This is a genomic window from Mesorhizobium sp. WSM4828, assembly GCF_055811175.1.
Window position 1 is genome coordinate 1 of sequence record NZ_JBVVQK010000029.1, and the last position, 54326, is coordinate 54326.

Annotated in this window: 59 protein-coding genes (1 of these 59 running past the window's edge); 28 read left to right on the forward strand and 31 right to left on the reverse strand. The window is 63.4% G+C overall.

Annotated elements, in window-relative coordinates; all coding sequences use genetic code 11:
• Positions 1-207: 207 nt before the first annotated feature.
• From AC0L2X_RS26060 to AC0L2X_RS26070, 3 genes are all read left to right on the forward strand, one after another.
• Positions 208-459: a hypothetical protein gene (locus tag AC0L2X_RS26060; protein ID WP_473600600.1), complete on the forward strand. Its 252-nt coding sequence runs from the start codon at positions 208-210 to the stop codon at positions 457-459.
• Between the two features lie 291 nt (positions 460-750).
• Positions 751-3003 (forward strand): transglycosylase domain-containing protein, encoded by a 2253-nt coding sequence (locus AC0L2X_RS26065; protein ID WP_473600601.1) that lies wholly within the window; start codon positions 751-753, stop codon positions 3001-3003.
• Positions 3004-3508: 505 nt separating this feature from the next.
• Positions 3509-4261 carry an SDR family NAD(P)-dependent oxidoreductase gene (locus tag AC0L2X_RS26070; RefSeq protein ID WP_023675240.1) on the forward strand — a complete coding sequence of 251 codons (753 nt, stop codon included), beginning with the start codon at positions 3509-3511 and terminating at the stop codon, positions 4259-4261.
• 155 nt (positions 4262-4416) lie between these two features.
• Here the strand turns inward: AC0L2X_RS26070 and AC0L2X_RS26075 are convergent, their stop codons facing one another.
• Both AC0L2X_RS26075 and AC0L2X_RS26080 read right to left on the reverse strand, forming a co-directional pair.
• Entirely contained in the window at positions 4417-6186 is a 1770-nt protein-coding gene (locus tag AC0L2X_RS26075; RefSeq protein ID WP_473600602.1) for a cation:proton antiporter domain-containing protein, read from the reverse strand.
• A gap of 440 nt (positions 6187-6626) precedes the next feature.
• On the reverse strand, positions 6627-7076 hold the full coding sequence (locus AC0L2X_RS26080) for a baeRF12 domain-containing protein (protein ID WP_473600603.1): 450 nt from the start codon (positions 7074-7076) through the stop codon (positions 6627-6629).
• A 440-nt stretch (positions 7077-7516) separates the two neighbouring features.
• Here AC0L2X_RS26080 and cysG point away from each other — a divergent pair, with 440 nt between their 5' ends.
• The 6 genes from cysG (at position 7517) to AC0L2X_RS26110 (ending at position 13104) form a co-directional block, all read left to right on the forward strand.
• Positions 7517-8968: a siroheme synthase CysG gene (cysG, locus tag AC0L2X_RS26085; protein ID WP_473600604.1), complete on the forward strand. Its 1452-nt coding sequence runs from the start codon at positions 7517-7519 to the stop codon at positions 8966-8968.
• Complete coding sequence (locus AC0L2X_RS26090; protein ID WP_352488609.1) at positions 8965-9270, forward strand: DUF2849 domain-containing protein; 306 nt, start codon at positions 8965-8967, stop codon at positions 9268-9270. Before cysG ends, AC0L2X_RS26090 begins: the two co-directional genes overlap by 4 nt.
• Before the next feature lie 73 nt (positions 9271-9343).
• Positions 9344-11014, forward strand: coding sequence for a nitrite/sulfite reductase (locus AC0L2X_RS26095; RefSeq protein WP_473600605.1), 1671 nt, complete (start codon positions 9344-9346; stop codon positions 11012-11014).
• On the forward strand, positions 10989-11753 hold the full coding sequence (locus tag AC0L2X_RS26100; protein WP_473600606.1) for a phosphoadenylyl-sulfate reductase: 765 nt from the start codon (positions 10989-10991) through the stop codon (positions 11751-11753). The genes AC0L2X_RS26095 and AC0L2X_RS26100 overlap by 26 nt, the downstream gene beginning before the upstream one ends.
• Before the next feature lie 58 nt (positions 11754-11811).
• Complete coding sequence (locus AC0L2X_RS26105; protein ID WP_473600607.1) at positions 11812-12348, forward strand: DUF934 domain-containing protein; 537 nt, start codon at positions 11812-11814, stop codon at positions 12346-12348.
• A gap of 135 nt (positions 12349-12483) precedes the next feature.
• Positions 12484-13104: a DJ-1/PfpI family protein gene (locus tag AC0L2X_RS26110; RefSeq protein ID WP_352665649.1), complete on the forward strand. Its 621-nt coding sequence runs from the start codon at positions 12484-12486 to the stop codon at positions 13102-13104.
• Between the two features lie 44 nt (positions 13105-13148).
• Here the strand turns inward: AC0L2X_RS26110 and AC0L2X_RS26115 are convergent, their stop codons facing one another.
• Positions 13149-14171, reverse strand: coding sequence for a fatty acid desaturase (locus AC0L2X_RS26115; protein WP_023675248.1), 1023 nt, complete (start codon positions 14169-14171; stop codon positions 13149-13151).
• 126 nt (positions 14172-14297) lie between these two features.
• The gene (locus tag AC0L2X_RS26120) at positions 14298-14501 is read right to left on the reverse strand and encodes a hypothetical protein (RefSeq protein WP_023675249.1); all 204 of its coding nucleotides are present in this window, start codon (positions 14499-14501) and stop codon (positions 14298-14300) included.
• Between the two features lie 237 nt (positions 14502-14738).
• Here AC0L2X_RS26120 and grpE point away from each other — a divergent pair, with 237 nt between their 5' ends.
• On the forward strand, positions 14739-15374 hold the full coding sequence (gene grpE / locus AC0L2X_RS26125; RefSeq protein WP_473600608.1) for a nucleotide exchange factor GrpE: 636 nt from the start codon (positions 14739-14741) through the stop codon (positions 15372-15374).
• Positions 15375-15497: 123 nt separating this feature from the next.
• Here the strand turns inward: grpE and AC0L2X_RS26130 are convergent, their stop codons facing one another.
• Positions 15498-16277, reverse strand: coding sequence for a cupin domain-containing protein (locus tag AC0L2X_RS26130; RefSeq protein WP_473600609.1), 780 nt, complete (start codon positions 16275-16277; stop codon positions 15498-15500).
• Positions 16278-16330: 53 nt separating this feature from the next.
• Complete coding sequence (locus tag AC0L2X_RS26135) at positions 16331-16942, reverse strand: TetR/AcrR family transcriptional regulator (protein WP_473600610.1); 612 nt, start codon at positions 16940-16942, stop codon at positions 16331-16333.
• A gap of 110 nt (positions 16943-17052) precedes the next feature.
• On the opposite strand from AC0L2X_RS26135, the gene AC0L2X_RS26140 reads away from it, so the two are divergent.
• A complete protein-coding gene (locus AC0L2X_RS26140) occupies positions 17053-17685 on the forward strand; it encodes a trimeric intracellular cation channel family protein (protein ID WP_352488618.1) in 633 nt (210 codons plus the stop codon).
• A 9-nt stretch (positions 17686-17694) separates the two neighbouring features.
• On the opposite strand, the gene olsB is transcribed toward AC0L2X_RS26140, so the two are convergent.
• The 7 genes from olsB to AC0L2X_RS26175 all read right to left on the reverse strand — a co-directional run bounded on the left by olsB (position 17695) and on the right by AC0L2X_RS26175 (position 25139).
• Complete coding sequence (olsB, locus tag AC0L2X_RS26145; RefSeq protein WP_292664606.1) at positions 17695-18570, reverse strand: l-ornithine N(alpha)-acyltransferase; 876 nt, start codon at positions 18568-18570, stop codon at positions 17695-17697.
• A 149-nt stretch (positions 18571-18719) separates the two neighbouring features.
• Positions 18720-21008 (reverse strand): hybrid sensor histidine kinase/response regulator, encoded by a 2289-nt coding sequence (locus AC0L2X_RS26150; protein WP_473600611.1) that lies wholly within the window; start codon positions 21006-21008, stop codon positions 18720-18722.
• 88 nt (positions 21009-21096) lie between these two features.
• The gene (acuI, locus tag AC0L2X_RS26155) at positions 21097-22086 is read right to left on the reverse strand and encodes an acrylyl-CoA reductase (NADPH) (protein WP_352488622.1); all 990 of its coding nucleotides are present in this window, start codon (positions 22084-22086) and stop codon (positions 21097-21099) included.
• 49 nt (positions 22087-22135) lie between these two features.
• Complete coding sequence (gene lspA / locus AC0L2X_RS26160; protein WP_352489105.1) at positions 22136-22612, reverse strand: signal peptidase II; 477 nt, start codon at positions 22610-22612, stop codon at positions 22136-22138.
• Positions 22613-22638: 26 nt separating this feature from the next.
• Positions 22639-23502 (reverse strand): TrmH family RNA methyltransferase, encoded by an 864-nt coding sequence (locus AC0L2X_RS26165; RefSeq protein ID WP_352488623.1) that lies wholly within the window; start codon positions 23500-23502, stop codon positions 22639-22641.
• Complete coding sequence (locus AC0L2X_RS26170) at positions 23503-24564, reverse strand: RsmD family RNA methyltransferase (RefSeq protein ID WP_473600612.1); 1062 nt, start codon at positions 24562-24564, stop codon at positions 23503-23505.
• A gap of 89 nt (positions 24565-24653) precedes the next feature.
• A complete protein-coding gene (locus AC0L2X_RS26175; RefSeq protein ID WP_473600613.1) occupies positions 24654-25139 on the reverse strand; it encodes a DUF1772 domain-containing protein in 486 nt (161 codons plus the stop codon).
• 106 nt (positions 25140-25245) lie between these two features.
• Here AC0L2X_RS26175 and AC0L2X_RS26180 point away from each other — a divergent pair, with 106 nt between their 5' ends.
• Positions 25246-25929, forward strand: coding sequence for a helix-turn-helix transcriptional regulator (locus tag AC0L2X_RS26180; RefSeq protein WP_352488628.1), 684 nt, complete (start codon positions 25246-25248; stop codon positions 25927-25929).
• An 86-nt stretch (positions 25930-26015) separates the two neighbouring features.
• Complete coding sequence (locus tag AC0L2X_RS26185) at positions 26016-26384, forward strand: VOC family protein (protein WP_352488629.1); 369 nt, start codon at positions 26016-26018, stop codon at positions 26382-26384.
• A gap of 114 nt (positions 26385-26498) precedes the next feature.
• On the opposite strand, the gene lhpI is transcribed toward AC0L2X_RS26185, so the two are convergent.
• The 4 genes from lhpI to sppA all read right to left on the reverse strand — a co-directional run bounded on the left by lhpI (position 26499) and on the right by sppA (position 29221).
• Positions 26499-27467, reverse strand: a complete 969-nt coding sequence (lhpI, locus tag AC0L2X_RS26190) for a bifunctional Delta(1)-pyrroline-2-carboxylate/Delta(1)-piperideine-2-carboxylate reductase (RefSeq protein WP_473600614.1) — start codon at positions 27465-27467, stop codon at positions 26499-26501.
• 52 nt (positions 27468-27519) lie between these two features.
• On the reverse strand, positions 27520-27852 hold the full coding sequence (locus AC0L2X_RS26195) for a LapA family protein (RefSeq protein ID WP_352633755.1): 333 nt from the start codon (positions 27850-27852) through the stop codon (positions 27520-27522).
• A gap of 47 nt (positions 27853-27899) precedes the next feature.
• Positions 27900-28184 (reverse strand): integration host factor subunit beta, encoded by a 285-nt coding sequence (locus AC0L2X_RS26200; protein ID WP_023675261.1) that lies wholly within the window; start codon positions 28182-28184, stop codon positions 27900-27902.
• 80 nt (positions 28185-28264) lie between these two features.
• Complete coding sequence (sppA, locus tag AC0L2X_RS26205) at positions 28265-29221, reverse strand: signal peptide peptidase SppA (protein WP_473558713.1); 957 nt, start codon at positions 29219-29221, stop codon at positions 28265-28267.
• A 306-nt stretch (positions 29222-29527) separates the two neighbouring features.
• Between sppA and lptC the strand changes: the two genes are divergently transcribed.
• The 6 genes from lptC to ptsN all read left to right on the forward strand — a co-directional run bounded on the left by lptC (position 29528) and on the right by ptsN (position 34778).
• Positions 29528-30241 carry an LPS export ABC transporter periplasmic protein LptC gene (lptC, locus tag AC0L2X_RS26210; protein ID WP_352488633.1) on the forward strand — a complete coding sequence of 238 codons (714 nt, stop codon included), beginning with the start codon at positions 29528-29530 and terminating at the stop codon, positions 30239-30241.
• A complete protein-coding gene (locus tag AC0L2X_RS26215; RefSeq protein ID WP_292664963.1) occupies positions 30228-30836 on the forward strand; it encodes an LptA/OstA family protein in 609 nt (202 codons plus the stop codon). Before lptC ends, AC0L2X_RS26215 begins: the two co-directional genes overlap by 14 nt.
• Positions 30836-31654: an LPS export ABC transporter ATP-binding protein gene (lptB, locus tag AC0L2X_RS26220; protein ID WP_292664962.1), complete on the forward strand. Its 819-nt coding sequence runs from the start codon at positions 30836-30838 to the stop codon at positions 31652-31654. Before AC0L2X_RS26215 ends, lptB begins: the two co-directional genes overlap by 1 nt.
• 197 nt (positions 31655-31851) lie before the next feature.
• On the forward strand, positions 31852-33378 hold the full coding sequence (rpoN, locus tag AC0L2X_RS26225; RefSeq protein WP_473600615.1) for an RNA polymerase factor sigma-54: 1527 nt from the start codon (positions 31852-31854) through the stop codon (positions 33376-33378).
• 291 nt (positions 33379-33669) lie between these two features.
• The gene (gene hpf / locus AC0L2X_RS26230) at positions 33670-34254 is read left to right on the forward strand and encodes a ribosome hibernation-promoting factor, HPF/YfiA family (RefSeq protein ID WP_473600616.1); all 585 of its coding nucleotides are present in this window, start codon (positions 33670-33672) and stop codon (positions 34252-34254) included.
• Between the two features lie 59 nt (positions 34255-34313).
• Complete coding sequence (gene ptsN, locus AC0L2X_RS26235) at positions 34314-34778, forward strand: PTS IIA-like nitrogen regulatory protein PtsN (RefSeq protein ID WP_023675268.1); 465 nt, start codon at positions 34314-34316, stop codon at positions 34776-34778.
• 92 nt (positions 34779-34870) lie between these two features.
• Here ptsN and AC0L2X_RS26240 read toward each other — a convergent pair whose 3' ends face one another.
• Positions 34871-35128 carry a BQ00720 family protein gene (locus AC0L2X_RS26240; RefSeq protein WP_023675269.1) on the reverse strand — a complete coding sequence of 86 codons (258 nt, stop codon included), beginning with the start codon at positions 35126-35128 and terminating at the stop codon, positions 34871-34873.
• Positions 35129-35191: 63 nt separating this feature from the next.
• Positions 35192-35617, reverse strand: coding sequence for an Hsp20 family protein (locus AC0L2X_RS26245; protein WP_023675270.1), 426 nt, complete (start codon positions 35615-35617; stop codon positions 35192-35194).
• Positions 35618-35761: 144 nt separating this feature from the next.
• On the opposite strand from AC0L2X_RS26245, the gene AC0L2X_RS26250 reads away from it, so the two are divergent.
• Positions 35762-36703 carry a nucleoside hydrolase gene (locus tag AC0L2X_RS26250; RefSeq protein WP_473600617.1) on the forward strand — a complete coding sequence of 314 codons (942 nt, stop codon included), beginning with the start codon at positions 35762-35764 and terminating at the stop codon, positions 36701-36703.
• A 9-nt stretch (positions 36704-36712) separates the two neighbouring features.
• Here the strand turns inward: AC0L2X_RS26250 and AC0L2X_RS26255 are convergent, their stop codons facing one another.
• The 6 genes from AC0L2X_RS26255 to AC0L2X_RS26280 form a co-directional block, all read right to left on the reverse strand.
• Positions 36713-37009 (reverse strand): hypothetical protein, encoded by a 297-nt coding sequence (locus AC0L2X_RS26255; protein WP_473600618.1) that lies wholly within the window; start codon positions 37007-37009, stop codon positions 36713-36715.
• Positions 37010-37196: 187 nt separating this feature from the next.
• Positions 37197-37565, reverse strand: a complete 369-nt coding sequence (locus AC0L2X_RS26260) for a hypothetical protein (RefSeq protein WP_473600619.1) — start codon at positions 37563-37565, stop codon at positions 37197-37199.
• A gap of 50 nt (positions 37566-37615) precedes the next feature.
• On the reverse strand, positions 37616-38230 hold the full coding sequence (locus AC0L2X_RS26265) for a LysE family translocator (RefSeq protein ID WP_023675274.1): 615 nt from the start codon (positions 38228-38230) through the stop codon (positions 37616-37618).
• A 103-nt stretch (positions 38231-38333) separates the two neighbouring features.
• Positions 38334-39794: an amidase gene (locus tag AC0L2X_RS26270; RefSeq protein ID WP_473600620.1), complete on the reverse strand. Its 1461-nt coding sequence runs from the start codon at positions 39792-39794 to the stop codon at positions 38334-38336.
• 6 nt (positions 39795-39800) lie between these two features.
• Positions 39801-40709, reverse strand: coding sequence for a ribokinase (locus tag AC0L2X_RS26275; protein WP_473600621.1), 909 nt, complete (start codon positions 40707-40709; stop codon positions 39801-39803).
• A 92-nt stretch (positions 40710-40801) separates the two neighbouring features.
• Positions 40802-41692: a methylated-DNA--[protein]-cysteine S-methyltransferase gene (locus tag AC0L2X_RS26280; RefSeq protein WP_031211349.1), complete on the reverse strand. Its 891-nt coding sequence runs from the start codon at positions 41690-41692 to the stop codon at positions 40802-40804.
• Between the two features lie 114 nt (positions 41693-41806).
• Here AC0L2X_RS26280 and AC0L2X_RS26285 point away from each other — a divergent pair, with 114 nt between their 5' ends.
• Positions 41807-42622, forward strand: coding sequence for a class I SAM-dependent methyltransferase (locus AC0L2X_RS26285; RefSeq protein ID WP_473600622.1), 816 nt, complete (start codon positions 41807-41809; stop codon positions 42620-42622).
• Positions 42623-42631: 9 nt separating this feature from the next.
• Here AC0L2X_RS26285 and AC0L2X_RS26290 read toward each other — a convergent pair whose 3' ends face one another.
• Positions 42632-43126 (reverse strand): DUF2244 domain-containing protein, encoded by a 495-nt coding sequence (locus AC0L2X_RS26290; RefSeq protein ID WP_473558691.1) that lies wholly within the window; start codon positions 43124-43126, stop codon positions 42632-42634.
• Between the two features lie 22 nt (positions 43127-43148).
• Between AC0L2X_RS26290 and nth the strand changes: the two genes are divergently transcribed.
• Positions 43149-43970 (forward strand): endonuclease III, encoded by an 822-nt coding sequence (gene nth, locus AC0L2X_RS26295; RefSeq protein ID WP_473600623.1) that lies wholly within the window; start codon positions 43149-43151, stop codon positions 43968-43970.
• Between the two features lie 34 nt (positions 43971-44004).
• Here nth and AC0L2X_RS26300 read toward each other — a convergent pair whose 3' ends face one another.
• The 4 genes from AC0L2X_RS26300 to AC0L2X_RS26315 all read right to left on the reverse strand — a co-directional run bounded on the left by AC0L2X_RS26300 (position 44005) and on the right by AC0L2X_RS26315 (position 47687).
• Positions 44005-45516: a tripartite tricarboxylate transporter permease gene (locus AC0L2X_RS26300; protein ID WP_473600624.1), complete on the reverse strand. Its 1512-nt coding sequence runs from the start codon at positions 45514-45516 to the stop codon at positions 44005-44007.
• 9 nt (positions 45517-45525) lie between these two features.
• Positions 45526-45993 carry a tripartite tricarboxylate transporter TctB family protein gene (locus AC0L2X_RS26305; protein WP_473600625.1) on the reverse strand — a complete coding sequence of 156 codons (468 nt, stop codon included), beginning with the start codon at positions 45991-45993 and terminating at the stop codon, positions 45526-45528.
• Between the two features lie 78 nt (positions 45994-46071).
• Complete coding sequence (locus AC0L2X_RS26310; protein ID WP_473600626.1) at positions 46072-47049, reverse strand: tripartite tricarboxylate transporter substrate-binding protein; 978 nt, start codon at positions 47047-47049, stop codon at positions 46072-46074.
• A gap of 182 nt (positions 47050-47231) precedes the next feature.
• Entirely contained in the window at positions 47232-47687 is a 456-nt protein-coding gene (locus AC0L2X_RS26315; protein WP_473600627.1) for a DUF2214 family protein, read from the reverse strand.
• Positions 47688-47914: 227 nt separating this feature from the next.
• Here AC0L2X_RS26315 and AC0L2X_RS26320 point away from each other — a divergent pair, with 227 nt between their 5' ends.
• The 6 genes from AC0L2X_RS26320 (at position 47915) to AC0L2X_RS26345 (ending at position 53903) form a co-directional block, all read left to right on the forward strand.
• Positions 47915-48454: a GNAT family N-acetyltransferase gene (locus AC0L2X_RS26320; protein ID WP_473600628.1), complete on the forward strand. Its 540-nt coding sequence runs from the start codon at positions 47915-47917 to the stop codon at positions 48452-48454.
• Positions 48455-48661: 207 nt separating this feature from the next.
• Positions 48662-49639, forward strand: a complete 978-nt coding sequence (locus AC0L2X_RS26325) for a Bug family tripartite tricarboxylate transporter substrate binding protein (protein ID WP_473600629.1) — start codon at positions 48662-48664, stop codon at positions 49637-49639.
• Between the two features lie 154 nt (positions 49640-49793).
• Positions 49794-50327, forward strand: coding sequence for a tripartite tricarboxylate transporter TctB family protein (locus AC0L2X_RS26330; RefSeq protein ID WP_473600630.1), 534 nt, complete (start codon positions 49794-49796; stop codon positions 50325-50327).
• A gap of 4 nt (positions 50328-50331) precedes the next feature.
• Positions 50332-51855, forward strand: a complete 1524-nt coding sequence (locus AC0L2X_RS26335; RefSeq protein WP_023675290.1) for a tripartite tricarboxylate transporter permease — start codon at positions 50332-50334, stop codon at positions 51853-51855.
• Positions 51856-51870: 15 nt separating this feature from the next.
• Positions 51871-53055, forward strand: coding sequence for a CaiB/BaiF CoA transferase family protein (locus AC0L2X_RS26340; RefSeq protein WP_473600631.1), 1185 nt, complete (start codon positions 51871-51873; stop codon positions 53053-53055).
• Positions 53052-53903 (forward strand): citryl-CoA lyase, encoded by an 852-nt coding sequence (locus AC0L2X_RS26345; protein WP_473600632.1) that lies wholly within the window; start codon positions 53052-53054, stop codon positions 53901-53903. Before AC0L2X_RS26340 ends, AC0L2X_RS26345 begins: the two co-directional genes overlap by 4 nt.
• 75 nt (positions 53904-53978) lie before the next feature.
• Here the strand turns inward: AC0L2X_RS26345 and AC0L2X_RS26350 are convergent, their stop codons facing one another.
• Positions 53979-54326 carry the 3' portion of an NUDIX hydrolase gene (locus tag AC0L2X_RS26350; RefSeq protein ID WP_473600634.1) on the reverse strand. Its footprint extends 162 nt past the window's final position, so 348 of the gene's 510 nt are visible here — the last part of the coding sequence; its start codon lies beyond the right edge, outside the window; its stop codon occupies positions 53979-53981.

A 54326-nucleotide genomic window follows, 5' to 3' on the forward strand; every position in this document is an offset into this window, starting at 1 on the left:
TGATTGAGATCTGCAACGACCTCATTCTGGCACATCACGATGCCGTCGGGGGCCGTCCACCCCAACACGGACCCAAACGTCCGCTGCGCTCCGGTTCTCGAAAACCACGCCATATGTCTCGCCGGAGCGAATTCTCGTAAAGGCCATCGACCAGGAACCGAGGGCGCTTGTCCCGGCGCTCCGTTCGCTTCATCGGGAGGAATTGAAATGGCTGCGCGAAAACCAATCGAAACGGCACCGAAGGACGGTTCCAAGGTCACCGTCTATTGGCAGGACAGCGACGGCGTGATGAACGAGAGCATCGCGCAATACCGTTCGCTCGACCGGCTGAAGGCGGCCGGCGGCGACTGGGACGAAAGCGACGCCGGCTGGTGGGCCTATACCGACGGCCATACGCAAAGGAAGGTCGAGCCGATCAGCTGGCGGCCGGCCTCCGATGATCCGGACGCGGACGACTGACGGCTGTCGCAACCGCCGACCTGAAGTGATTATTCTGAGGCGAAGCGTATTTTGTTCTTGCTTTGTGCCGGCAGCTATGCTACTAATCTCCGTATGGTGCTTATTGGCTCCAACGACCCGCCCGCCGAGGCGGGTTTTTCATTTCCGGCTTTGGCACTGTCGCGGGCCGCGCGTGTTTCGCAAGCGATTGAATACAGTTTACTTCGATTTTTCCCGACTTAACCCGCCTTTAAACTGCCGCATCTAGTCTTCAACCCGAACGCCATAGGCATGGGGAAGACAGCACAGCGCATGGCGAACCGGAAAGACAGCCGCATCGAGCCCAGCTTCGAGGCATCGCCGGGGGCGAGATCCTCGTCCGGTTTTTCGGTGAGCGAGGAGGACCGCGTCGTGCCGAGCAACCGAAAAGCCGCTGCAAAGCGCAAATCGTCCAAGGCCAAGCCGTCACGCGGCGGGCGCGGCAAAGGCCGGCGCGGCCTGTTCGCCGTGCTTGGCCGGCTGTTCTACTGGTGCTTCGTGCTGGCCATCTGGGGCGGCATCGCCACTGCCGGCATCGTCGTCTATTACGGCGCGAAAATGCCGGCGGCCACCACCTGGGCCATTCCCGACCGAGCGCCCAACATCAAGATCGTCTCGGTCGACGGCCAGCTGCTTGGCAATCGCGGCATGAGCGGCGGCGAAGCCGTCGGGCTGCACGAAATGTCGCCCTACATTCCCGAGGCCGTCATCGCCATCGAGGACCGCCGCTTCTATTCGCATTTCGGCATCGACCCGATCGGTCTTTCCAGAGCCATGGTCACCAACGTTGTCGGCGGGCATTTCTCGCAAGGCGGCTCGACGCTGACCCAGCAATTGGCCAAGAACCTGTTCCTGACGCCGGACCGCACGCTGGAACGCAAGGTGCAGGAAGTGCTCTTGGCGCTGTGGCTCGAGCACAAGCATACGAAGGACCAGATCCTCGAAATGTACCTCAACCGGGTCTATTTCGGTTCCGGCGCCTATGGCGTCGAAGCGGCCTCGCGCCGCTATTTCGGCAAGAGCGCGCGCGATGTCACGCTGTCGGAGGCGGCACTTCTCGCCGGCCTGCTCAAGGCGCCGTCGCGGCTGTCACCGGCGCGCGACCCGAAGGCCGCCGAACAGCGTTCGCAGCTGGTGCTTGCCGCGATGCGCGACGAGGGCAAGATCAGCGCCAACGAGATGACCACGGCGATGAGCGCGCCGGCGACGCGCGCGCCGTCCTACTGGACCGGCTCGGAAAACTATGTCGCCGATACGATCATGGAAGAACTGCCCGATCTGATCGGCGATGTGCGCCGCGACATCGTCGTCGACGCGACCGTCGATCTGACACTGCAGAAGCTCGCCGAGGAATCGATCCGCCGGCTGATCGACCAGAGCGGCAAGAAGCTCAATGTCAGCCAGGGCGCGCTGGTGTCGATCGACAATTCCGGTGCGGTGCGCGCCATGGTCGGCGGTTATGATTATTCGACCAGCCAGTTCGACCGCGCCTCGGAAGCGCGCCGCCAGCCGGGCTCGGCATTCAAGCCGTTCGTCTATATGGCGGCGCTGGAATCCGGCCGCACGCCCGACAGCGTGCGCAACGACGCGCCGATCAGAATAGGCAACTGGACGCCCGACAATTACGGCGGCAAATATTTCGGCAAGGTGACGCTGGCGACGGCGCTGGCAAAATCGCTGAACTCGGTGGCCGCGCAGCTGACCATGGAAGTCGGGCCGAATGCGGTGGTCGAGGCGGCGCACCGTATGGGCATCCAGTCCGAGCTGACGGCCAACACCTCGATCGCGCTCGGCACCTCGGAAGTGACGCCGCTGGAACTGACCTCGGCCTATGTTCCCTTCGCCAATGGCGGTTACAAGCCGGATATCCATTTCATCCGCCGCGTCACGACGAGCGACGGCAAGGTGCTCTACGAGAACAATGGCGGCGGTGCGCCGCGCGTCGTCAAGGCCGACATCGTCGGCATGATGAACTCGATGATGACCGGCACGGTCGAGATCGGCACGGCCAGGAAGGCGGCGTTCGCCTGGCCGGCGGCCGGCAAGACCGGCACCAGCCAGAACTCGCGCGATGCCTGGTTCATCGGCTATACAGCCAACCTGACCACCGGCGTCTGGTTCGGCAACGATGACGGCAGCGCGATGAAGAAGGTCACCGGCGGCGCACTGCCGGCGCAGGCCTGGCACGAGTTCATGGTCGCCGCCCATGAGGGCGTGCCGGTGCGGCCGCTGCCCGGAACCTGGAAATCGACGCCGCCCGACACCGTCGTCCCGGACGACATACCGTCCGACACGGCACCGCCTGCGCCGGTCGCTTCCGTTGGCCAATCGACGCCGCCCGCAGCAGCCACCCAGTCGGCTTCGCGTCCCGCGCGTCCTGCCGAGACGGTCGATGCCGGCGGCCTGGCCATGCCGGGCGTCGACAGCGCCACCGGATCGATCAAGCATCCGGTGCCGCCCGGCGAAGTCGGCGGCCCGGTCAAGAAGCGGCAGACCTCGATCCTGGATATTCTGACAGGCGGCTGAACGTCAAAGCCATCAGACTGATCGGGATTGACAAACTCGGCCTATAGTTGATCAGTTGGTCGACTATTGCCGGGTAAGGCGAACGATGGAAGCTGTTCGTAGGTTCAACCGTCTGAGCTTTGAACAATGGGCGTTGCTGATCGCCATAACAGCAAGTGCCATTTTGTTCCGACAGATACCTAATCTCAGATCTGAGCCGGCATACCTTCTTGATGAGAGAATAGGTGGAATGACCGGCGCCTTCATTGCCAGTCTTGCCATCCCGTATGGTCTGGCTTGGCTCAGTGGGCGCGTGTTCCGGAGGTCCCGTACCGTATTTCTAAGTGTCCTGGGGGTTTTGGCGGTACTCATGTTCCTCTCAAACCTCAGCATGCGCTACGAGTGCCCCACCTGTTTTTGAAGAGATCGTCCGTTATTCGGCATCGGGGCGCATGCTCGCGCGGCCGTCGAATGGCCCTCGCCACCGCAACCATATTCGGCTAGATCACGCGCCGGAGACTCGCTAATGGCAGAGACCGACACCAGAAAGACCATCGTGCTGACCGGCGCCAGCCGTGGCATTGGCCATGCCACGGTCAAGCGCTTTTCACGCGAAGGCTGGCGCGTCATCACCTGCTCGCGCCAGGCCTTTGCCGAGGACTGCCCCTGGCCGGCCGGCCCGGAAGACCACATCAAGGTCGACCTCGCCGACCAGGAGGATGTCGGCATCGCCATCTCGGAAATCCGCCACCGGCTGGAGGCGCATGGCGGACAGCTGCACGCGCTGGTCAACAATGCCGGTATCTCGCCGAAGCTCAAGGACGGCAATAGCCGCATGAACTCGATCGACACGCCGATGCATGTCTGGCGCGACGTCTTCCAGGTGAATTTCTTCGCGCCGATCATGCTGGCGCGCGGCCTGTTCAAGGAGCTGGCGTCGGCCAAGGGCTCGATCGTCAACGTCACCTCGATCGCCGGCACCCGAGTGCATCCTTTCGCCGGTACCGCCTATGCGACGTCGAAGGCGGCACTCGGCTCGCTGACGCGCGAGATGGCGCATGATTTCGGTCCGCACGGCATTCGCGTCAACGCCATTGCGCCGGGCGAGATCGACACCGCGATCCTGTCGCCGGGCACGGAAAAAATCGTCGAGACCATTCCGCTGAGACGGTTGGGCACCACGGCGGAAGTCGCCGACATCATCTTCTTCCTATGCTCGCAGCAGGCGTCCTACGTGACCGGCTCGGAAATCCATATCAATGGCGGCCAGCACGTTTGAGCGGTTGGTTTTATCGATCGTCGGCGCTGCCCCTCATCCGCCTGCCGGCACCTTCTCCCCGTATAGGGACGGGGAGAAGGGACAAGCTCCAACGCTGACGCCCCCCTCTCCCCGTTCTTCGCGGGGAGAGGGTAAGGGTGAGGGGCAGCGCAGGCTTAGGCTGCCGAAGGCTTCGGTGCTGCCAAAACCTCCTCGACGATCCCACGCGCGATCTCGCGTTCGCCCATGATGACGGTGTCGGCGCCAAGGCCCTTGAGGTGCTCGACCTCGGCGTCGGAATGGGCGCGGGCGATGATTTCGATTGCCGGGTTGGCGGCGCGGGCGCGCAGCACGACCTGCCCGGCTTCGAAGGCGTTGGGGATGGCCAGGATCAGCCGCTTCGCACCCTCGGGATTGGATGCGGCGAACACGTCGCCATTCGCCGCGTTGCCGGCAACGGTTTCGATGCCGTCAGCCTTGACCTTCGCCAGCGTCTTGTCGGCATCCTCGATGACGAGGAAGGGCAGGGCGGCCTGTTTCAGCGACGCGCCGACGAGGCTGCCGACCCGGCCGTAGCCGATCAGGATAGTGTGGCCGGTCAGCCTCGTCCTGGGCGGCGGGTCACCCTCCTTCGCAGGCGCCGCGACCGAAGCGACCTGGCCGGGCTCGGTCGCCGGGCCGATCGGCCTTGCTTCGCCGGACGTCGCCGTCCTGCCGGCGCGTGCTTCCAGCCAGGGTTTCATCCGGTCGACGGCAAGAAACATCAACGGATTGAGGACGATCGACAGGATGGCGCCGGCGAGGATGAGGTCGCGGCCTTGTTCGGGCAGCAGCTTCAGCCCGACGCCGAGTTCGGCAAGGATGAACGAGAATTCGCCGATCTGGGCAAGGCTTGCCGAAATCATCAATGCGGTTGCGACCGGATATCGGAAGACGACGACGATGACGAAGGCTGCCAGCGACTTGCCGATAACGATGATGGCCAGCGTCGCCAGGATCGGCCAGCCATTGCTGATCAGGCTGAACGGGTCGAACAGCATGCCGACCGAAACGAAGAACAGCACGGAAAAGGCGTCGCGCAGCGGCAGCGATTCCTCGGCCGCGCGATGGCTGAGCTCGGATTCGCTCATGATCATGCCGGCGAAGAAAGCGCCGAGAGCCAGCGACACGCCGAACAGCTTGGCCGCGCCGAAGGCGACGCCAAGCGCTATCGCAAGCACCGCCAGCCGGAACAGTTCGCGCGATCCGGTATGGGCGACGTAGTGCAGGATCCAGGGGATAAGCCGGCGGCCGACCACCAGCATGACCACGACAAAGGCCGCGACCTTGGCTAGTGTGATGCCGACGACGCCCCAGACGCCGTAGCTCGCCGGCAGCGACAGCAGACCGCTGGAGTGCACCTCCACCTGCTCTTGGCCGCCGAGCACGCCGGCCAATGCCGGCAAAAGCACCAGCGCCAGCACCATGGCGAGATCCTCGACGATCAGCCAACCGACGGCGATGCGGCCGCGCTCGGTCTCGATCAGCCGCCGCTCCTGCAGGGCGCGCAACAGCACCACGGTCGAAGCCACGGAAAGTGCCAGGCCAAAGACCAGCCCGGCGCCCATCGACCAGCCGAGCATCCAGGCAAGGCCGGCGCCGAGCGCTGTCGCGAAGCCTATCTGCACGATGGCGCCGGGCACGGCGATGGCGCGAACCGACAGCAGGTCCTTCAGCGAGAAATGCAGGCCGACGCCGAACATCAGCAGGATGACGCCGATCTCGGCCAGTTCATTGGCGAGGCCGGCATCGGCAACGAAGCCCGGCGTGTTCGGTCCAACCAGAACGCCGGCGACGAGATAGCCTACCAGCGGCGGCACGCGAAAACGGTTGGCAAGTGCGCCGAAGACGAAAGCCAGCCCCAGACCGGCGACGATGGTGGCGATAAGGGGCGTGTCATGCGGCATTGTCTATGAAGCGCCTTCAGGAATTGCGATGTCGAGTGTGCGCCGCCCACAAGCCGCCGCCTTGGCAGTATGGAGGCTGCGACAGTCGCGAGACAACCCCGCAGTCACCATGAAATCGATGACAAGGCGGCAAAAGACGGAGAGCCGGCGGGATTTGCCACTACGCCGCGGCTTGCTCCGTAGGCGCAACCAATTGGCAAACTCGGCGCCGCCCCTCAACCCCCTGCCGGGACCTTCTCCCCGTGCAGAACGGGGAGAAGGGGCTTGGACGCAACGCTGGCGACCCCCTCTCCCCGTCCTTCACGGGGGTCCGAAGGACGGGCGAGACAAGCGGCTCGCCCCGGAATGGGTAAGGGTGAGGGGCAGCGCAAACCGAGCCGATTACCCTGGCCTGCTCCAGCGTGGCGATTAATAAGGAATTGCTGCGCCGCCGATGCCGATCAGGTCGCCTGCAGCAGGTTCTCGATATCGGGTATGCTGTGGTTGGTCAGCGTCTTTGGAATTTCCGCCGTTATCTTGTCGGTGACCTCCTTGTGCAGCTTCCTGCGCATGTCGCCCAGCACCGCCGGCGGCGCGATCAGCACGATCTCCTTGAACGTGCCGCGATGCGCGAGCTTGTAGAGCCTGTCGGCAATCTCATCGGCAAAACGCTCCTTGCCGAGACGGTGCCAGTCGGTGTCCTCGACCGCACTGCGGTGGACGGAAGGGCCGTCGCTGTAGCGGCCGGGGCGGTCCGTGCCTTGTTCTCGGGTTGCCGGATTTTCCTGCTCCATCTCGTGCACGACCTGAAGGTCGGGATATTGGACGTCTCCGCGGTTCTCGAGGAACAGCGCCTTTTCGCCATCTGCCACCACGATCCATAGTCCGCGTTTCAGTCTGACGTTGCTCATGGGGCGCTCCTTTTTTGATTTTTCGAGCCCATCGCCGGGCCTTTGCCGCAGGGGTGTGGCCAAGCCTAGGCCCATAAGGCAAACGCGTGCCGAGGCGGGAATGTTCCGGTATTCGGACCCGGTGCTCCGACAAGGGCCGGCAAGGGTGCGGGGCTGCCGTCGATGGCTCGGTCGGCATCCGGCGGCTTAATCTACTAAATTGATAGAATTTAGAAAAATCTGTTTTGTGCCTAGCTCCTCCAGCCGCTAAAAAGGCGGCGGATCAAGGGCCGCAACAGCAGCTTCAATCCGCTCCGCATTTGAATGTGGAATATTTTTCTCTTGGCGTTCATGCTTGCAGAAAAGAGATTGCCTGCTACCAAGCGATGCGCGAGTGGGTGCCTTCTGGTTTTTCGCGCCCTCGCGTAGAACTGACAAACGGTTCCAGGATTCCGCTCGTCATGCCGCAAGCCACGCCCAAGCTCAATGCGTTTCCCGTCTTCATGCGGGTCGAGGGCGAAGCCGTAGCCATCGTCGGCGGCGGCGAGGAGGCGCTGGCCAAGGCGCGGCTGCTCGCGCAGTCGAGCGCTGTGCTGCGCATCGTCAGCGATGCCGCAAGCGCCGATCTGCTGGCCTTTATCGCCGAGACGGGGGCCACCCACATTGCCGACGCCTACGATGCAGCACATCTCGCCGGTGCGGTGATGGTGTTTGCCGCCAGCGGCGACGAGGCGCTCGACCGCCGCGTTGCCGGGGATGCGCGCCGGCTGGGCATTCCGGTCAATGCCGTCGACCGGCCGGAGCTCTGCGATTTCTTCACGCCGGCACTGGTCAACCGCGCACCGGTCGCCATCGCCATCGGCACCGAAGGCGCCGGCCCGGTGCTGGCGCAGATGCTGCGCAGCCGCATAGACCGCATGCTGGCGCCCTCGCTCGGTCCGCTCGCAGCCCTTGCCGCATCGTTGCGCGACGCCGCCGAAAAACTGCTGCCGAAAGGCAATGCCCGCCGCCGCTTCTGGAGCGATTTCTTTGGCGGCGCACCGGCCCGTGCCGTGGAGGCTGGCCGGCTTTCGGAGGCGCATGATGCAGCGGTCGGCCTGTTGCTTTCGAACGAACCGGCATCGGGCCATATCGCGCTTGTAGGCGCCGGTCCCGGCGCCGAGGACCTTTTGACGCTGCGCGCCCATCGCCTGCTGATGGAAGCCGACGTGATCGTTCATGACGCGCTGGTGCCGGAGGCGATCGTCGCCATGGGCCGCCGCGATGCCGAGCGGCTGCCGGTCGGCAAGCGCAAGGGCTGCCATTCCAAGAGCCAGGCCGAGATCAATGCGCTGCTGGTCGAGCTTGGTCACGCCGGCAAGCGCGTCGTGCGGCTGAAGTCCGGCGACCCGCTGGTGTTCGGCCGGGCCGGCGAGGAGATGGCGGCCCTTCGCGATGCAGGCGTCGCCTATGAGGTGGTTCCGGGCGTCACCGCGGCGTTTGCCGCCGCCGCCGATTTCGAACTGCCGCTGACGCTGCGCGGCGTGTCGTCGTCGATGGTGTTCACCACCGGCCATGACCTCAAGGGAAATTCGCTGCCCGACTGGGCAAAGCTCGCCATTTCCGGCGCGACAGTCGCCGTCTATATGGGCCGCTCGGTCGCCGCCGAGGTGGCCGGCCGGCTGATCGAAGCCGGCCTGTCGCCGGATACGGCCGTCGCCGTGGTCGAGAATGCCAGCCTTCCCAACCGCCGCCGTTTCCACGGCACGCTGGCCGACCTGCCGTCGCTGGAGGCGCGTGCCGACCTCAGCGGCCCGGTGATGACCATCATCGGCGACGCCGTCGCCGGCGCCAATTTCGAACGGTCCGAGCCGCTGGCGGCACACAGGCAGGAAAGCGTGGCCCGTGCTGCCGCGCAAGGAGTGAACCAATGAAAGTCCTGACCGCGAACCGCCTCGCCGACGGCATAGCCGTCTGGTACGCCAATGGCGGCTGGGCCGAGACCATCGACCATGCCGACATCGCCCATGACAAGGCGGCCGAGGACCGGCTGGAGGCGATCGGCGCCAAGGCCTCCGCCAACAACGAAGTGGTCGACGTCAATCTGATCGACGTGACCGTGGTCAACGGCAAGGTCGAGGCGGTCCGGCTGCGTGAAAAGATCCGTGCCGCCGGCCCGACCACCCGCAACGATCTGGGCAAGCAGGCCCGTCCGCAAGCCGCACGCGCGGCATAGATGACACAAGCATGATCCCGATCATGCTCGAACGAAAAAAATAACGGGCGGACGCGCCCGGAAAGACCTGAATATGTACCGTTACGATGAGTTCGACCACGATTTCGTCAAGGCCCGCGTCGCCGAGTTCAGCGACCAGGTCGCGCGGCGGCTTGCCGGCGAGATCACCGAGGACCAGTTCCGGCCGCTTCGGCTGATGAACGGCGTCTATCTGCAGCTGCATGCCTATATGCTGCGCATCGCGGTGCCCTACGGCACGCTGAACAGCAAGCAGCTGCGCATGCTCGGCCATATCGCCCGCAAATACGACAAGGGTTATGGCCATTTCACGACGCGCCAGAACATCCAGTTCAACTGGCCGGCGCTGTCGGACATTCCGGCGATCCTGGGCGACCTGGCAAGCGTCGAGATGCACGCCATCCAGACCAGTGGCAACTGCATTCGCAACGTCACCGCCGACCACTTCGCCGGCGCCGCCGCCGACGAGGTTGCCGATCCGCGCCCCTATGCCGAAATCCTGCGGCAATGGTCGTCGGTGCATCCGGAATTCTCGTTCCTGCCGCGCAAGTTCAAGATCGCCGTGACCGGCGCCGAGCGCGACCGCGCCGCCATCCAGACGCACGACATCGGCCTGCATCTGAAGAAGAACGCCGCCGGCGAGCTTGGTTTCGCCGTCTATGTCGGCGGCGGCCAGGGCCGCACGCCGATGGTGGCCAAGAAGATCCGCGACTTCCTGCCCGAAGCGGATCTGTTGTCCTACTGCACGGCGATCCTGCGCGTTTACAACCTCTACGGCCGTCGCGACAACAAGTTCAAGGCGCGCATCAAGATCCTGGTCCATGAGACCGGCGTCGAGGAGATCACCCGCCAGGTCGAGGCCGAATGGCAGGAATTGAAGGACGCCGAGCTGAGGCTGCCGGAAGAAGACATCCGCGCCATCGACGCCTATTTCGCGCCGCCGGCGCTTGTCGACCGGCCGGAAGGCGACGAGGCGGTCAAGCTTGCCCGCCTCGACTCCAAGAGCTTTTCCGAATGGCTGGACCAGAATGTGGTCACCCATCGCCATCCCGACTACGCGGCGGTGACCATCTCGCTCAAGGGCATCGGCGAGACGCCGGGCGACGCCTCCGACAGCCAGATGGAAGCGGTCGCCGACATTGCCGAAAAATATTCATTCGATGAGCTGCGCGTCAGTCACGAGCAGAACCTGATCCTGCCGCATGTGGCGCGTGCCGACCTCAAGGCGGTCTATGACGCGCTTGTCGATATCGGGCTGGCGACGGCCAATTCCAACCTGATTAGCGACATCATCTCCTGCCCCGGCCTCGATTATTGCGCTCTGGCGACGGCGCGCTCGATTCCCGTGGCGCAGGAAATTTCGCGGCGCTTCGCGTCGCTGGAGCGCCAGCGCGAGATCGGCGAATTGAAGCTGAAGATTTCCGGCTGCATCAATGCGTGCGGCCATCACCATGTCGGCCATATCGGCATCCTCGGCGTCGAGAAGAAAGGCGCCGAGCTCTACCAGGTGACGCTCGGCGGCTCGGCCGACGAGAACACCTCGGTCGGCGAGATCATCGGTCGCGGCTTCAGTTCGGAAGAGATCACCGATGCCATCGAGCAGATCGTCGAGACCTATCTCGGGCTTCGGCTGGACAGAAACGAACGATTCATCGACGCCTACCGCCGAGTCGGTCCCGCGCCGTTCAAGGAGGCGCTCTATGCTGGCGAAACCAAGGCCGCTTGACCGTATCGTCGACGTCGAGGCCGGCATCGCCGCCCAAGCGGCAGGTCTCGACGCGCTCTACGGCCATCTGAAGCCGCTGGAGATCATCGAGCGGTCGGCCCGGGAATTCTTTCACGGCGAAATCGCGGCCGTCTCGTCCTTCGGCGCGGATTCGGCGGTGCTGCTGCACATGATCGCCGAGATCGACCGCACGCTGCCGGTGATCTTTCTCGACACCGGCAAGCATTTCGAGGAAACGCTCGGCTATCGTGACGCGCTGGTCGCCGATTTCGGGCTGACCGATATCCGGGTGATCAGGCCCGACGATGCGGCGCTGGCAAGGATCGACCCGACCGGCAATCTGAACGAGACCGATACCGACGCCTGTTGCGACGTGCGCAAGGTCGAGCCCCTGGCGCGCGGCGTCGAGCCGTTCCGCGCCTGGTTCACCGGCCGCAAGCGCTTCCAGGCGGCGACCCGGGCAGCGCTCCCGGTGTTCGAGGCGGTCGGCTCGCGCATCCGTATCAATCCGCTGGCGCACTGGACGACATCGGACCAGGCCGGCTACATGCGCGCACATGTGCTGCGTGAAAACCCGCTGGTCGCCTATGGCTATCTGTCGATCGGCTGCTTCCCATGCACGCAGCCGGTGCAGCCGGGCGACGACGCGCGCAGCGGCCGCTGGGCCGGGCACGCCAAGACCGAATGCGGCATCCATTTGTCGGGGCTGGAAAGGTCGCTGACCGACGCCTCGCTTTAGGGTCTTATTGGGATCCAGGATTTTTGGCATTCAGATTTTGGACTTGGGAAATTTCTTGATGAGCGACTTGATAGCCGAAAACGCCACGCGGCTGTGGACACCGGATGGGTTCCGCGAGGACGAGTGGGTTCATGCCGAAAGCGCCGAGGCGCTGGTCGGCAATGGCCGCGTCATCCTGCCGCTGCAGGCGTTTCTCGGCCTCGATCCGGAGGTGCGGCGGTCGGCGAAGGAACGCATCGGCGTGCTGCTGCAGCCCGGCGACCAGCTCGAAAAGATCGCCGGCCTGCTCGATCAGCTGTCGCTGGTGGCGCTGGCCTTCCCGGCGTTCAATGACGGCCGCTCGTTCTCCAAGGGCGAATTGCTGCGCAGCCGTTACCACTTCACCGGCGCCATGCGCGCCACCGGGCAAGTGCTGGTCGACCAGCTGCCGCACATGCTGCGCCTCGGCTTCGACGAATTCGAGATCTCGCACCCGGTGCTGCTGAAGCGGCTCGAGCAAGGCCGCACCGGCGGACTGCCGCTGTTCTACCAGCCGTCGGTGAAGCCGGAGGCCAAAGGCCCGAAATATTCCTGGCGGCGGGTGCGCGCCGGCTGATCCGCCCCAGAGGGCCAGAAACCCTATCTGGTCGGACCACATTCCCGATTCGGCCTTTTATTTTGCGCCTCTCCACCTTAGGAGGCCTATTATTTCGCGCTCCGAATAAATGTGGCCACAAGGGAGGAACCGGATATGGCTGGCAAGAAGATATTGATGCTCGTTGGCGAGTTCAGCGAGGAATACGAGATTTTCGTCTTTGAACAGGCCATGCACGCGGTGGGCCATACCGTCCACGTCGTCTGTCCCGACAAGAAGGCCGGCGACATTCTGAAGACCTCGCTGCACGACTTCGAGGGCCACCAGACCTATACGGAAAAGCTCGGCCACGACTACATCCTCAACAAGACGTTTTCAGAGGTCAACCCGGCCGAATACGACGCCGTCTACGCGGCGGGCGGGCGCGGGCCGGAATATATCCGTATCGACAAGCGCGTGCAGGCGCTGGTGCGGCATTTCCATGAGACGGGAAAACCGATCTTCACCATCTGCCACGGCGTGCAGATCCTGATCGCGGTCGACGGCGTGGTTCGCGGCCGCGAAGTCGCGGCGCTGCAATATTGCGAGCCGGAAGTCACGCTGGCCGGCGGCATCTATATCGATGTTGCGCCGACCGGCGCCCATGTCGACGGCAATCTGGTGTCGGCCAAGGGCTGGCCGGGCCTTGCCGCCTTCATGCGCGAATGCCTGAAGGTGCTGGGCACCGAGATCCGCCAGGGCGAAATCCTGATGCGCGACCAACGCCGGGCGGCTTGAGGCTCGGAATTTGGAGCCGCCGCACTCTTCGTGCGGCGGTGCGTCTACACGGCCATCCGCGCTTCGCGGAATGATACCAGCTTGCTGCGGCTCTCGTCCCACAGCGCCAGCTTGACGCAGCGCAGGCTGTCGAGAAGCGTGACGCGGCCGATCTCACGCAATTCCGGATAGTCCCTCAGCACTTCCGGAAGCCGGTAGCATGGCACCTTGGCCGAGAGGTGGTGCACGTGGTGTACGCCGATATTGCCGGTAATCCAGTTCAGCACCGGCGGCAGGTCGTAATAGGACGAACCGTGCAGGGCTGCGTGCTGGAATTCCCACTCGGAGTCCTTTGTCCACTCCGTCTCCTCGAACTGGTGCTGAACATAAAACAGCCAGATGCCGGCCGATCCGGCGAGGATGACGATCGGCAAATGCACGACCAGGAACGCGCCGGGGCCAACGAACCAGATGAGCAGCGCGGCGATGACCGCGATGGCGAGATTGGTCGACATCGACGACACCCAGGGGGTGAGGCCACCCCGCATCATGCCCAACGGCAGTCTCTGCTCGAAAATGAAGATCCATATCGGGCCAAGGCCGAACATCACCAGCGGATGGCGATAGAGGCGATAGGCGAGCCGGCCCCGCCACGACAGTTGCCGGTATTCGGCGACGGTCAGTGTCTTGATGTCGCCGGTGCCGCGCTCGTCGAGATTGCCGGCGCTGGCGTGATGGGTTGCGTGGGCGCGGCGCCAGCAATCGTAGGGCGTCAGCGTCAGCACGCCAAGCACGCGGCCGATCCAGTCGTCGGCATAGCGGTTGGCAAAGAAGGACCCGTGGCCGCAATCGTGCTGGATCATGAAGATCCGCACCAGAAAGCCGGCTGCCGGAAGGATGAGGACCAGACCCCACCAATGGCCATAGGCATAGGCGGCCGAGGACAGTGCCCACAGCGTGGCGAAGGGAATGAGGGTGATGGCGAGTTCGACGGCGCTGCGACGCCTGTCGGGCTTTTTATAGCGCGACAGGATTTTCAACCAGGCGCGCTTGCTGTTTGCCACAGCTTCGGGGGAAATCATGTTCATCATGAAACATAGGCGGAGCAGGGCGCTGCCGCAAGACGAAGATCACGCAAAGTTACTGCGCGTAAATGTCGCGCGATGGCGAGGAATTGCGGCCGCAATTGCAGGTCGCGTCGTTGGCGGCGGTGTCTACCGACGGCGCCCGCCTGCGACCACCTTGGCTTCCACGCCGTCCAGGCGGTCGAGCAATTCCTTCAGACGGTCGGGAATATCGGACTCCGTGCGGAAGGCCGGCAAGGTGCGCAGAAAGCGCTTGGTCGCCTCGGTGCCGAGCTGGCGCCGGATATCGGCAGCGAGCCCGTCGCGTTTTTCGCCATTCCTGCGGGGCATCATCTCAAAATCCTGTGTCGGCTTCGAAACTCTTCCAAGGGAGGAATGGTTCCCGCATTGTAGTAGCCTGGCAAGCAAAGCCGGCGGTCACGGTAAAGTTTGAATTAAAATCGAAAGGTTTGCGCGGCCCGCCATCGGGCCGCGACAGCGGCTGCAGTAGCGCTTGCCCCTTGATTTTTGGTCGCTAAACCTCGATATCGGGCGCAAATCCACATCATTCGAAAATGACGGGAAACGGCGATGAGCGACCAGGCAAAAGACGAACGCGCGCCCGACGAAGCCGAGAAGACCGAGGCTGCCGCGGAGCCAAGGGAAGGCGGCGTCGACGGCGACTATGAAGCGCTTGTGCGGCTTCTGAAGGAAAACGAAGAGCTGAAGGATCGCGCACTGCGCGTCGCGGCCGACATGGAGAATTTGCGCCGCCGTACCGCCCGCGACGTCCACGATGCGCGCGCCTATGCGGTCGCCAACTTTGCCCGCGACATGCTTTCGGTGTCAGACAATCTGCGCCGTGCCCTGGATGCTATCCCGGAGGAGGCCAAAGCTTCGGGCGATGCCGGGTTCAAAGCGCTGATCGACGGCGTTGAGATCACCGAGCGCGCCATGCTGTCGGCGCTGGAACGTCACGGCGTGAAGAAGCTCGAACCCGAGGGCGAGAAATTCGATCCGAATTTCCACCAGGCGATGTTCGAGGTGCCCAATCCCGACGTGCCGGCCAACACGGTCGTGCAAGTCGTGCAGCCCGGCTATTCGATCGGCGAGCGCGTGTTGCGGCCGGCCATGGTCGGCGTCGCCAGGGGCGGCCCCAAGCATGTAGCAAGCGAAGCGCCGGTCGAGCCGGGGCCGGTCAATGAGCAGGCCGAGAAGGATGCGTGAACTGGGAATAGTGCACCGTTCTGCAGCAACCGTCACCAAAGCGTGAGGGATGATCGACCGCCCCCAACCTGTCCGATTGGAGGGGGCGATCAAACAGGTCGCCGTGCAGGGCTTTCCTGCCCCTCAGCCCAGCAGTTCACAGCCATAGCGGCGAACCACGTCGGGGAATGTCTCCATGTCCGGCATTCCTTCTCCGTCCGGAGGGATGCGCCTGTCGTCGGTGGGCACACTGGTCGCCCTCAGAAGTTCCTCGAAACCGCCAGGCGTGAAGAAGAACAGCATGCGGGCCGGCCCACGCTTGACCGTATAGCGGTGCGGCACGTCGCGTGGCCCAAAGAGAAACGAACCGGGTCCAGCCATTATCTTCCTGCCGCCGATCTCGAACTCGATCTCGCCTTCCATCACCTGGAATGACTCGTCCTCGCGATGGTGCACATGCAGCGGCGCCTCGCCTTCATTCTCGAGCACTTCGATCAGCGTGAACTGGCCCGCCGTCTGGGCCGCTGTCGCCTTGATCACCGCCAGCGAGCCAAGCCACCAGCGTGCCTCTCCTTCCAAGGGGTGACTGCAAAAGGCGCGAGGGGTGCTCCCGCCGGCTTTGCCACTAGCCACGGCCGCCACAGAGTGGTAGCCGACCTTCAGCGAGGCGGTGTTCACCATCGAGCAATAGTTTTTGATGCCGGGCAAAGTAGACCAGACTTCGCCAGCCGCCTTGGCGCTGTCTATGTCCGCCCATTGGAATATCTCCGTCCAGCCGCCTTCGGATTTGAGCAGGCGACGGTTGAGGAAACCCTTGAGCTTTCGCACCTCGTCATTCACTTCATCCCTGGTCTGCAGGAACATCTGCTCGGTGAATCCGGGCTTCAATGCAAATTCGGTGATTTCAACGACATTCGTGTCCATGACTTCCTCCCTTTGCTATCTGACCTTTGTTTCGCCTCCCGCATTCTGTTCGCTCAAGACGTGCTCGTTCGGCCTTGGCCTTTGAGCCAGCAGAGCGCCATTTCTGTTGCCGTTTCGACGGCGAGGTCCACCGCCATGCCGCGTATCCGCATCGCGTTGAACGTCGGAAAGTCGAATAGAAAGCTGATTGCCTGCACGACATCATTGCCGGGACTGTCGTGCGCCAGTGCCTCGCGCACGAATCCGGCCACCATGTGTCGCAGGTATTCCTCCCATTCCCGCATGGCTGGAAGCTGGCGCTCGCGCAGGTCGCTTTCGAGATGCCGTCCGCCACGGTGGTAGAAGGCGAACAGCTCGTTGGCGACCCGGTGCAACCGTTCTTTAGAGTCCGTCGCCCCGCCGATTATCTCCGTCACCGATTCGGGCGACGGAGGACGCAGGCGCTCCATCAGCACTTCGCCGCACGCCGGAACTAGGTCGTCCAGAGTAGGAAAATGCTTGTAGACGGTGCCAACGGCGACATCGGCTTCCGTAGCGATGTCCTTCCAAGTCGTGCCGAAGATGCCGTTCTGGGTGTGCAGCTTGATTGTCGCGTCGAGGATGCGCTGCCTCGTCTTAGCGGAGGCGGCAGTCCGGGAACCCATGCTGTAGCGGCGAGGGGACACAGGCGTCCACCTAATTGAATGAACAATTCAACCATTTAATTCATTTGGGGTCAATCCGCTTTCTCGGGAGCCACTCGCTATTCCCTACTCACTGTTTCATTATTCACTCCATGAACCCCATTGAGCTTCTCGACTACACCGGCGTCGCCGTTTTCGCGGCGACCGGTGCGCTGGCCGCCTCGCGCAAACAGCTCGACATTATCGGTTACCTGTTTCTGGCTAGCGTTGCCGGCATCGGGGGCGGCACGGTTCGCGACGTCATCCTCAACGTGCCCGTGTTCTGGGTGGGAAACCGCGACTATGTGCTAATCTGTGCGGCGGTGGCGGTCGTCGTCTTCTTCAGCGCACATCGTTTGGAGTCCCGCTACAAATTGCTGCTCTGGCTCGATGCCATAGGTCTTGCGGCCTTTTCGGTGATGGGCGCGGCCAAGGGGCTGACGATCACCGGCTCACCTGTAGTTTCGATCGTCACCGGCATGCTCACCGGAACCCTTGGCGGCATTCTGCGCGATCTGTTGACAGGTGAGCCTTCGGTGCTCCTGAGACCGGAGATCTACGTTACCGCAGCGCTTGCCGGCGCCGGCCTCTACACACTTGGCGATTTCGCCGGACTGCCGCCGCTTGCGTCGGGCCTGGCAGGTTTCATGGCGGCTTTCTGCGTGCGCGGCGGCGCGCTCAAATTCGGCTGGGCCTTTCCGTCCTACAAAAGCAAGCCTGGCCGGCGTCCGGAAGATATTCCCTGAATTAAGGTGTCAGGCCGCAAACCGCTGCGCTTCCCCGCCATAATAATTGACGTAGCGGGCGCCGATCTCCTTGACGGGCATCACCACGAACACGTCGACCGTCGAGAATTCACGGTCGATGACGCAGCCGTCGCCGATGCGCGCGCCGACGCGCAGATAGCCCTTGACCAGCGGCGGCATCGCGGCGATCGCCGCCTTGGCATTGACGGCCTCGATCGGCATCAGATCCATGGAACAATAGCGCCCGGCGACGGCACGCACGTCCCACGATGAATTCGTCCGGCAGTGGTGGGCAAGATAGGTCAGCGCCTCGGCATGTGCCGCCGGCACGGTGCCGTGGAACGACGCGCAACCGGTCATCACGCCGATGCCGTAATGGTTGATATAGGCCCAGATGCCTTGCCACAGCGCCTCGATGGTGCGCTTCGAGCGGTATTCCGGCAGAACGCAGGAGCGGCCGAGTTCGAGGAAGCGCTGGCCGGGATGCCGCGCGATCAGCTTGGTCAGCTCGAATTCGCCTTCGGAATAGAAGCCGCCGGCCGCCGCGGCAATCTCCTGCCGCAGCAGGCGGTAGGTGCCGACGATGCGGCGATGCTCGGGGCCGGAAAGCGAAGTATCGAAGACCAGCAGATGGTCGCAGAGGGGATCGAAGCGATCGGCGTCGCGACGGTCCTGCATCTGGAACAGGTCCTTCCTGGCGCCAAGCTCGTCGTAGAACACCCGGTAGCGCACTTCCTGCGCGGCAGCGATCTCGGCCTCGTTGCGGGCGAGCCGCACTTCGAGATTGCCGATGCGGCCGAGCGATGCGCCTTTTATGACGGCATCGGCGTTCCGGCCGACGAGCAAAGGCCCGCTGGCGTTCGGCCGAGCATCACATTCCGGCATGACTGTATGCACGAGTGATTCTCCTTCGAGCCATCCCTCTTGGCACGGGGATACGGTGTAGGTGCAACAGGATTGTGACAGTACCGTGATACGGCTCTGCGGGCAATACTTCGTCGGCTGGGTAATCTATCAACCGTCTATGTTGTGCCTCAGGCGGCCACTTGGCCCTCGACCGCATGAACCAGGGCATCGGGGTCGAGCGGCTTGGTGACGAAGCCGCTGGCACCGTGAGCGAGCACGGCGTGGCGGGTCTTTTCCTGGCTGTCGGCCGACAGCACCATGATCGGCACCGGCGGCACCGCGGTCTCCTCCTCATGGCGGCGGATGGCGGCGATGGCGTCCAGACCGTCCATGACAGGCATGTGCAAGTCCATCAGCACCACGTCGTAGCGGTGCTTGTGGCCGGTGCTGATGACCGCCTCGACGGCGGCCTTGCCGTTGCCGACCACTTTGACGCGATGCCCGGCCTTCAGGAGGGTGGCGCGGGCCAGCATGGCGTTGATGTCGTTGTCCTCGGCGATCAGCACTGACAGGCCCTGCTGGCGGCCGCCAATGGCGTGCCCAGCCTGCGCGCCGCGCTTTTGCAATTGCGGCTCGGCGATGACCGGCGCATGGCTGGTCAAAAGCACGCGCAGCAGTGTCTCGCCGCGCACCGGCCTCGCCAGGAAGGTGGCATAACCGTTGGCACGGAACTCGCCAAGCATGCCGCGGTCGGTGGGCGCGATCAGCGTCACTGCCTCGCAATCGGCAAATCCGCTCTGGCGCAGGCGCCTGAGCAGCCTGCCGTCGCTTTGCTCCATGGCAGCATCGATCAGAAGCACGTCGCAGCCCTCGGCGAAAGGGGTGGCCTGGGCGGCGGCGGTGGCCAGATCGACCGTGCCGCCATTGGCGCGAATGGTGCGGGCAATGGCTTCGGCCTCGACCAGGTTCTTCGACACGATCACCGCATGCCGGCCCGACAGCGGGTCCTGCCGGATCTGCGCCGCCTCGACGGCGGAAATAGCGGGAATATCGAAGACGAACTCGGACCCCTGGCCAAGCCGGCTCGACACGGAGATGGTGCCGCCCATGGCGGTCACCAGGCGCTTGGAAATGGCAAGACCGAGGCCGGCACCGCCATGCGCACGGGTCGAGGTGCCGTCAGCCTGTTCGAAGTCCTCGAAGATGCGCTCCATGTCCTGCTCGCGCAGACCGGGGCCGGTGTCTGAGATGGTGAAGCGGATGCGGTCGGTGGTTTCGGTGCGGACGCGGGCGATGCTTGCCAGGACACCGCCGCTGTCGGTGAACTTGACGGCGTTGCCGATGAGGTTGAGCAGCACCTGCCTGACCCTGCCGGGGTCGGCGGTGATCAACTGCGGCACGTCGGGTTCGACATGACAGCCGAGGCCGATATCCTTGGCAAAAGCCCGCGCCGCCAAAAGCTCGACGACATTGTCGGCGATCTCGCGCACCGACGTCGGCTGCGGTTCGGGATCGAAGCGGCCGGCCTCGATCTTGGAGTAGTCGAGCAGGTCCTCGATCAGCGCCAGCAGCGCGCTGGCCGAGGTCGAGATGGCGCCGACATAGGTCCGCTGCTCGGGCGAAAGGCTGGTGTCGGCGAGAAGCCGGGCCATGCCCATGATGCCGTTCATCGGCGTGCGGATCTCGTGGCTGACTGTGGCGAGGAAGCGCGATTTGGCCTGGCTCGCATATTCGGCCCGCTCGCGGGCGGTGATCAGCGAGGATTCGGCGCGCTTGCGGGCAGTGATGTCGCGGGCGATGGCGCGATGCGAGACGGCGCCGCTGTCCTTGTCGCGCACCGACAGCTCGATCCAAGAGAACCAGCGTGGGCCGTCCGGCGTGCGAATGGCGACGTCGGTGGAACTCAGGCATTCATGGTCGGAAAACGCGGCGTCGGGGACGATGCCGACATCGATGCCCAGTTCGGCCAGGGTCTTGCCGGCAAGGTCGCGCTGGTCGGTTTCGACAAGGTCGGCGAAGACCTTGTTGGCGTAGACGATGTGGCCGTCGCGGTCGCGGTGGACGACGAGATCGCCGAGTGCATCGATCAGACCGCGAAAGCGCTCCTCGCTCTCCTGCATCTCCCACATGCGGTCGGCAAGCGTCTCGATTTCGGCGCGGCTGCGGGCGGTCGTGGCATCGAGCAGGGCCACCGCGCGGCGCTCGGTGCGCCTGTTGCGCAGATGCATGGCGAGCCCGGCGATGGCTGTCGCCAAAAGGCCGATGGTGATGAAGATCGGCGCTCCGGTCAGATGCGAAAGGCCCGCCAGCACGACGATGGCGACGAGCGTCAGGAAGGGCAGGCCTTCGCGGTTGGAGGCCGGCAGTTCCGGCGCCAGCGGCGGCGCGGCGACAAGCTGCCGTCCTGGCGCCTCGGGGGCCGTCCCGTCGGCCCGTTCGGCTGGTTCCGCCTCTCTGATGCCGGGTTCCGCAATCATACGGAACTCCTGCCAGACAGAGCTTATCGAAGGTTGTGGTTGATCGTTCGAATTTTAGCGGTCGCGCTCTTTTTTGTCCCTTTGGGGCTCACATATCCACCACCACGCGGCCGCGGATCTTGCCCTCGACGATGTCATGCGCGGCGCCGATGATGCCGTCGAAGCCGATGCTCGTCGACAGGCTGGCAAGCTTTGTGTGGTCGAGATCGGTGCCGATGCGGCGCCAGGCCTCGAGGCGGACCGCCTTGGGCGCCATCACCGAATCGATGCCGAGTAGCGAGACGCCGCGCAGGATGAAGGGGGCGACGCTTGCCGGCAGGTCCATGCCGCCGGCAAGGCCGCAAGCGGCGACGGCGCCGCCATAGGAAGTCATCGACAGAACGTTGGCCAGCGTGTGGCTGCCGACCGCATCGACGCCGCCGGCCCAGCGTTCCTTGGCGAGCGGTTTTGCAGGCTGGGCAAGCTCGTCGCGTGAAATTACTTCCGCGGCGCCAAGGTCTATCAGATACGGGCTTTCGGCAGCGCGGCCGGTCGAGGCAATGACGTGATAGCCGAGGCTGGACAGGATCGAGACCGCGACCGAGCCGACGCCACCGGCAGCGCCGGTCACCACCACCGGGCCGCGGTCGGGCACGATGCCGTGGCGCTCCAGCGCGATGACGCAAAGCATTGCGGTGTAGCCGGCGGTGCCGACCGCCATCGCATCATGCGAACTCATGCCGTCCGGCAGCGGCACCAGCCAGTCGCCCTTGACGCGGGCGCGTCCGGCAAAGGCGCCGAAATGCGTCTCGCCGACACCCCAGCCGTTCAATATGACCTTGTCACCCTTGCGCCAGTCGGGACTGGAAGACGAGATGACGGTGCCGGCGAAATCGACGCCCGGCACCAGCGGCCAGCGGCGGATCACCGGCGCCTTGCCGGTGATTGCAAGGCCGTCCTTGTAGTTCACCGTCGTCGCCTCGACCGCGACGGTGACATCGCCTTCCATCAGGTCTGCTTCGGTAAGCTCGGTCACCGCGACCGACTGGTTTTTCTCGGCGTCGCGCGAAACGAGGATGGCTTTGAAGGTTTCGGGCATTTTTTCTCCTCGGGCTTGCAGATCAGAATGCGGCGCCAGGCGAGTGAGGTCAATCGCCCGACGTTCCGCGCCGCCAGCCAATGAGTTCGTCGAAGACGACCAGCACGGCACCGACCGAAATGAAGGCGTCGGCCAGGTTGAAGACGGCGAAGGACCAGACCGGCGTATGGAACAGGACATAGTCGATGACATGACCATAGGCAGCGCGGTCGATCAGGTTGCCGAGTGCGCCGCCGACGATCAGCGCGAAACCGATGCGGGCGAGCAGGTGGCCGGGCGGCGTGCGGGCCGCAAGATAGAGCACGAAGGCGACCACCAGAACCGCGACGACCACCAGGCCGGTGTCGCCGAAGGACGAAAACAGCGAGAACGCGATGCCGGTGTTGTAGGTGCGGTACAGCGCCAGGAACGGCAGCAACTCGAGCCGTTCCTGAAAGGCAAGGCCGGTTTCGACCAGATATTTCAGCCACTGGTCGAGCGCTATCGCGGCAACCACCAGAAAAGCGTAGGGGCTCCAGGATTTCATGGTTTGCAGTTTCACGGCTTGGGATGTCATGATCCGGCGTCCTCAGGGCCGAGCTTCAGTGCGCCGCGCCGGATCTCGAACAGCATGACGCCGGTGGCCACCGCAAGGTTGAGCGAATCGGCGCGGCCGGCCTGCGGTATCCGCAGCAGCTTGTCGCAGCTTGCGGCAAGCTCGTCAGGCAGGCCTTGCTGCTCGTTGCCCATCATCAAAAGCACCGGGCCTTTTGAAAAATCGACAGAGCGGTAGTCGACCGCACCCTTCAGATGGGTGCCGGCGACAAGGCCGGGGAAGCTCTTTCGCCAGGCGAGAAAAGCCTCGGGCGTCGCCTTGGCGACCGGCACGGCGAAGATCGAGCCCATGGTGGCGCGCACCGTTTCGACCGAAAAGGGATCGGTGGTCTCGCCGACCAGAATAACGCCCCTGGCTCCGACAGCGTCGACGGTGCGGATGACGGTGCCGAGATTGCCGGGGTCGCGCACACGATCGAGCGCCACCCAGATGTCGCCGTCACGGGCGCGGATGTCCTTCAGCGGCAAGAATTTCTGCGAGAACACGCCGACGACCATTTGCGGATTGTCGCGACGGGTGATGGCGACCAGCACCTTTTCCGAGACTTCAAGTACGGTGCCGCCGGCTGCGACCGTGCGCGCCGCGACCTTTTCGACTGCCGCATTGCCACGTCCGGCCTTGGCGAAGACCAATGTCCTGATCGACCAGCCAAGATCGAGCGCGTCGATGACCAGCTTCAGGCCTTCGGCAATGAAGGCATTCTGCTGGTCACGGAATTTCTTCAACGCGAGCGCCTTGATGTCCTTGACCAGCGGGTTGGCGAGGCTGGTGACTTCCTTCACCTGCCCTGGCGCGCCCGCGTGCCGTTCGTACGCACTCATTCAAGCCACCCAGCGTGAGAACAACGATGTCGAAAGCGCCCGACCGGCAGATTTCTCGCGGATGATCAATTCGCCCGATTCGACCGTGCCACCCATGCCGGCGAAGGTGTCGCGCATCAGGGCATGGATGGCGAAGAAGGAGGCGCGGATCGAATAGGCGGTCAGCACCACGGCGAGCGGCTTCGGCGTCAGGATCGCGCGGCAGATGTCGGTCAGCGCCGGCAGGTCCTCAAACAGCTGCCAGACCTCGCCTTTCGGTCCGCGGCCATAGGCCGGCGGGTCGAACAGGATGATGTCGTAGCGGCTGCCGCGGCGCTCCTCGCGTTCGGCGAATTTCACGGCATCGTCGACGATCCAGCGGATCGGCTTTTGCGACAGGCCCGCCATCTCCTGGTTTTCGCGCGCCCAGCCGATCGCCTTCTTGGAAGCATCGACATGGGTGACCTCGGCGCCGGCACGCGCCGCCGCCAGCGAGGCAAGGCCGGTGTAACCGAACAGGTTCAACACCTTCACCGGCCGTTTTGCCGCCGCGATCAGTTCGGCCATGTGGTCCCAATGCGAGGCCTGCTCGGGAAAGACGCCGACATGGCGAAACGACGTGAAGCGGCCGAGATAGTCGATGCCGTCGTGCTTCATCGGCCAGGTCTCGCCGAGCGGCGTCTTGGGGAAGCGCCAGCGGCCGATGCCTTCCTCGTCGGTATCGCCGGTGAAAACGGCGTCGGCGCGCTCCCAGTCCCTGGCCGGCAAAGCCTTTTGCCAGATCGCCTGGCCCTCCGGCCGAACGATGCGGTAGGGGCCGTATTGCTCGAGTTTTTCTCCGGCGCCGCTGTCGAGCAGCGCGTAGTCCTGATTGGGGCCGACCTCGAGGATCAGCGGCAGATGTTCGGCAGGCAGCGCGCCATCGCGGCGGGATAGAGGGCGCGGCGCGGCTTTCGGCTCGGACCGGTCCTGCGGTCTAGGCTCCGCGCCGGCGGTCAGGCCGGCATCGCGCCGCCGCGGCTGCTCCGCCCCGCCCTTCGCGGGCGGGCGGCTGTCGCGGCGTTTGTCGCGAAAAGGTTTCAAGAAGGCGCATCTCCGGACGGCGGCTTGGCCGCTTCTGCCACAGCGTATTGACCGGCGCAACAAAAGGGCTGCCGACGTGTGCAACCGGATCAGCCGCGCCTGATCGCTAGCAGGCCGATTGCGAGCGCTATGAAACCGACGGCCTTGAAGCCGGTGACGACCATATGGCCGGTTTCCCAGCGGATCCGGATCGTTTCGAAATTATCCGGGATCGGTCCAGGCACCCAGGTGGCCAGGACATCGTTTGCCGGTTTGACCAGCGTAAACCACGCCACGAGGGCCATCAGATAAAGCACGGTGGCGGCCAAAACCCACCAGAATGCCGGGCGATCGCTGCGCAGTATCCAGGCGAGGAGGCCCGGACAGACGATCGCCGCCACGTCCAGCGGTGCGCCGATAATCGCGAAGAATTGGAACTGAGCGTTGAAGACACTGGTGTCACGCCAGAGAGAAGGCGGCCATCTGGTCAGCCGCGGCACCGATTCCAGCACATGGGCGAAGGAAGGTCCGAGGCTGAGCGCAGCGATGGTGGCGGTCAAAACCGACCAGAACAACAGAAAACCGCGTATATCCATAATGGCCAGACAACGGCGTCAGGGCGCAGACGTTCCCGTCCGCCACCATGTCGCTTGCCGCCGAAAGTGCTGGGGCTCTATCGTGATTGAAACCAGGTCATGATTCATGTCCCGTGCTGAACGCCTGCTCGACCTGATCCAGATCCTGCGCCGGCACCGCCGGCCGGTCAGCGGCCGCAGCCTTGCCGGCGAAATGGGCGTGTCGATCCGCACGCTCTATCGCGATATCGCCACGCTGCAGGGGCAGGGCGCGCCGATCGAGGGCGAGGCGGGGCTGGGTTACGTGCTCAGGCCCGGTTTCATGCTGCCGCCCTTGATGTTCACCGATGAGGAGATCGAGGCGATCGTTCTCGGTTCGCGCTGGGTGGCCAAGCAGCCGGACTGGCGGCTTGCGAACGCCGCCACCGACGCACTGGCCAAGATCGCGGCGGTGCTGCCGGACGATTTGCGCGAAGAGCTCGACGCCTCGACGCTGCTGGTCGGGTCGCGCACCGAGGTCACCGAAGGCATCGATCTCGGCGTGGTGCGGCAGGCCATCCGGGAGGAGCGCAAGCTGAGCTTTGTCTATCGCGACGCCGGCGGTGCTGCCTCCGAGCGCACCGTCTGGCCGTTCGCACTCGGCTTCTTCGACAAGGTGCGCGTCGTCGCGGCCTGGTGCGAGATGCGCCAGGATTTCAGGCACTTTCGCGCCGATCGGATATCCGGCCTCAACGCCACCGAGATGCGCTATCCGCGCCGCCGTCAGGTACTGCTCAAAGAATGGCGGGCGACGCTCGACACGCCAAACTGAGGCTGCTGCTCACTTAAGACTGCTGCCAGAATCTGGCAGTGGCGTACGCTATGCTCCGCCAATCGAAACCATCTGGAGAGCAATTCATGACACCGCCCAATTTCGTCATCCTCTATGTCGACAAGCCTGAGCAAAGCGGCGCCTTCTACAGCGCGCTGCTTGGGCGGCAGCCGGTCGAGACCTCACCGACCTTCGTGCTGTTCGTGCTCGACAGCGGCTTTAAGCTCGGCCTCTGGTCGCGTCACACCGTGGAGCCGGCCGCCGCGGCAGCAGGCGGCGGCGCCGAGATCGTCTTTGCGCTGGACACGCCTGACGAGGTCGATGCTACTCACGCCGACTGGTCCGGACGGGGTCTGACCATCCTGCAGAGCCCGACCGACATGGATTTCGGGCGCACGTTTGTCGCGCTCGATCCGGACAACCACCGGCTGCGGGTTTATTGGCAAAGGGAGTAAGGGAGTAAGGGAGTAGGGCAGTAGGGCAATAGGGCAGTAGGCGAGAGCAAAGTAGCACTAGGCGCGGCGCCGCACGATTAGCACGATTTCCTACTGCCCTACTGCCCTACTGCCCTACTGCCCTACACTTGCCCGATACACGGCAATGCCGGCGGCGAGGTCCTCGAGGGCCGCGCCGACCGACTTGAACAGCGTGATCTCGTCGTCGCTCTGCCGACCTTCTTTCTGGCCGCGCGCCAGTTCATAGAGGTCGGCGACGATGGCTTCCGGCTTCAGAACGCCGGAGGCCAGCGGCTGGACGATATCGCCTGCTTCCTTGGTGGCACCGGCGCGGGTGTCGACATAGACGCGGGCGCGTGCAATCGCGTCGTCGTCGCTTTCGCGCATCGCCGGTGTGAAGCCGCCGACCAGATCGACATGGGCGCCGGGCTTCAACAGTGCCCCCGTGATCAGTGGCGTGGTGGTGATGGTCGCCGACGATACGATATCGGCCTTTCCGAGTTCGGTGTCGAGGTCGCCTGCTGCTTCGGCCGCAAAACCCTCGGCACGCAATTTTGCCGCGACCTTTTCGGCATTGGCTGGCGTGCGGTTCCAGATGCGGATGTTCCTGATCGGACGCACCGCCGAATGCGCCTTTGCAAGGAATGGCGACAGCGCGCCGGCGCCCACCACCAGCAGCCGCGATGCGTCCTCGCGGGCCAGATAGGAGGCGGCCAGCGCCGAGGCACAGGCAGTGCGCCACTGTGTCAGCCTCTGGCCATCGATCAAGGCCTGCGGCTCGCCGGTGGCGCCGTCGAGCAAGAGGTAAAGCCCCATCACCGCCGGCTTGCCGACGGCATTGTTGTCGGGCGACACGGTGACGATCTTGACGCCGATATGGCCATCGGCCGAGGTGCCGGCTGCGTTGAAGTCGGTCCAGGCCGGCATCAAGAGCAGCGTCGAGGCGGCGCCATCGGGCCGCTCGACCGTGTGATGGTGCCTTACCGGCTGCACGGCGCCATCGCGAAAAGCGGCACGCAACGTCTCGACCAGCCCGGAAAAGGTCAGCGCGCGATCGACCTCGGCGGCGGAAATGGTCAGCATGAAAGGCTCCGTGGAGAACTAGGCCGGTTGTGCTTCAGGCCCGAGCCGCGGCTCAGTTCGTCGGCTTCGGCAAGGCTGGGCCCTGCGACGCGGTGGGCGCGCGGCTGACCGCCTGGCGCAGGTTCTCGGCCTCGGCGCCGCGCTGGCGCGCCAGCTTGCGGTAGCGGCCCTGCTTGATCCAGGTCGCCAGGCTGCCGACGATCATGCCGATGGCCAGCGCCAGGAACAGGAAAATGAAGAGCGGCACGGTCAGCGTCAGCGCCGGATTGCCGGGATTGAACGGATCGAGTGTGAAGGCCACCGGTTCGCGGTTGGCGACGGCCAGCGCAATCAGGATGACGGCCAGCGGCACGAAAACCACGATGAGAATGAAGCGATTGAACATGTTTTTCCGTTCGGAAGAAAAGGCAGGAGCGGTGGCGGGCGCCGCGCCTATTTGCCTCCGTTCAGCCTTTCACGCAATTCCTTGCCGGTCTTGAAGAACGGTACCCATTTCTCCTCGACCTCTACGGATTCGCCGGTGCGCGGGTTGCGGCCGGTGCGGGCAGGGCGGTTTTTCACCGAAAACGCGCCGAAGCCGCGCAACTCGACCCGGTTGCCCTCGGCAAGCGCGTCGGTGATTTCATCGAAGATGGCGCTGACAATGTTTTCGACGTCGCGCAGGAAAAGATGCGGATTACGCGTGGCGATGATCTGCACAAGTTCGGATTTGATCATGAAAAGGTCCCCGTAAAAGCAGTGCCGCCGAAATTATCAGAATGATTTTATTTGGTTTTTCACTCGTCCCAAGCGGTTCCTCAAGGGTGCCAGACGGAAACGAGACCGTCAAGAAACAAGCGGTCCGCTCCAATTTCGTGAAGGACGTCGCCGCCATGGCCGGGCAGGCCAAGCGCAGCACCGACGGTCTGCGCCATCGCCTTGGAGAACAGGAAACCCCCGTGTTTTTCCGTGTCCTTCCATTCCACCACCTTGAGCTTGGCATCGACACCCTTGCCTGCAAGCCAGTCGATCGCTTCGGCCTCGCCGCCGACCGCGTCGATCAATTTGTTGGTGACCGCCTGCCGGCCGGTGAAGATCGACCCGTCTGCGAGCGCCAGCGCCTCCGGCTTGGTCATATTGCGGCGCTCGGCGACGATGCCGACGAACCAGTCGTAGCTGTCGAGGATGAGCTTGCGGACCATGGCGCGCTCATCGTCATTGGTCGGCTTGAAGGGAGAAGGCGAGGCCTTCAAGGGCGAGGATTTCACCTCCTCCAGCTTGACGCCGAGCTTGTCCATGAGGCCGCTGACGTCCGGGTACTGGATCAGCACGCCGATCGAGCCGACGATCGAGGATTTGCGTGCGACAATATGGTCGGCCGCAGTGGCGATCATGTAGCCGGCCGAAGCCGCGAGCGTGCCGACCTCGGCCACCACCGGCTTGTCGGCGGCGAGCTTGCGCACTGCCTCATAGATCGACTCGCCACCGACCGTGGTGCCGCCGGGTGAATCGATCGACAGGATCACAGCCTTGACGCGCGGCGACTGACGGATGGCCTCCAGCCGCTTGATCAGTTCTTCGTCTTCGGTGATGGTGCCTTCGATCTTGACCTTGGCGATGTGGTCGACAGCCGCGCCGGTGAAGTCGTCACCATAGATCCACGCCGAAAAGGCGATCAGCCCGGCTGCGGCGACGATAATCGCCGCAACACGCCAGAATGTCAGCTTGCGGCGCAAGCGGCGGCGGTCGATCAGGTCGTCGGCTTTCAATGCCATGGTCAGCCTCGTAGTCGGTGGGAGCAGATGCTTTTAAAGCAACCATTCGCGCCCGGCTACCGTTTCCTGACGACCTTGCGCCAAAGGCCGTCAGACATTCGTGGCAGGCCTCAACCTGTCACGTTCCACGGGCTCTAACACTGTGCGCCCATATCTGGTATGAGGTACAGGCTGCGCTGGGGCCATTTTCATTGTACAGGGGCGGCTGTCACATTTTTGCGGTTTTCCTCGGCTTGTGCTTGCTTGAGGGCGCCGGCACCCCACCTATAGGGCGGCCTGGCGGGCAGGGGTTTAGAAGAAGCAGTCATGTTAGCGGGACCAATCGAACCGACCAACACCGAGACGGAGTTGGCTCCCAAGGCCGCAGGCCGGGCGCGGGTCGACGCGTTTGACATTGCGCAGCGTCATTCGCGCCGGGTCCGGATCCTCAAGCTGGCCGTGCCGCTGGTCGCTGCCGTGATCGCGGTCGCGTTTCCGGTCTATTCCTATCTCATGGCTCCCGCTGCAATCGAGGTGCAGGCTGATGGCGGCGCCTTTGCCAATGGCAAGCTGGTGATGGCCAATCCCAAGCTCAACGGCTTCACCAAGCAGGACCTGCCCTATTCGATGACGGCCCTGCGCGCCATACAGGACGTCAGCAAACAAGGCATCATCGATCTGGAAGGCATCAAGGCCAAGCTGCCGATTGCGGCCGACAACACGGCCGCCATCGATGCCACGCACGGCACCTACGATCGCGACGGCAACACGCTCAGCCTGACCAGCGACGTGACCGTGTCGACCACGGATGGTGTGGTGGCAAAATTCAAATCAGTCTATCTCGACATGGGCGAAGGCACTATGAAGACAAGCGAGCCCGTCGATGTCAGCCGCGGCGGGTCGCGGATCAGGGCGGATTCGATGTCGGTCCAGGATAATGGCAAGGTCCTGGTTTTCGAGAACAAGGTGCGCGTCGACATCGATCCCGCCAGTTTGAAGGCGGCAGAGGCAAAGAGCGGAGAGACCAATGCGGTTCAGTAGTTCGGCACGGCGCCTCGCCGCGATTTCGGCGTTGACGCTTGGGTTGCCCTTGGGGCTGACTTTCGGGACGGCGCCGTCGCTGGCGCAATCCAGTGCCACCAGCCAAATGTCCGGCCTCAGGCTGTCGGGCGACAAGCCTATCCAGATCGAAAGCGACAAGCTCGAGGTGCGCCAGGCGGAAAGCGTCGCCGTCTTCACCGGCAACGTCAACGTCGTCCAGGGTCCAACCGTGCTCAAGGCCGGCAAAATGACGGTCTATTACGTCAGGGATGCAGGCGCCGCCAAAGGCGCCCAGCCTGCGGGTGCCGCGGCAATGACCGGATCCGCCAACATCGACCATCTCGAGGTCGACGATAAGGTCTACATCAAATCGGACAATCAGGTTGCCACCGGCGACCGCGGCACCTTCGACATGAAGACCGAAGTGCTGGTGCTTTCGGGCAGCAAGGTCGTGCTCTCGCAAGGCGACAACGTGCTTGTCGGCTGCAAGCTTACCGTGCAGATGAAGAGCGGCCTTGCCCAGGTCGACGCTTGCGGCGGCCGCGTCATGATGTCGATCACGCCGCCGGCGAAGTCCGGAGCAGCGAAACCCTGATGACCGGCATATCGTCGTTGCTGGCGCGTCTTCCAGGGCGCGCCGCCAGCAAACTTGCGGCACCGGCCAGGGTCACCGTCGAAGCGGCAAAGTTCAAGGGAACTTTGATCGCCAAGGGGCTGACCAAAAGCTACAAGGGCCGCAAAGTCGTCAGTGGCGTGACGCTAGGCGTGCGCGCCGGCGAGGCGGTTGGGCTGCTTGGCCCCAACGGCGCCGGCAAGACGACCTGTTTCTACATGGTAACCGGCCTGGTGCCGGTCGATGAAGGCACCATCGAAATCGACGGTTTCGACGTCACGTCGATGCCGATGTATCGCCGCGCCCGTCTCGGCATCGGCTATCTACCGCAGGAAGCCTCGATTTTTCGCGGCCTGAATGTCGAGCAAAACATCCGGGCCGTGCTCGAAGTGGTCGAAAAGAGCCGCAAGGAACGTGAGCGCCTGCTCGACGAATTGCTCGAGGAATTCCATATCAGCCATCTGCGCAAGGCTCCGTCGCTGTCGCTCTCCGGCGGTGAGCGGCGACGCCTCGAAATTGCCCGTGCGTTGGCAACCCGCCCCGCCTACATGCTGCTCGACGAACCTTTCGCCGGCATCGACCCGATCGCCGTCGCCGACATCCAGCAGCTCGTGCGCCACCTGACGGCACGTGGCATCGGCGTGCTGATCACCGACCATAATGTGCGCGAGACACTTGGCCTGATCGACCGCGCCTACATCATCCATGCCGGCCAGGTGCTGACCCATGGCCGGGCCGACGAGGTGGTCGCAAATGCCGATGTGCGGCGGCTTTATCTCGGCGAGGGATTTACGCTCTAAATGCGAAATTCCGGTTCGAGCGGGATTTCCGGCGTAGTCCAGCAGCTTTTTCTTCAATTTTCTGCCTGAAAACGCGCAGGCAGGCGAGTTTTACCGCTCCTCGCCTTGACAAGCAAAAGCCGGGCCAGTTTCTATGCTGGCCTGGAAAATTCCTTCCAGCAGTGCGGGTGCGTAGACGGAGCGTTTGAAACCGAACCATGGCGTTGGCGGCAAAACTACAGCTACGACAGTCGCAGTCGCTGGTGATGACGCCGCAGCTGATGCAGTCGATCCGCCTGCTCCAGTTCACCCATCTCGAGCTGGAACGCTTCATCGACGACGAGATCGAACGCAATCCCCTGCTGGAACGCGCCGAACCGCAGGAGGACGCCGCCAGCGACCAGGCGCAGAAGGGCGACGCCGCACCGGAACCAGCCGCCGACGGCGACTGGTTCGAGGCGGAGACGGCGTGGAGCGCCGAGGCGATCTCGGAAAAGCTCGATACGTCGCTGGAAAACCTGTTTCCTGACGATCCGGGTACGAGCGAGCGGCTCGGGCCCGACCTGACGGCACAATGGAAATCGGCGTCCGGCAACGGTTCCACCTCTTCCTCCGACGGCTTCGACGTCGCGGATATGGCGGCGGCTGCCATCACGCTGCGCGACCATGTCGGCGAGCAGGTGGCGCTCGCGTTTGCCGATCCGGCGGCGCGCCTGATCGCCGGCGAGCTTGCCGACGGCCTCGACGAGGCCGGCTACATGCGTGCCGACATGGCCGAGATCGCGGCCCGCCTCGGCACGGACGCCACGGCGGTGGCAAAGGTCCTGGCGGTCTGCCAGACATTTGAGCCCGCCGGCATGTTCGCCCGCGACCTCGCCGAATGCCTGTTGCTGCAGCTTGCCGTGCGCGACCGGCTCGATCCGGCGATGAAGGCGCTGATCGCCAATCTCGAACTCCTGGCACGGCGCGATTTCCAGACGCTGAAGCGGATTTGCGGCGTCGACGAGGAGGATCTGCTCGACATGCTGGCCGAGATCCGGGCGCTCGACCCGCGGCCGGGAATGGCGTTTTCGCGCGGTGCCAGCGATGCGATCGTGGCCGACGTCGAGGTGCGCGCAGCCAATGACGGCAGCTGGACGGTCGAGCTCAATGCCGAGACGCTGCCGCGCGTGCTGGTCGATCACATCTATTTCGCCCAGGTCACGCCACATGCGAAAAACCAGGCGGAAAAGGATTTCCTCGCCGAATGCCTGCAGAACGCCAACTGGCTCACACGCAGCCTAGACCAGCGGGCGAAGACCATTCTCAAGGTGGCCTCCGAGATCGTGCGCCAGCAGGACGCTTTTCTCGTCCACGGCGTGCGGCACCTGAAGCCGCTCAACCTGCGCACGGTGGCGGACGCCATCGGCATGCACGAATCAACGGTCAGCCGGGTCACGGCAAACAAATACATGCTGACGCCGCGCGGTGTGTTCGAACTGCGCTATTTCTTCACCGCCTCGATCGCTTCGTCAGGTGGCGGCGATGCGCATTCGTCGGAAGCGGTGCGCGACCGCATAAAGCAGCTGATCGACGAGGAGAAAGCCGTCGATGTGCTTTCCGACGATGCTATCGTGGACATGCTGCGGGAAAGCGGCGTCGACATCGCTAGGCGCACGGTGGCCAAGTACCGGGAAGGCATGAACATACCCTCGTCGGTGCAGCGGCGGCGCGAAAAACGCGCTTTGGCCAGCGCCGGCCGTTGATCTCCGGCGGAATTTCCACAGCTTTCGCCCTTCATTGACAAGCGGCAACGAAGTGGCTAGAAGCCCGCCCGCATGAGACGGGCTGGCGACTGGATTTGAGTTCGCTGATGCCCGCACGAGAGATGGTCCGTCACGACGTAGGCCACGGGACGGCCAAGAAGGCGGCTTGTGATCAACCGGAAAGTTCGGATCTAAAATCGGCGCAAGTGACGCCGCAAAAGCTTGTGCGCGCGGACCACGAGTATAAACTCGGGACAGTTTGAAGCCTGAGCAAGGAAGGTCAGTTTTCAGATGACACTGCGCATATCGGGAAAACACATGGATATCGGCGATGCGTTCCGTACGCGCATCAACGACCGTGTCGGGGAAGTGATCGGGAAATATTTCGATCGGGGCTTTTCAGGGCAAATCGTAGTCGTCAAATCGGGGTCGCGCTACACGGCCGATTGCATGATCCGGCTGGACTCCGGTGCTTCGCTGCAGGCGACCGGCGATGCCCAGGATCCAACGCTTGCCTTCGATACCGCGGCAGACCGTCTGGAAACGCGCCTCAGGCGCTACAAGCGCCGGCTGAAGTCGCACAATTCAGGCAATAGCAACGGCGAGCTCACCGACGTCGCCTATACGGTGATGGCGCCGCTTGCCGACGACGAGGAGGACATACCGGAGAATTTCGCGCCGGCCATCGTCGCCGAATCGACCATGACGCTGCGGACCATGTCGGTGGCGTCAGCGGTGATCGAACTCGACACCAAGGACACCCCGGTCCTGGTCTTCCGCAATGCCGGAAACGACCATCTCAACATCGTCTATCGCCGGCCGGACGGGAATATCGGCTGGATCGACCCGTCCACGGCCAAGGTCGCGCAGGGGTAAAGACCAGCCGCACGCGAGCGTGGGGACTGGCGACGGCAGGCGAACAAGGGATTTCAAGCATGGATCTGAGCGATCTCGTCAGCGTTCCGGCAATCATGCCGGCGTTGAAGGCGAACTCCAAAAAGCAGCTGCTGCAACTGCTGTCCGAAAGGGCGGCGGCGATTTCCGGCATTCCGGAGCGAGAGGTGTTCGATACCATCCTGCAACGCGAGCGCCTCGGCTCGACCGGCGTCGGCAACGGCATCGCCATTCCGCACGGCAAGCTGGCCGGGGTGAAGCGGATCGCCGGCGTTTTTGCCCGGCTGGAGACACCGGTGGACTTCGAAGCCCTCGATGATCAGCCGGTCGACTTGGTGTTTCTGCTTTTGGCCCCCGAAGGTGCCGGCGCCGACCACCTCAAGGCGCTGTCGCGCATCGCGCGGGTGCTGCGCGACGCCGACACGGTTGCCAAGATCAGGGGCACGCGCGACGCCGTGGCCATCCATGCACTGCTGTCGGACACGCAGGCCTCGCACGCCGCCTGAGGTTTTGATTAAATCCGTTGACGGGCCGCCGTGAGCGGCCCTGTTCGTTTCCAACCAGATCGCTGCGCCGTATTTGTCAGTGGATAGCGACGTTAGTGGATAGCGACCGGGGTCAGATCGTTTTCCAGTGCGCCAGCCAGTGCCCGGTCGCGAGCGTCCGAAAGCAGGATCGGCTGGCCATTGGCGGCAAACAGGGCCCACAGTTCCAGCCCGGGGGCGATTTCGCCGAGACCCGGGAAACGGCCGCGCAGATCGTCGCTCGACACTTTCCTGAGATAGGCGACCGAACCTTCGCCGAGATGGGCGAATTCGCCGCTGGTCATGATGATATTTTCGTTAGTTCTGGTCATTTCAAGCCTCCTTGCCGCGAGACGCCGCTCAAGGCCATCCCGCATGAGAGCTATCGGCAAAAATCAGTCTTTCACCGATATGTTTATTTTTCGTACCAGCCGTTCGGATTCCGGCCGATCGAGATCGATCGACAGAAGGCCGTTCTTCAATTCCGCCGCAATCACCCGCATGCCGTCGGCCAGCACGAAACAGCGCTGGAACTGGCGCGCGGCGATGCCGCGGTGGAGAAATTCGCGCTCGGTGTCGTCGTTCTGACGGCCGCGCACGACCAACTGGTTCTCCTCCGTTGTGACATCGAGATCGCTCTCCGCGAAACCGGCGACGGCGAGCGTGATACGCAGCCTTTCGGTTTTGCCGTCGGCACCGCTGAGGCGCTCGATGTTGTAGGGGGGATAGCTGTCACCGGACTTTGCCAAGCGCTCCAGCGTCTTTTCCATGGAATCGAAACCGAGGAGAAGCGGGCTGGAAAAAGGCGTCATTCGGCTCATGTTACAGTGTCCTCTCAAGAGCGACATAAAGTGGAAAAACCCGGATGGCATTTTTCCCGATGGTCTTGATATGGTCCGTCGCCCGGCAGACTTCAAGCCGTCACTCGTCCCGCCCAAAAAGACTTGCCAAAACAAGGAATTGAAATGCCCCAATCCCGCAGGATCATCATCGACACTGACCCCGGCCAGGACGATGCCGTCGCCATATTGCTGGCGCTCGGCAGCACCGAGCTGGAGATCGTCGGCATCACCGCGGTGGCCGGCAACGTGCCGTTGAAACTTACCGAAAAAAACGCCCGCAAGATCTGCGAGTTGGCCAGCCGGCCGGACGTCAAGGTCTATGCAGGCGCCATCCGGCCGCTGGCGCGCGAACTGGTCACCGCCGAAGAAGTGCATGGCAAGACCGGCCTCAACGGACCGCAACTGCCCGAACCAAAGATGAAGCTGCAGGACGAGTATGCGGTCGATTTCATCGTCGAGACGCTGATGAGAGAGGAGAGCGGCACAATCACGCTGTGCGCGCTCGGGCCGCTCACCAACATTGCGCTGGCGCTGATCCGCGAGCCGAAAATCGCGCCGCGCATCAAGGAGATCGTGCTGATGGGCGGCGGCTTCTTCGAGGGCGGCAATGTCACGCCGACCGCCGAATTCAACATCTATGTCGACCCGCATGCCGCCGATGTCGTGTTCAAATCCGGCATTCCGATCGTGATGATGCCGCTCGATGTCACCCACAAGGCACTGACCACCGCCAAGCGCACGAAGGCCTTCCGCAAGCTCGGCACCAGGGTCGGCACGGCCACAGCGGACATGCTGGAATTCTTCGAACGTTTCGACGAGGAGAAATACGGCACCGATGGCGGCCCGCTGCACGATCCTTGCGTCATCGCCTATCTGTTGAAGCCGAAGCTGTTCAAGGGCCGCAACTGCAATGTCAGCGTGGAAACCGCCTCGGAGCTCACCATGGGGATGACGGTTATCGACTGGTGGGGAGTGACCAAGCGGCCGAAGAACGCGATGGTGATGCGTGACATCGACCATGATGCGTTTTTCGCGCTGTTGCTGGAAAGGCTGGGGCGGCTTTAGCGCCGTCGTTCAGTCGTCGAGGAGGCGATAGGTGGTGGTGCCGTCCTGGCGTTGCTGTTCTTCGACCGAGACTTCCGATCCGATCATGTGGGGTGTTTCCACCTCACCATCGACAAATATCCGAGCGTTGCCGTCATTGAGGCGAACTTCATATCTATAATAAAGTCCATGGCCGACGGAACCTTTCGGATTTAGAGGCATCGTCGCAACATCTTCGACGGTACCTCCTACGAGTTGTATGCCCGTGATCGGGCTGTTCTGCCTTGTTACAATCGGCACAGCGATCGCGAGAGCGAGCGAGCACAAGATTGTGACGCCAACAACTCTGTCGTGAAACTCTTCCCGAAGCAGAAGAATGCGGGTTCTAAGAGAAAGATTTGTCGGTCCCATACCTTATAGTTGAGTAGCGTAGGGGCTTTGTTCAAGAGCGATTCCCCGAAAAAGCCCTGTCACTCGTTTCACCTTCGAAAACAGCTTATTGATCGATCGCCGTTCAGTTTGCAAACCGGTAAAAGACGAAGCCATTGTCGCGCGTGACACGCTCGATGCCGACGCGGGAGCCGATCAGATGCGGAAGGTCGTCGTAAACCAGAACCGTCGAACCGTTCTGAAGGACCAACAGATATTGGATATTCTGCCCTTTGCCGTGTCCACTTTTGATCGTTGCATCGACCGGGTCGACCGACCGGATCGGGCTTGCGTCATTCGCCCATTTGTTCAGAGCCGACGGAACCATCGCCGCGAAGAAAGCAATGAACAGGATGACGCCAAACGCGTTCCTTTTCAAATCCGCGTAAGTCCACGGCATAGACATGAATCCCCGACTATTGATCCATGTGGTAGCCTGAAGGCCAACTTTCAATCGGCCTTCCTATTCCAGGATGTTGCTGTTGGCCGCCGGGCTCGCGGCTGTTACTTCGCCTTGGAAAACGCCAGCCACAGTCCGCCGCCCACGAGGAAGCTGCCGCTGATCCGCGACAGCAGCTTGACGCGGCCGGCCGACAGCAGGCGCCCGGCGCGGCCGGCGGCCAGCGCGTAGGTCGAATCCGACACTGCGGCGAAGATCATGGCGGTGAGACCCATGACGCCGATCTGTAATGCGTAATTGCCTTCAGGCGCGATGAACTGCGGAAAGAAGGCGCCGAAGAACACCAGCGTCTTCGGATTGCTGATCGCCACCAGCAGCCCCTGCAAGAAGAAGCCGCCACGCGGCTTTTTTGCCGATCCGTCGGCGTTAAGCTTGCCTTTCGAGCGGAACATTTGCACGCCCATCCAGATCAGGTAAGCGGCGCCGATCAGCCGGACCCATTCGAACCAGTGGCCCATGCCGGCGATCAGCGATGTCAGCCCGATGCCGACAATGGCGATCATGATGGCTAGCCCGGCCTGGGTGCCGGCGACATTGGCGAGCCCGGCGCGCGAGCCGTGGCGAATGCTGTTGGCGATGATCAGCGTCACCGTCGGCCCCGGCACCAGGATGATGACGATGCAGGCGACGACGTAGGTGGCGTAGAGTTCCAGCGACATTTTTCCCTCCGCAGAATGCCGCTCGTGCGGCGCGCTGTCGCGATCAATGCATGGCGATGAGTTGCGAGCAAGTCGGCGAGGCGCCGACAATGCGGAGCTGATTTCAGCAGGCGCCTGCCTGCCATGGCAGCCTTGCCTCATAGGCGGCAGCCGCCCTCAGCACGGAGAGGTCACCGCGCGGTCGCCCGATCAATTGCATGCCCATTGGCCTGTCCCTGGCGTCGAAGCCCGCCGGTACGTTGACCGCCGGGCAGCCGCCCAGCGTGGCGAGCGCTGAGACCTGCATCCAGCGGTGATAGCTGTCCATGGCACGCCCAGCCACTTCCCTTGGCCAGTGGGTGAGGACATCGAAGGGAAAGACCTGTGCGGCTGGCAGCGCAATCAGGTCGAAACGCTCGAAGAGCGATAGCAGCATTCCGTGCCAGGACGAGCGCCTCACCGTGGCGGCATGGATCTGCGGCGCGGTGAGGCGCATCGCTTGTTCCACCTCCCAAACAGCCTCCGGCTTCAGCAGACTGCGTTTCAAGGGATCATCGTAATGCGCCTTGAGCGCACAACCACTGCTCGCCTGGCGAAGCGTTACAAAGGCTTGCCACAGCGCTTCGAAGTCGAATTCCGGCATCAGCGGCTCGGCCTCGAAGGATACATCCGCGAACCGGCCGAGTGCTGCCTCGCAAAGCTGTAGAATGCCTGCTTCAACCGGCAGATGGCCGCCGAGATCGCCGAGCCAGGCGATACGCCCGCCGGCCGCCGGCGTTTCCACCCCTTCGAGAAACGAGCCTGGCTTATCATGCGACAGCGGCGCGCGAGGATGATAGCCGGCCTGGACGTCGAGCAGCAGCGCCATGTCGCGCACGTTACGCGCCATCGGCCCTTCGACGCCCATCTGCGTATGAAACACATCAAGGTCAGGGCCAGCCGGCACCAATCCCTGCGACGGGCGGAAGCCAAAGACATTGTTGTAGGCAGCGGGATTGCGCAGCGAGCCGCCAAAATCGCTGCCATCGGCAACGGGAACCATGTCGAGCGCCAGCGCGACCGCCGCACCGCCGCTCGAGCCGCCGGCGGTCAGCGCCGGGTCGAATGCGTTGAGCGTCTGTCCGAACACGGTGTTGTAGGTGTTGGAGCCGAGCCCGAATTCGGGAACGTTGGTCTTGCCGATGATGATCGCGCCGGCCTTGCGGACGCGCTCGACGAAGAAATCGTCTTCCTCAGGCACGAAATCGACGAAGATCGGCGAGCCGAAGGTGGTTCTCAGGCCTTTTGTCAGCGCAAGATCCTTAATCGCGATCGGCAGGCCGAACAGCGATCCGGTATCTCCTCCTCGCGCCAGATGGGCGTCAGCGCTGTCGGCCTCGCGCAGGATGTCGGCACGCTCACGCAATGAAACGATAGCGTTGACCAGCGGGTTCACTACCTCGATCCTGTCGAGAAATGCCGCGACCACTTCGCGCACCGAAAGCTGCCGGCGCCTGATCTTCTCGGCAAGCTCCACGGCAGACAGGCGGCAGATGTCGCCGGCGGGCGGCACCGCATGATTCGTGGTCGGGCGCACGGCTGTCATCCCGCTTTAGCCTGCGGATTTCTGCAAGGCGGCATCGACGTCCCTGGCCAGCGGGATGGCCGGCTGTGCACCGGCTTTCAGGCAGGCCAGCGAACCGGCTGCGGCAGCGCGGGCAAGCGCCTGGTCGAGCGGCAGGCCGGCTGCCAGCCCGGCGGCGAAATAGCCGCAGAACGTGTCGCCGGCGCCGACCGTATCGAGCGGGGTGATTTGCAGCGCCGGAACCATCAGGAGATCGTCCGGTGTTGCCGCCAGAACGCCGTCCGGGCCAAGCGTGACGACGATGGTGCGGCCGGTTCTCGCGGCATAGTCGCGCATCCGTGCCGGGCGGTCGCGGCCGCTCAACGACAGCGCCTCGCCATAGAGGTCGAACTCGGTTTCGTTGGCGACGAGATAGTCGGCCTTGCCGAGGAAGCCGGCCGCGTCGCTATGGAAAGGGGCGGTGTTGAGCACGGTGACCGCACCGGCCGTCCTTGCCGCGTCAAGCGCCGTCTCGACGGTTTGCAGCGGGATCTCCAGTTGCAACAGCACGACATCGCCGTTTTTCAGGAAAGCCTTGGAAAGGTCACCCGGCACGACCGAATCGTTGGCGCCCGGCACAACGGCGATCACGTTCTCGCCGTCGGCGCCGACCATGATCAACGCGGTACCGGTCGAGGCAAAGGTCTCGCCAACGCCGGACAGGTCGATCTTGCCGTCGCGCAGCAGCGCCAGAGCGTCGCTGGCGAAGCTGTCCTTGCCGACGGCGCCGACCATGCGCACCTTGGCGCCGGCGCGGGCGGCGGCCAGCGCCTGGTTGGCGCCTTTGCCGCCGGGGGCCGTGGCGAAACCGGAGCCGCGCACGGTCTCGCCGGGACCGGGCAAGCGGTCGACACTGGCGATGAGGTCGAGATTGATGGAGCCGATGACGACGATCAAGAAGTGCCTCCCGCTAGCGCATATCACTCTAATTGCGCGGGAAGCTACTCCGTAACATCGCTGCTTGTCACCCTAGCGGTCCTTGCATCGCTTCAAGAGACCTGTCCCGCCTCCCAGCCGAGGATCGCGCGTTTGCGGGTCAGACCCCAATGGTAGCCAGTGAGCGCGCCGGACTTGCCGAGAGCCCGGTGGCACGGCACGACGAAGGACATCGGGTTGGCGCCGACCGCGGCACCGACAGCCCGGCTAGCGCTCGGTGCGCCGATGCGCGCGGCGATCGAGGAATAGGTGCATGCCTGGCCCATCGGAATGCGCAGCAAGGCCTCCCAGACACGGACCTGGAAGTCTGTGCCGATCATGACGACGCGCAGCGGCTGGTCGGCGCGCCACAGCGACGGATCGAAGATGCGCGCGGCATAGGGCGCCGTCGCCGCCATGTCCTCGACATAGGTCGCATTCGGCCAGCGGCTGGACATGTCGGCAAAGGCCGCACGCTCGCCGCCGGGGTCGTTGAAGGCGAGGCCGGCAAGGCCGCGGTCCGTCACCATGATCAGCGCGATGCCGAAAGGCGAGATATGATAGCCGTAGCGGATGGTGAGCCCTGCGCCGCGGGTCTTGTAATCGCCCGGCGACATCGCTTCGTGGGTGACGAACAGATCGTGCAGCCGGCCTGGGCCGGACATGCCAAGCTCGAACGAGGTTTCAAGCAGCGGCATGCCGGCATCGAGCAGTTTGCGCGCATGATCGAGGGTAACGGCCTGCAGAAAGGCCTTGGGCGACAGGCCGGCCCAGCGGGTGAACAGCTTCTGCAGGCCGGTCGGCGTCTCGCCGACCTCCTCGGCCAGCACTTCCAACGAAGGCTGGTCGCGATAGTCGAGGCTGATCTTTTCGATGGCACGACGGACGATTTCGTAGTCGCCGCCTTCAGGCGTGATGTCTTTCTGAAGGATTGCTGTCGTTTTGAGAGGCATTTGGGCGTTCATGGCAGTATCTCCTTGCGTGCGAATATCGTCCTTCGCGGCGCCGATCACCACCCGAAACTTGCTTTCCCGCGGCATGTACCCAGATAGAGCTGGCTTTGAATGGGGAGGACGGTCGTGGCTGGTGAAAAGGTAAACCTGACCGGGGCAAAGGAGACTTTGCTTTTGACACTTTACGGCAAGGCGCTGGAGAGCCGGCTGCCCAATTCGCTGCTCAGGGACTACTTTGCCGACGAGGCGGTGCGCAACATCGATTATGATTTCTCGCGGCTCAAGGTCGACAACAATCTCGGCATCGGTCTAGCAATCAGGGCAAAGACGCTGGACGTCTGCGTTCAGGACTTTGTCGCCCGAAATCCTGACGCCATCGTACTGCATCTGGGGTGTGGGCTCGATACGCGCATATTCCGTATCGACCCGCCAGCCGGCGTGGACTGGTTCGACGTCGACTATCCCGAAGTCATCGAGCTCAGGCGCAAGCTCTATCCCGTGCGCGATCACTATCACCTGATCGCTTCGTCGGTCACCGAACCGGGATGGCTGAACGAAGTACCTCGGGATCGCCCGGCCATAGTCGTGGCGGAAGGCCTCACTCCCTACCTGGGCGCCGAGGAGGGGCGGCAACTGTTTTCTCGTTTGGTGGGACATCTCTCGAGCGGCGAACTGGTTTTCGATGCCTATAGTCGCCTGGGCCTGAAGATCATTCGCCTCAATTCCTCCTTCCGCGCCACTGGCGCCGAGGTCCATTGGAGCATCGAGAACCCGCATGAATTGGAGCGAGCCGTTCCAAAGCTGCGGTTCGTCGAGGACATCCCTGCCTATAAGCCGGAACATGCCGCCCGCATGCGCTGGTTCGCGAAACTGTTTGTTCGCCTTTGGAAATACATTCCGGCATTGCGCAAGATCGGCAGGCTGTTGCGCTATCGGTTCTGAAACGCTGGCTCAGCGCGCCTTGGCGGTTGCCAGAGCGCGCGAAAATGCGTTGGCAAAACTTTCGCGGTCGTCGGGGTTGAGAAAGCCGCCGATCGAGACGGTTTTTCCTTGCGCCTCGACCGCCATTCTGGTGATGCCGATCTCGGCATGGCGGGCGATCGAAAAGCGCGCCCAGAACGGATTGAAGCGGTGTGCTTCCGATTTGCCTGACGGGGCAGTCTTGCGGATGTCGAGGCTGGTGCGCGACACCGATACCTCCTCGCGAGCCCGGGCGGCACGATAATTGGCGCGGAAGGCGATGTAGACGGCGATCACGTCGAGGCCGAAGAAGCCGAACACCGGCCAGGCGCCGCGCGACAGAAAAAACGCTCCGGTCACCAGCCACCCGAACAGCAGGGCGCCCATCAGTATGGCAAAGCCGGTCTTGCCCAGCGACCGGTGCGGTGTCAGCAGCGCCTGGAAGAATGGCTCGTCGGCCTGAAATGAGGCGTTTGTGTCGCTCATTGCAGAATATTATAGGAAGGCAATGACAAGCCCCAAGCCCAAAAACTCTTCTGCGCTAAAAAAAGACCTGTTGCCCGGCCGCCGCGATGGTTCGAACGCCAAGCCGAGTCCGCGGCCCGCAAGATCCCGGGCGCTTTACAGCGCGGCCGAGGTGCATGAGATTTTCCGGCGTTTTTCCGTTCAGCGGCCCGAACCGAGGGGCGAACTCGAACATATCAACGCCTTCACGCTGTTGGTGGCGGTGGTGCTTTCGGCTCAGGCGACGGATGCCGGCGTCAACAAGGCGACGGGGGCGCTGTTCAAAATTGCCGACACGCCGCAAAAGATGCTGGCGCTGGGCGAGGCCAGGCTCGGCGACCATATCCGCACGATCGGGCTGTGGCGCAACAAAGCCAAGAACGTCATCGCGCTGTCCGAGGCGCTGATCCGCGACCATGGCGGCGAGGTACCCGAGGATCGCGATCAGCTGGTCGAGCTGCCGGGTGTCGGGCGCAAGACCGCCAACGTCGTGCTCAACGTGGCATTCGGCCAGCATACGATGGCGGTCGACACGCACATCTTCCGCATTGGTAACAGGCTCGGCCTGGCGCCGGGCAAGACGCCGGAACAGGTCGAGCAAGGGTTTTTGAAGATCATTCCGGATGAATATATGCGGCATGCGCATCATTGGCTGATTCTGCACGGCCGCTATGTCTGCAAGGCGCGCAAGCCGGATTGCCCGGCCTGCGTCATCGCCGATATCTGCAAGGCCAAGGAAAAGACGACCAGCGTGCCTGCACCGCTGGTCGAGATCGCGCCGCTCGGGCCAGTAGAGGCGGCTACCGAATCAGTGCCAGCCAAGTGACTCTGAAGTTCCTCCGATGTGGCGCCGTCCACGTTCAGGAGCTCTCCTCGACGAACACCTCCTCGCGCTTCTTCCTGACCGCGGGGAGAAACACGATGACGAGCACAGCAAGCGCGATGAGGAGCAGGCTGGCGCTGATCGGCCGCGTCACGAAGGTGCTCGGGTCGCCGCGCGAGAGGATCATGGCGCGGCGCAGATTTTCCTCGAGCAGCGGGCCGAGCACGAAGCCGAGCAGCAGCGGCGCAGGTTCGCAGCGCAGCTTGGTCAGGAGGTAGCCAAGCAAGCCGAAGAAGGCGACGGCATAGAGGTCGTAGACGTTGGTGTTGACGCTGTAAACGCCGATCGAGCAGAACGCCATGATGATCGGGAAGAGCACGTAGTAGGGGATGGTAAGAAGTTTCACCCAAAGCCCGATCAGCGGCAGGTTTAGGACAATCAACATCAGATTGCCGATCCACATCGAGGTGATGATACCCCAAAACAGCGCAGGCTGTTCGATGGCGACATTGGGGCCGGGCACGATGCCCTGGATGATCATCGCGCCGATCATCAGCGCCATTACCGGGTTGGCCGGAATGCCGAGCGTCAGCATCGGGATGAAGGAGGTTTGGGCGCCGGCATTGTTGGCCGATTCCGGCCCGGCGACGCCTTCGATGGCGCCCTTGCCGAATTCCCCGGGATTTTTCGAGACACGTTTTTCGACGGTGTAGGAGGCAAAAGCGGCAAGGATCGCGCCGCCTCCCGGCAGGATGCCGAGCGCCGAACCGATGATTGTACCGCGCACGATGGGAGCCGCCATGCGCCGAAAATCTTCGCGGGTCGGCATAAGGCCTGAGATCTTTCGGATCAGCACGGAACGCCCATGCTCGTTTTCGAGGTTGCGCAGTATTTCGGCGACGCCGAAGACGCCGACCGCCACTGCGACGAAATTCAGCCCGTCGGCATATTCCCGGATACCGAGCGTGAAGCGGGGCGTACCGGTGTAGATATCGGTGCCGACAAGTCCCAGCAGCAGGCCGAGCACGACCATGGCCAGCGCCTTGACGATCGAGCCGTGGGCGAGCGCGACGGACGAGACCAGGCCGACGATCATCAGCGAAAAATACTCGGCCGCGCCGAATCTCAGCGCTATCGCCGTCAGCGGTGGGGCAAAGATGGCGACGAGGAAGGTCGACACCGTGCCGGCAAAGAACGAGCCTATCGCCGCAGTCGCCAGGGCTGCTCCGGCGCGGCCGTTCCTGGCCATCTGATAGCCGTCGATTGCGGTGACGGCTGACGAGGATTCGCCGGGCATGTTGATGAGAATGGCGGTGGTCGAGCCGCCATACTGCGCGCCGTAATAGATACCGGCGAGCATGATGAGAGAGGAAACCGGGTCGCCGATCTGGAAGGTGATCGGCAACAGCATGGCGATGGTTGCGGTGGCGCCGATGCCGGGCAGCACGCCAATCAGCGTGCCGAGCAGGACGCCGATCAGGCAGAAACCGAGGTTTGCCAAAGATGTGGCCGTCGAAAAGCCGAGTGCGAGGTTGTTGAGGAGTTCCATTTCATCTCCTCACAACGACAGTGGCAACCACGGGCCGAAACGCCGGAACGGCAGGCCGAGTGCGTAGCTGAAGACGACAAATGCGAACAGCGTCAGGCCGGCCGACAGCACGAGTGCAGTCAGCGGCTTCATACGGCCGCTGGCGAAAGATGCGATCAGCGACGTCAGGAAGATCGAGGGGATGAAGCCGAGGCCGCGCACCGTCAGGCCGAAGAAGATCGGAGCAGGCAGGATGAACAGCATGCCGCGCCACGCAATATAACCGATCGGCTCGCTCTCGAAACGCACCGCTTGGACGAGGATGGCGGCGCCAAGCAGGATCAGCACGATCGCCAGCACCAGCGGGAAATAGCCCGGGCCCATGCGAAAGGCGGTGCCGATTTCGAGGCCCAGCGACTGCAGCGCGAAAAAGGCGCCAATAAAGATCAACAGCGCGGCGCATATGCCGTTGGTTCTGTCGATTGCGAAAGGTTTCATGGCGTCCTTCTGGCCCGCCTCACGGGCGTGCCGATGCCGGTGTAAAAACGGGGCGCTGGCGGCGCCCCGTTAAAACCTTTAGTCGGCGTACTGGCCGGCCGCTTCGATGATCGGCTTCCAGCGCGCGATCTCACTTTCCAGCTTGGCCTTGAGCGCGGCCGGCGTGGCATCGGCCTCGGGCGATGGCTTGGTGCCGAGTTCGGCAAATCGGGCGACGACGTTCTGGTCCTTCAGCGCCACCTGCAGAGATTTCGACAGGCGTTCGGTGATCTCGGCCGGCGTGCCCTTGGGTGCATAGATGCCGTGCCAGATGCCGACCTGCACCTGGGGAAGGCCGGCTTCTATCGTCGTCGGCACGTCCGGCAGCACGTCTAGCCGTTGCGGCGAGGTTACGGCATAGGCCTTGATCGTGCCGCCCTGGATCTGCTTGGTGGTATTGGTCGTCTGGTCGCACATGATATCGACCTGGCCGCCGAGAAGATCGGTCATGGCCGGGCCGGTGCCCTTGTAGGGCACGGTGACCAGCGGCGTGCCGATGGCGCTCATGAACAGCATGCCGCACAGATGCGAGGCCGCGCCTATCCCGGCATTGGCGACGGTGACGGTGTCCTTGTTGGCCTTGGCGTAGTCGACCAGCCCCTTCAGATCGGTCGGCTCGAGGTCCTTGCGGGCGACAATGGTCATTGGCACCTCGGTGACGAGGCCGACATATTCGAACGCGTTCAGCGTGTCGTAGGCGAGATTCCTATATAGCGTCGCACTGGTCGCCATGCCGATGTGATGGAGGAGCAGCGTGTAGCCGTCAGGCTCGGCATTTGCGACGCGGCCGGCGCCCAGTGTGCCGCCGGCGCCGCCGACATTCTCGACGATGACCTGCTGGCCGAGGTCCTTCGACATGCCTTCCGCGACAAGACGCGTGACGGTGTCAGTAGGGCCGCCCGCCGAAAACGGCACGACAATGGTGATAGTGCGTTCGGGGTAGGTCTGCGCGCCAGCGGCCGACGGGTAAAGCATGGCGGCCGCAGCGACAGCCAGCGCGGCGATGAATTTTCGCATCGTGTTTCCTCCCAGGATATGATTGCCAACCGCTGCGCGGGTTCCTCTAAAACCGACTGTAGATGGAGCAATAACTAGCGCAACCCGACAAATGACAATCGGGCCCAAACGGCAAACTCCACGTTTCTCTGCGCAAATGAGTGGGAAGATTGGGCCGTCCGATGCCCTTTCTCCAACCTATTCTAGTAGCCATAGCCGCGCGCCATCGCCGCCGCGAACACCGGGATCAACAGAAAGATCGATGCCTCGGTGCGGACATAGATGCGAACAGACGCCAGCTCCGCCGCAGGCACCTGGAAGCCGGGACTGACGCTCGCCTGCCTGTTCCAGGACAGGAAACGGATGGTCGGGATAATCGACAACAGGCCGACAATGGCGAACGCGGCCATCTTTGCCCAGAACATCCAATTGTAGACGTAGAATTCCCAGCCTTTCAGACCATAGACGACGCGGCCGATGCCAACGACGATGATCAGCATGGCAATGATACCGTAGTGGCGGTCGATGCCGACGAGCCGCTTCAGCGTCGCGGCGGACAAGTCGCTGCGGATCAGGACGAATTCGGCGCCGATGACGCCTGCCAGCGAAAACACCAGCAGATGATGGAAGATGGCAAGCACAAGGTCGGTGGTGTCCATGCTGTTTTCCCTCTGTCGGACGGCAGCGCCGAAACCCAACGCGCCTGAACCAATACTGCAGAAAAACTAACACCGCCTGGCAGGATTCACATCAGCCTGGAAGATGATCTACACAGCCTTGGCTCTTGTTTTTCGTAACGGATTTGGATTTCCCCTCTCGTGCGTGTCGCTGTCCCCACTTTTGGAAGACCTGCATTAGGCACCGGCAACACAACCGAGACATGACCATGGCCAGTCCGCATACAATTGTCGCTCCAGTGATTGAAACCTCGCGCACGGTCCTGCGGCCGCACCGGCTTGACGATTTCGACGCCTATGTCGCTATGTGGGCCGATCCCGTCGTCATCCGCTTTATCGGCGGCAAGCCGCGCACGCGGGAGGAAAGCTGGATGCGCTTCCTGCGCCATGCCGGCCTGTGGTCGCTTCTGGGCTACGGCTTCTGGGCGATCGAGGAAAAGGCGACCGGCCGCTTCATCGGCGAGGCCGGCTTTCACGATCTGAAACGCGACATGACGCCGTCGATCGAGGGCATTCCGGAGACCGGCTGGGCTCTGGTTTCGGGCGCGCATGGCCACGGGTTGGCCAGCGAAGTCGTCGCACGGGTGCTTGCCTGGGGCGATGAGGCGTTTGCAGCTGCGAAGACCGTCTGCATCATCGATCCGGAAAACACCGGATCGCTGAACGTCGCGGCAAAATGCGGTTATGGCGAAGTGCTGCGAACCGTCTACCAAGGCAAGCCGACCATCCTGCTGGAGCGGCAACCCTGACGGATGCTGTTTGGCACTGCCTGTCACGTCGTCGTCGGGCATCGAGTTCGCCTGCCTGAAAATCGCACAGGCCGATTGTGCCGCATGCGGAGTGTTCTGTCTTTGACAGGAAGACGCAAACTCTGCATGAATTTTATCGAGCGGGTCTGAAGTCAGGCCACGTTTCTGGCAGGCACCGGAGGAGGTGTCGCGATTTGGAGGAATCCCATGCTGAACAGACGCCGATTCTTGATGAGCACCGCGGCAGCAGGTGCTGCCGGACTCGCAGCATCGCATTTTGTCCCCGCCTTCGCGCAGGACGCGCCGCAGCTGCAGATTTTCGTGCCGGCGGCGCCGGGCGGCGGCTGGGACCAGACGGCGCGCGCCATGGACCAGGTGCTGCGCAGCGAAAAACTGATCTCCGGCTCGCAGATCACCAATGTCGGCGGTGCAGGCGGCACTGTCGGCCTGCCGCAGTTCGTCAACCAGTGGAAAGGCAAGGGCAATGCGCTGATGGTGGCCGGCATGGTCATGGTTGGCGCCATCATCGCCAACAAGGCGGCCAACAACCTTACCGAAGTCACGCCGATCGCCCGCCTCACCGGCGAGTTCGAGGCGCTTGTGGTGCCGGCCGCCTCGCCGTTCAAGACGGCCGCGGACTTTGTCGCTGCCCTCAAGGCTGACCCGACGCAGGTTCCGGTCGCTGGCGGTTCGGCCGGCGGCTCGGACCACATCTTGTTCGGCCTCATCGCCAAGACCGTCGGTGTTCCGGCTACCAATCTCTCCTATGTGCCGTTTGCCGGCGGCGGCGAGGCGCTTTCGGCGCTGCTCGGCAACCAGGTCGCGGCCGGCATCTCCGGCTATGGCGAGTTCGCCGAACAGATCAAGGCGGGTGCGCTGCGGCTGCTGGCCATCTCCGCCGACAAACGCCAGGAGGGGATCGATGCGCCGACGATGAAGGAAGCCGGCATCGATGTCGAGTTGTTCAATTGGCGCGGCGTCTTCGCACCGCCCGGCGTCTCGGACGCTGACAAGGCAGCAATGATCAAGCTGATCGAGACCATGGCCAAGAGCGACGCCTGGGCCACCGAATGCAAGAACCGCAACTGGACGCAGATCCTGCTTACCGGTGACGATTATGCGAAATTCGTCGCCGAAGACACGGCCCGCATCGGGACGATCCTCAAGGACCTCGGCCTGGCGTGATGCTCTCGGCAAGGGGCGGCCTGCGCCAACCCTTGCCGACTTCCGCCAGCCGCATGGACATAAGCTCCGCCGGAGGTGAAACTACGCCGAGATCGGCGAGTGAGACCGGTCCAAGGAGAACCGGCCCCAAGGGACCGACATTGGGAGGACGATGATGAGCACCAGCGACCAGCAGGCGCCGCCGCGCCTTGCAGTGCCCGAACTGCTGATCGGCGTCGGGCTCCTCGCCTGTGCGGGTGCGGTTGCCTGGCAGACGCTGGCAATCCCGGTGTCGCCGCTCTATTCCAAGGTCGGTCCGACCGTCTTTCCCTACATCACCATGACCGGGATGGTGATCCTGTCGCTGCTGCTCATCATTGCCGCCTTGCGGGGCGGCTGGCAGCCGGACGACGAAAAGGAGACGCCGACCGACTGGAAGGCGATGGGCATCGTCGCCCTCGGACTGATCGCCAATCTGGCGCTGATCCAGCCGCTCGGCTTTACCGCCGCATCTGTCATCATGTTCGTTCTTATCTGCCACGGTTTCGGCAGCCGGCGTCCGCTGCGTGATGTGCTGCTGGGGCTGATCCTGGCGCTGGCCGCCTATTTCGGCTTCGCCAGAGCGCTCGGCGTCAATATCGGCGCCGGCTTCATCGAAAACCAGCTGAACGCGATCGTCGATTCGGTCGTCGCCATGCTGAGGGGCTGACGCCATGGAAACGCTCGGCCATCTCGCGCACGGATTTTCCGTCGCCTTCTCACCGATCAACCTCATATGGTGCCTGGTCGGCACCACTCTGGGGACTGCGATCGGCGTGCTGCCCGGCCTCGGGCCGGCACTGACCATCGCGCTGCTGTTGCCGATCACCTATCAGGTGGCGCCAGAGGCATCCTTCATCCTGTTTGCCGGCATCTACTACGGCGCCATGTATGGCGGCTCGACGACATCGATCCTGCTCAACACGCCTGGCGAAAGCGCCACCATCGTCACCGCGCTGGAAGGCAACAGGATGGCCCGCTCCGGCCGTGGCGGTGCGGCCCTGGCGACCTCGGCGATCGGCTCCTTCGTCGCCGGCACGCTGGGCACGATCGGCGTTGCCTTCCTGGCGCCCATCGTCGTCAAATTCGCGCTGGCTTTCGGTCCGGCCGAATATTTCTCGTTGATGGTGCTGGCCTTCATCACGGTTTCGGCGGTGCTCGGCTCGTCGTCGGTGCGCGGCCTGACCAGCCTGTTCGTCGGCTTCGTCGTCGGCATGATAGGCGTCGATCTGCAGACGGGGCAGCCGCGCTTCACCTTCGGCATGAGCGAATTGTTGGACGGCGTCGACGTCATCGTCGTCGCGGTTGGCCTGTTCGCCGTTGGCGAGACGCTTTACATGGCCTCGCGCCGCTATGCCGGCAAGGACGACATCGTGCCGTTGAAAGGGTCGCTCTACATGACCGCGGCCGAATGGTCGCGTTCGTGGAGGCCATGGCTGCGCGGCGCCCTGATCGGCTTCCCGATCGGCGCCATGCCGGCCGGCGGCGCCGAAATCCCGACCTTCCTGTCCTATGCGATCGAGAAGAAACTCTCCAGACACAAGGAGGAGTTCGGCACGGTCGGCGCCATCGAGGGCGTTGCCGGGCCGGAAGCGGCCAATAATGCATCCGCCGCCGGCGTGCTGGTGCCGATGCTGACGCTCGGGCTGCCGACCTCGGCGACGGCCGCGATCATGCTGTCGGCATTTCAGAGCTACGGCATCAATCCGGGGCCGCTGCTTTTGACAACGCAGGCCGACCTGGTGTGGGGGCTGATCGCCAGCCTGTTCATCGCCAATGTCATCCTCGTCGTCCTCAACCTGCCGCTGATCGGGCTTTGGGTGCGATTGCTGAAGATCCCGGCGCCGCAGCTCTATGCCGGCATCCTGGTGTTCGCCACGGTCGGCACCTACGGCATCTCGCAATCGCCGATCGACCTCGTCATCCTTTATCTGCTCGGTGCCGCCGGTTTCCTAATGCGGCGTTTCGATTTCCCGACCGCGCCGGTCATCATCGGCATGATTCTCGGGCCGCTTGCCGAAACGCAGTTCCGCCGCGCGATGACCATCTCCAACGGCGATTGGACGGTGTTCTACAAGCATCCATTATCGCTGACGCTGCTGACGCTGGCCTTCATCGGGCTGGTCGGACCGCATATCTGGGCCTACATCGAGCACAGGCGCATGCGTGGACCGGAGCACGTGCCGGGCGATGCCTGAGCTGTTCGTGACGTCATGACAGACCTGCTTTCCGGCATCCGCATCCTTGACCTGACAAATGTGCTGGCCGGCCCCTATTGCGCCTACCAGCTGGCGTTGCTCGGCGCCGACGTCATCAAGGTCGAAACGCCGCAAGGCGGCGACCTGGCGCGCCAGCTCGGTGCCTCTCCGGAGCTCAACCGGGCGGGCATGGGCGCTTCGTTCCTGGCGCAGAATGCCGGCAAACGCTCGGTGGCGCTCGATCTCAAGCAGGAGGCCGACCGCGAACGCTTCCTCGATCTGGTCGCTTCGGCCGACGCGCTGGTCGAGAATTTCCGCCCGGGCGTAATGGACCGGCTGGGGCTTGGCCATGCCAGGCTGAAAGAGGTCCGGCCAAGCCTTGTCTATTGTGCGATAACAGGCTTCGGCCAGACCGGGTCGATGCGCGACAATCCAGCCTACGACCAGATCATCCAGGGTCTTTCCGGCATTATGAGCATCACCGGTACACCGGAGACGGCGCCGCTGCGTGTCGGCTATCCCGCCGCCGATACGCTTGGCGGGCTGGTCGGGGCGTTCGCCATTACCGCCGCGCTGGTCAGGCAGAAGACGACAGGCGAGGGCGCGTTCCTCGACGTCTCGATGCTCGAATGCACGCTTTCTGCGCTCGGCTGGCCGGTGTCGAATTATCTGACGGCGGATATCGAGCCGCAGCCGATGGGCAACGAAAACATGACGGCCGCACCGTCTGGCGCGTTTCGCACCGGCGACGGCTTGCTCAACATCGCCGCCAACAAGCAGGAGCAGTTCGTCGCGCTGTGCCGATTGATCGGCCGGCCGGAGCTGGCCTCGGATGTCCGCTTTGCCGAGCGTGAAACGCGCAAGCAGAACCGCATTGCATTGAAATCGCTGATCGAGGATGCCCTGGCGAACGGCTCTGCCGCCGCCTGGGAGGAGACGTTCAATCGCGCCGGCGTGCCGGCAGGCCGGGTGCTGACAATCCCGCAGGTCCTGCAAGAGCAACAGGTGATCGAGCGCGGCATGACGGCGCGCTTCCAGGCTGTGTCCGGGATGGACAGGCCGCTCACCGTGGTGCGCGGCGGCTTCATGGTCGATGGCGAGGCACCTTTGCCGAGCAGGCCGCCGCCGGGGCTGGGCGAGCATATGGACGAGGTCTTTGCCGGCCTGCCGCCACGCGCCAAGAAAAGAGCGAAGGCATGAGCGACACGGAAAACAAGACTGGCCGTGCGCGCGGCGAGGAATGGTGGCAGACCGGCATCATCGAGATGCGCCCCGGCGTCATCCGGCTGCGCGGCTATGAAATCCAGGATCTGATCGGCCGCGTCAGCTTTCCGGCAATGATCTGGCTGATGCTGCGCGGCGAACTGCCGAGCGAGGAGCAGGCGGCGCTGCTTGGCATCGCGCTGGGTGCTGCCGTCGACCATGGGCCGCAGGCGCCGTCGATCGCCATCGCCCGCATGGCGATAACCTGCGGCGTCGGCATCAACAGCGCCATGGCCTCTGCCATCAACGTGCTTGGCGATGTGCATGGCGGCGCCGGCGAACAGGCGCTTTCCTTCTACGGCGACATCGCCGCCCAGCTGGACGCCGGCGTGCCGCTCGCGGAGGCCGTGTCACTGCGGGTTGATCATTTCCTTGCTGGGGAAGACGGTTATGTGCCGGGGCTCGGCCATCGCTTCCACCCGGTCGACCCGCGGGCGCCCCGCCTCATCGAGCTGACCCGCGACTTTGCCGCGCGCGGCGTCGTCAGCGGGCGCTTCGCCGACATCGCCGAGAGGGTCGAGGCCGAGGTTGCGCGGCGCAAGCGCAAAAAAATCCCGCTCAATATCGATGGTGCCACGGCCGTCATCTACGGCGAGCTCGGCTTCCCGCCGCCTTTGACGCGAGGCCTTTTCGTGCTGTCGCGCTCGGTCGGCATCCTCGCCCATGCATGGGAACAGTCGCAGGAAAGCGACCGCAACAAGGGGCCGCTGCCGCGCGAATGGCTGTGGGCCTATACCGGTACGCCGGTGCGACCTCTGCCCGAGGAAGACGATGGCAATCAGTGAGGCATCGGTTCAAGAGACGGCGGCGGGCGCTGGAACCAATTCCATCCCGACACAGCCGGGGCGGGCCTCCATCTTCTATTGAGCGGGATCTTTTCCGAACGCCGGACTCTGCTTTTTGGGATTATGCTCCACCTCGGGAATCCCGATGTTCCTCACCAGCGTCGAAAGATCCGGCTCGTCGATCAGCAACGCCGCGTCGGTCGGCGTCAGCCATGCCCGCTGCCGTCTCTCGGCTTCCTGCCAATTGGCAAGTTCCTCGGTTACCTCAAGCAAATAGACGACGACATCGACGCGAACGAAGCGGTTCGTCAGCCGCTTCCAGTAGTGATAGGTGCCGGCCGGCTGTTTCAGTGTCTTGCCGAGAACACCGGCTTCTTCCTGTGCTTCGATGGTGGCTGCCTTGCGGCCGCTCTTGCCCTTCAT

Coding starts and splice junctions, on each gene's coding strand:
- AC0L2X_RS26060 (WP_473600600.1), top strand. CDS start 208: ATGGCTGCGCGAAAACCAATCGAAACGGCACCGAAGGACGGTTCCAAG.
- AC0L2X_RS26065 (WP_473600601.1), top strand. CDS start 751: ATGGCGAACCGGAAAGACAGCCGCATCGAGCCCAGCTTCGAGGCATCG.
- AC0L2X_RS26070 (WP_023675240.1), top strand. CDS start 3,509: ATGGCAGAGACCGACACCAGAAAGACCATCGTGCTGACCGGCGCCAGC.
- AC0L2X_RS26075 (WP_473600602.1), bottom strand. CDS start 6,186: ATGCCGCATGACACGCCCCTTATCGCCACCATCGTCGCCGGTCTGGGG.
- AC0L2X_RS26080 (WP_473600603.1), bottom strand. CDS start 7,076: ATGAGCAACGTCAGACTGAAACGCGGACTATGGATCGTGGTGGCAGAT.
- cysG (WP_473600604.1), top strand. CDS start 7,517: ATGCCGCAAGCCACGCCCAAGCTCAATGCGTTTCCCGTCTTCATGCGG.
- AC0L2X_RS26090 (WP_352488609.1), top strand. CDS start 8,965: ATGAAAGTCCTGACCGCGAACCGCCTCGCCGACGGCATAGCCGTCTGG.
- AC0L2X_RS26095 (WP_473600605.1), top strand. CDS start 9,344: ATGTACCGTTACGATGAGTTCGACCACGATTTCGTCAAGGCCCGCGTC.
- AC0L2X_RS26100 (WP_473600606.1), top strand. CDS start 10,989: ATGCTGGCGAAACCAAGGCCGCTTGACCGTATCGTCGACGTCGAGGCC.
- AC0L2X_RS26105 (WP_473600607.1), top strand. CDS start 11,812: ATGAGCGACTTGATAGCCGAAAACGCCACGCGGCTGTGGACACCGGAT.
- AC0L2X_RS26110 (WP_352665649.1), top strand. CDS start 12,484: ATGGCTGGCAAGAAGATATTGATGCTCGTTGGCGAGTTCAGCGAGGAA.
- AC0L2X_RS26115 (WP_023675248.1), bottom strand. CDS start 14,171: ATGAACATGATTTCCCCCGAAGCTGTGGCAAACAGCAAGCGCGCCTGG.
- AC0L2X_RS26120 (WP_023675249.1), bottom strand. CDS start 14,501: ATGATGCCCCGCAGGAATGGCGAAAAACGCGACGGGCTCGCTGCCGAT.
- grpE (WP_473600608.1), top strand. CDS start 14,739: ATGAGCGACCAGGCAAAAGACGAACGCGCGCCCGACGAAGCCGAGAAG.
- AC0L2X_RS26130 (WP_473600609.1), bottom strand. CDS start 16,277: ATGGACACGAATGTCGTTGAAATCACCGAATTTGCATTGAAGCCCGGA.
- AC0L2X_RS26140 (WP_352488618.1), top strand. CDS start 17,053: ATGAACCCCATTGAGCTTCTCGACTACACCGGCGTCGCCGTTTTCGCG.
- olsB (WP_292664606.1), bottom strand. CDS start 18,570: ATGCCGGAATGTGATGCTCGGCCGAACGCCAGCGGGCCTTTGCTCGTC.
- AC0L2X_RS26150 (WP_473600611.1), bottom strand. CDS start 21,008: ATGATTGCGGAACCCGGCATCAGAGAGGCGGAACCAGCCGAACGGGCC.
- acuI (WP_352488622.1), bottom strand. CDS start 22,086: ATGCCCGAAACCTTCAAAGCCATCCTCGTTTCGCGCGACGCCGAGAAA.
- lspA (WP_352489105.1), bottom strand. CDS start 22,612: ATGAAATCCTGGAGCCCCTACGCTTTTCTGGTGGTTGCCGCGATAGCG.
- AC0L2X_RS26165 (WP_352488623.1), bottom strand. CDS start 23,502: ATGAGTGCGTACGAACGGCACGCGGGCGCGCCAGGGCAGGTGAAGGAA.
- AC0L2X_RS26175 (WP_473600613.1), bottom strand. CDS start 25,139: ATGGATATACGCGGTTTTCTGTTGTTCTGGTCGGTTTTGACCGCCACC.
- AC0L2X_RS26180 (WP_352488628.1), top strand. CDS start 25,246: ATGTCCCGTGCTGAACGCCTGCTCGACCTGATCCAGATCCTGCGCCGG.
- AC0L2X_RS26185 (WP_352488629.1), top strand. CDS start 26,016: ATGACACCGCCCAATTTCGTCATCCTCTATGTCGACAAGCCTGAGCAA.
- lhpI (WP_473600614.1), bottom strand. CDS start 27,467: ATGCTGACCATTTCCGCCGCCGAGGTCGATCGCGCGCTGACCTTTTCC.
- AC0L2X_RS26195 (WP_352633755.1), bottom strand. CDS start 27,852: ATGTTCAATCGCTTCATTCTCATCGTGGTTTTCGTGCCGCTGGCCGTC.
- AC0L2X_RS26200 (WP_023675261.1), bottom strand. CDS start 28,184: ATGATCAAATCCGAACTTGTGCAGATCATCGCCACGCGTAATCCGCAT.
- sppA (WP_473558713.1), bottom strand. CDS start 29,221: ATGGCATTGAAAGCCGACGACCTGATCGACCGCCGCCGCTTGCGCCGC.
- lptC (WP_352488633.1), top strand. CDS start 29,528: ATGTTAGCGGGACCAATCGAACCGACCAACACCGAGACGGAGTTGGCT.
- AC0L2X_RS26215 (WP_292664963.1), top strand. CDS start 30,228: ATGCGGTTCAGTAGTTCGGCACGGCGCCTCGCCGCGATTTCGGCGTTG.
- lptB (WP_292664962.1), top strand. CDS start 30,836: ATGACCGGCATATCGTCGTTGCTGGCGCGTCTTCCAGGGCGCGCCGCC.
- rpoN (WP_473600615.1), top strand. CDS start 31,852: ATGGCGTTGGCGGCAAAACTACAGCTACGACAGTCGCAGTCGCTGGTG.
- hpf (WP_473600616.1), top strand. CDS start 33,670: ATGACACTGCGCATATCGGGAAAACACATGGATATCGGCGATGCGTTC.
- ptsN (WP_023675268.1), top strand. CDS start 34,314: ATGGATCTGAGCGATCTCGTCAGCGTTCCGGCAATCATGCCGGCGTTG.
- AC0L2X_RS26240 (WP_023675269.1), bottom strand. CDS start 35,128: ATGACCAGAACTAACGAAAATATCATCATGACCAGCGGCGAATTCGCC.
- AC0L2X_RS26245 (WP_023675270.1), bottom strand. CDS start 35,617: ATGAGCCGAATGACGCCTTTTTCCAGCCCGCTTCTCCTCGGTTTCGAT.
- AC0L2X_RS26250 (WP_473600617.1), top strand. CDS start 35,762: ATGCCCCAATCCCGCAGGATCATCATCGACACTGACCCCGGCCAGGAC.
- AC0L2X_RS26265 (WP_023675274.1), bottom strand. CDS start 38,230: ATGTCGCTGGAACTCTACGCCACCTACGTCGTCGCCTGCATCGTCATC.
- AC0L2X_RS26270 (WP_473600620.1), bottom strand. CDS start 39,794: ATGACAGCCGTGCGCCCGACCACGAATCATGCGGTGCCGCCCGCCGGC.
- AC0L2X_RS26280 (WP_031211349.1), bottom strand. CDS start 41,692: ATGAACGCCCAAATGCCTCTCAAAACGACAGCAATCCTTCAGAAAGAC.
- AC0L2X_RS26290 (WP_473558691.1), bottom strand. CDS start 43,126: ATGAGCGACACAAACGCCTCATTTCAGGCCGACGAGCCATTCTTCCAG.
- nth (WP_473600623.1), top strand. CDS start 43,149: ATGACAAGCCCCAAGCCCAAAAACTCTTCTGCGCTAAAAAAAGACCTG.
- AC0L2X_RS26300 (WP_473600624.1), bottom strand. CDS start 45,516: ATGGAACTCCTCAACAACCTCGCACTCGGCTTTTCGACGGCCACATCT.
- AC0L2X_RS26305 (WP_473600625.1), bottom strand. CDS start 45,993: ATGAAACCTTTCGCAATCGACAGAACCAACGGCATATGCGCCGCGCTG.
- AC0L2X_RS26310 (WP_473600626.1), bottom strand. CDS start 47,049: ATGCGAAAATTCATCGCCGCGCTGGCTGTCGCTGCGGCCGCCATGCTT.
- AC0L2X_RS26315 (WP_473600627.1), bottom strand. CDS start 47,687: ATGGACACCACCGACCTTGTGCTTGCCATCTTCCATCATCTGCTGGTG.
- AC0L2X_RS26320 (WP_473600628.1), top strand. CDS start 47,915: ATGGCCAGTCCGCATACAATTGTCGCTCCAGTGATTGAAACCTCGCGC.
- AC0L2X_RS26325 (WP_473600629.1), top strand. CDS start 48,662: ATGCTGAACAGACGCCGATTCTTGATGAGCACCGCGGCAGCAGGTGCT.
- AC0L2X_RS26330 (WP_473600630.1), top strand. CDS start 49,794: ATGAGCACCAGCGACCAGCAGGCGCCGCCGCGCCTTGCAGTGCCCGAA.
- AC0L2X_RS26335 (WP_023675290.1), top strand. CDS start 50,332: ATGGAAACGCTCGGCCATCTCGCGCACGGATTTTCCGTCGCCTTCTCA.
- AC0L2X_RS26340 (WP_473600631.1), top strand. CDS start 51,871: ATGACAGACCTGCTTTCCGGCATCCGCATCCTTGACCTGACAAATGTG.
- AC0L2X_RS26345 (WP_473600632.1), top strand. CDS start 53,052: ATGAGCGACACGGAAAACAAGACTGGCCGTGCGCGCGGCGAGGAATGG.